We start from the raw sequence: 55,214 nt of genomic DNA, 5'->3' as shown, positions 1-55,214 counted from the left end.
GCGGATACGTCGGCGGGGTTCAGGTCGTCGGCGGGTTCGGCATCCATCGCGCCATTCTTCGGCCACAGCGGACCCGCCGCAAGTACATACCCCCAGTTCGGGGAGGTGCGCCCCGATCTCGTTGTCGGCCAAGGAATGGTCATCTGCCCCCGGACCACGGAGGTAGATGACCATTTCTCGAGAAGTGACCGGGGCTGGTGGCGCCCATGGCCAGAGCGTGCTCGGCTGTTCTGTGTCGGCGGCGGGCGGTGCGACCACGCCGAGCGTGTTCGGCGGGTCGCCCGGCGCCGCCTCGGTGGGTGTTCGGTCAAGCCTGGCCGGTCAGCTCGTGTTTGCGGATCCAGTCGGCGACGGCGGCGCCGATGGCGTCGGGCTGGTCCTCCGGCGCGTGGTGGCCCGCCGGGCCGATGGAGACGACCTCGGTTGAGGCGAAAGTGGTTGCTGCCCAGTCGATCATCTCCGGTGAGCCGAGGCCCACGCCGTTCTCGACCGCCATCACCAGCTTCGGCACCGCAGGGGACGCTGCCATCCAGCGGTCGTAGTTCTCGACGATCGCGACCACGTCGTCGGTTTCGCCGGGGAACGGGAACGCTCGCGGCCAGGCCAGCATCGGCTTGCGGGACTCGCGGGTCGGGTAGTAGGAGCGGTAGACGTCGAGGTCGGCCGGGTCCAGGTGCTTGGTCGCGTTGGGCAGGTTGAACTCGATGAACATGTTGTCGTCGAGGATCATTCGTTCCCCTTCCGGCGATCGGAACCGCCGGAACAGTTCCTGGCCCTGCGGGGGCAGGTCGCTCCATCGCAGCGGCCGCAAGAACGTCTCGATCACCGCGATCCCCCGAACCCGCTCGGGATGCCGCGCCGCCCAGTCCATTCCGAGCGCCCCACCCCAGTCGTGGCCGACGATCACGACCTGTTCCAGGCCGAGTGCGTCGAACCACGCGTCCAGATACCGCGCGTGATCGGCGAACCGGTACTCGCTGTCCGGCTTCCCCGATTCGCCCATGCCGACGAGATCCGGTGCCAGCACCCGAGTCCGGTCGCTGACATGCGGAATCACGTTGCGCCACAGGTACGAAGACGTCGGGTTGCCGTGCAGGAACACGACCGGGACGTCGCCTGTCCCGACGTCGGTGTAGTTGATGAACGAGTCGAGTACATCGATGGTGGCCATCGCCGTAGTCCTTCCGTGTGAACTGCTTACACCCGGTTGGACACGGGATCGTGGGCCGCTGTGACCCCGCATCGATGTGATGTGCATCACCTTGGTCCGGCAACATTGCCAGTTCGGCACGGCTGATGTGAACAAGTCGCATTTCGAACATTGGGGAACGGTCGAATAGCGCCCTCACCCGGCTCTATCATGCGCGCATGCTCTCTCCGCTCGTTCGCAGCACCGCAATCCTGACCGCCACCGCCGGTATCGCACTGTCCGTCGGCGCCGGTGCCGCGCTCGCCCAAACCACCACGACCACGCCGGCACCGGCCACCACCTCGACCGGGTCGGGCACTGCACTCGCGGCCCAGCTCTACCAGGTCAGCCCGCTGCTCGCGGACCTCGCCTGCATCGTCGGCGGTGAGGGTGGCAGCTACGGCATGCAAGGGCCGCTGCCAGGCACGATGCAGTGCAGCAACGGCAGCGTGGTCGCCTACTGACGACGACACCGGGCCTCGGCGGACTGCCCGCGAACGAAGCGCCACGTGCGCACGCAGGCAGCCCGCGTGCGGGGCAGGTGGCGTTCGAATCTGCCAATGCCGCTGGTACTTCGGATCGGTGACCTCGTTACGGGCGTCGAATCACGTTGTGGTGAACAGCTACCGGTGCCGGTCGGCCCGCAGGTAGTCGGCCTCCGCCGGAAACCGATGCACCACCTCGATCCGCCCGACGATGTGCGCGTTGAAGTTCGGCAGCTCCTCGGCCGGGATCCAGTATTCGAGGATCTCGCGCCCACCCACCTGCTGCACGTCGTACCCCGCGAGATAGTCGGTGTCGACCGCGAACCGGGTGACGAACCCGCAACCCGACGCCGGCACATTCCAGTCCCGCGCGATCATGATCGCGTACTCCTCGGTCAGCACCGGGTAGAAGATCGGCTGGTCGGGCAGCCGCGCCGGCCACTCCCGCCACCCCGACGCCGCAACCAGCGCCAACTCCTGCGGACCGGTGGGCCGCCACAGGATGGTCGTCTGCCGGCTCGTCATCACCCTCACTCCTTCGGTACTTCCAGCATCTGATCATCTCAGCGCGGGCAAACGGTTTTCCGCCGTGCGCCGAAACGACCGAAGGTCACCCCCGGTGCGGGGGTGACCTTCGGGTGGAGTGCGGGTGCCCACACACGCCCAGACGGTGTGTGGGCGCCTCGCTTGCCCTGCTCAGGCGCGGAGCTTGGACAGGGAGTCGATGCGTTCGACGGCTTCGGTGACGATGCGGTCGATCAGTTCGGCGACGGTGGGCAGGTCGTCGATGATGCCGGCGACCTGACCGGAGGCCAGGACGCCCGCTTGCGTATTGCCTTCGACCAGACCGGCTTTCAGCAGCATCGGGGTGTTGGCGGCCATGATGACCTGGGACCAGGTGAGGTCCTTGTGCTTGCGCATGGCCAGGCCGTCGCGGACGATGGTCGACCACTTCATGCCGGTCATGCTCTTGAACTTCAGCGCGTTTCCGGCGGCCGCGGCGAAACCGCGGTACTTCCCGGAGTGCTCCAGCTTGTTCACCAGTTCGGTGTTGAGCACGCGGTGCGGCATGCCGTCGACCCGGGTCGAGACGACGGTGTCCTGCAGGCCGCGGGACAGGTACTGCTGCTTCACGGAATCGGGCACGCTCGAGTCCTGGGTGAGCAGGAAGCGGGTACCCATCGCGACACCGGCGGCACCGTAGGACAGGGCGGCGGCCAGGCCGCGGCCGTCGAAGAAACCACCGCCGGCCACGACCGGGATGTCGACCGCGTCCAGCACCGACGGGAGCAGCAGCGTCGTCGCGACGGAACCGGTGTGGCCACCGCCCTCACCGCCCTGCACGATGACCGCGTCGGCGCCCCACGAGGCGACCTTCACCGCGTGCTTGGCCGCACCGATGGACGGCACGACGACCACGCCGTTGTCCTTCAGCCGCGCGATGAGCTCCTTCTTCGGGGCCAGCGCGAACGAGGCCACCTTGACGCCCTCGCGGATCATCAGCTCGCAGCGCTCGGCCGCGTCGGAGCCGTCGGCGCGGATGTTCACGCCGAACGGCTTGTCGGTCTTGGCCTTCGTCTTCGCGATCGCGACCTCGAGTTCCTCGAAGGTCATGGTCGCCGAGGCCAGGATGCCCAGCCCGCCCGCGTTCGCGGTGGCCGCGACCAGGCCCGGGCCGGCGACCCAGCCCATCCCGGTCTGCACGATCGGGTGCTCGATGCCGACCAGCTCGGTCAGCGGCGTCCGCAGCTGCTGTGCGGTCATGCTTGAACCTCCTTCTCGCGGAATCCCTTCGGGTCCAGGACGGTCCGGATGATGGTGAGCTCTTCCTCGGTCGGCAGCCGGGTCTCGCCCGCCTCGGCCAGACCGGCGACCTCGAAGGAGGTGTTCTCCGCGACCTCGTCGGCGCTCACGCCCGGGTGCAGCGACAGCGCGCGCAGGGTGTGGTCGGGGCCGCCGAAGTCGAACACGCCCAGGTTGGACACCACGCGGTGCAGGTGGTGGAACCGGTAGGCCGGGTTCGCGGGATCGATCTTGTCGTAACCGATGCCGGAGACCACGTCGACGGTGTCGGTGAACACCCGCTTGTTGTGCTTGGGCACGAAGTAGCTGGTCGCGTGGTTGATGGTGTTGCCCGGGGCGCCGCGCACACCGAACATCTGCCGGGTCGGCTGCTGCAGCGGGCCGAAGGCGGACAGGTTCTGGTTGCCGTAACGGTCGAGCTGGTTGGCGCCCATGACCACGTGCCGGCGGCCGGAGTTCACCACGTCGAAGACCTTGGAGAACGGGATCCAGCCCTCGATCGGGGCCTTGCCGCCGATCGGCGGGACCTGGGCGAAGAACAGCGCCTCACCGTCGGAGAGCAGCAAGTCGGGCTCGAAGGTGAGCCGCGCCAGCCGGGCGCCGATGGTGGTGACGGTGGACATGGGGGAGGCCATGATCTCGCCGGCGCCGCGGAAGATCTCGGCGGACGCGACGACGCAGACCTCGGCGCGGGTGATGGTGCTGGTGTCGGTCACTTCTGCTCCTCGGCGAAAGCCTTGACGGCGCTCTGGTATTCGGCCTCGGACACGTCCAGGTAGCGGGCCTTGAACTCGGCCCACGACTCGGGAGTCTTCGCGGCCTCGACGTAGTGGCGCTGGAACTTCTCGTCGCGGCCGTAGCCGCCGGCGAAGGTGAAGTGCGCGCCGCCGGGGGCCTCGACCACACCGTCGACCATCATGCGGTTCAGCAGCAGCGACTGCGTGGGAACGGCTTTCACCAGTTCCTCGGTCTCGACCAGGCGGTCCACCGACAGGTAGCGCTTCTCGGCCGACAGCATGTACAGGTCGTCGAAGTACGGGTCGACGCCGGTGTAGGCGGCGTTGCCGTGCTTGTCGCCCAGGTCCAGGTGCACGAACGCCGCGTCCAGGTTCAGGGCGGGCATGGCGACCAGGGTCTCGCCGTCGGAGTAGGGCGACTGAACGGTCTTCAGCTCGCCCTCCCAGAAGTTCATCACGTCCGAGCCCAGGCCCGCGCGGATCGGCAGGAACGGCAGCCGGGCGGCGGCGGCCTGCAGACCGCACTTGACCATGCCCTCGTCCATCTCACGCACGGTGATCGCGCCCTCGGTGCGCGCCTTGGCGAACCACGGGTCGTAGAACGGCGCCGAGTCCAGGGACACGAAGCCGTAGTAGGCCTTGCGGACCTTGCCGGCCGAGCACAGCAGGCCGAGGTCCGGGCCGCCGTAGGTGACGACGGTCAGGTCGGTGACGTCGGAGCGCAGCAGGGCGCGCACGAACGCCATCGGCTTGCGGCGCGAACCCCAGCCGCCGAGGCCGATGGTCATTCCGCTGCGGAGCTCGCCGACGACCTCGTCGAGGCTCATTCGCTTGTCGCGCATGGCTTTTACTTCCCCTTCTTCTGGGCCGCGAGGTCGTCGTCGAAGCGCGCGCGGATCTCGTCGGCGACGCCCGCGAGGTTGAGCTCCATGGTGAAGCCCTGCTCGAAGCGGTAGGAGCGGTGCACGTCCTGCACGTCGATGCCGTTGAGCGCCTTCTTGGCGGCCCGGATGACTCGGCCGTCCTTGTTCGCGATGTTCTCGGCCACCTCCATGGCGGCCTTGTCGAGTTCGTCGCGCGGCACGACCTTGTACACCGAGCCGTAGTGGTGCAGCTGCTGCGCGGTGAGGGTGCCGGCGGTGTAGAACATGGTCCGCATCAGGTGCTGCGGGACCAGGCGGGCCAGGTGGGTGGCGGCGCCGAGGGCGCCACGGTCTACCTCGGGGAGGCCGAAGGTCGCGTCGTCGGAGGCGACGATGACGTCGGAGTTGCCGACCAGGCCGATGCCGCCGCCGAGGCAGAAGCCGTTCACGGCGGTGACGACCGGGACCTCGCAGTCGTAGACGGCGGCGAACGCGGCGAAGCAGCCGTGGTTGGCGCGGATGAGGGCGGTGTGGCCGGTGTCCGCGTTCATCTCCTTGATGTCCACGCCGGCGTTGAAGCCGCGGCCTTCGGCGCGCAGCACGACGACCTTGGTGTCCTGGTCGCGGCCGGCGTCGCGTACGGCGTCGGCCAGTGCGAACCAGCCGGCCGACGGAATGGCGTTGACCGGTGCGTAGTCGACGGTTACGACCTCGATACCGGCGCCCGCGGAATGTCGATTGATCCCCATGACCGTCCGTTCTAGAAAAACAAGCAAGTGCTTGGTAGGTTAGCATGATGGCGCTTCAAGTGGACCTATCCGGAACCGTTGTTCTCATCACCGGCGGTGTACGCGGTGTCGGTGCCGGCATTACGCGGGTGTTCCTGCAGGCCGGCGCCACCGTCGTCACCTGTGCCCGCCGCGACCCCGGCGCACCCGTGGAGTTCGAGGGCCGGACCGCGGAATTCCTGCCCTGCGACGTGCGCGACAGCGCCGCGGTCACCGAACTGATCGACACCATCGTCGCCCGGCACGGCCGCCTCGACACCCTGATCAACAACGCCGGTGGCGCGCCCTACGCGCTGGCCGCCGACGCCAGCCCGCGCTTCCACTCGAAGATCGTCGAGCTGAACCTGCTCGCCCCGCTGCTGCTGTCGCAGGCCGCCAACGCGGTCATGCAGCAGCAGGCCGAGGGCGGCTCGATCGTGATGATCTCCAGCGTCTCCGGCGGCCGCCCGTCGCCGGGCACCGCGGCCTACGGCGCCGCCAAGGCGGGCCTGGACAACCTGGCCGGCACGCTCGCCGTCGAATGGTCGCCGCGCGTGCGGGTCAACACGGTCGCGGTCGGCCCGGTACGCACCGAATCCAGCGAACTGCACTACGGCGACGAGGCCGGCATCGCCGCGGTCGGCGCCACCATCCCGCTGGGCCGGATGGCCGAACCCGTCGACGTCGGGCAGGCCGCCGCCTTCCTGGCATCTCCGCTCGCCGCCTACATCAGCGGTGCCACGCTGCTGGTCCACGGCGGTGGGGAACGGCCCGCGTTCCTGGACGCGGCGAACGTCGACCACAACGCCGCGGCCGCCAACTGAACAGCCGAAATACACGGCCTCACAACAAGAAACGAGACAGACATGAGTGACAACGCCCTGCTGTGCGCCGGCCGCACCGTGATCGTGACCGGCGCCGGACGCGGCATCGGCCGCGAGCACGCCCTCGCCTTCGCCGCCGCCGGGGCCAACGTCGTGGTGAACGACCTCGGCGTCGCCCTCGACGGCGTGGACGGCGGCGAGACCCCCGCCGAGCAGGTGGTGGCCGAGATCGTCGCGGCCGGCGGCAAGGCCGTCGTCAACACCGACGACATCGCCGACTGGAACGGCGCGCAGCGCTTGGTCGAGCAGGCCGTCTCCACCTTCGGTGGCCTCGACGTGCTGGTCAACAACGCCGGTTTCGTGCGCGACCGCATGGTCGTCAACATTCAGGAAGACGAGTGGGACGCGGTCATCCGCGTGCACCTCAAGGGCCACGCCGCCACCATGAAGCACGCCTCCGCCTACTGGCGCGGTGAGCACAAGGCCGGCCGCCCGGTCGACGCCCGCATCATCAACACCAGCTCCGGCGCCGGCCTGCAGGGCAGCGTCGGCCAGGCCGCCTACGCCGCCGCCAAGGCCGGTATCGCGGCACTGTCGCTGACCGCGGCCGCCGAGCTGGCCCGCTACGACATCACCGTCAACGCCATCGCGCCGGTCGCCCGCACCCGCATGACCGAGACCGTCTTCGCCGCCGACATGGCCGCGCCGGTCGACGGTTTCGACGCCAAGGCGCCGGGCAACGTCTCCCCGCTGGTCGTGTGGCTGGGCAGCACCGACTCCGCCGGTGTCACCGGCCGGATGTTCGAGGTCGAGGGCGGCATGGTCACGATCGCCGACGGCTGGCGCCACGGCGTCTCGGTCGACAACGGCGCCCGCTGGGAGCCGGCCAAGCTCGGCGTCGCCGTCCGCGACCTGCTGGCCCGCGCCACCCCGCCGGAGCCCGTCTTCGGCGCGTAGGAATCACTGCGCCGCAACAGGTGCCGCTCGGGAGACGTCCCGAGCGGCACCTCGCGTTTCGGGGGTTCCGGTTGCGGGTGCGCTCGCGCCGGGAGGAGCGGGCGCAGCGGTGAGGTGGGCAAATGTGGGGTGGGGGTGGGTGAATTCGGGTTTTCGGTAGGGTGACCGGGCGGTTCCGTTATCAGTAAACGGCTCGTAAAGTGATGTGCGTCACGCGATCTCGGGCTGCGAGCTAATTTTCGGCAGCTATGATGATCGCGATCCGATGAACTGAGCTGGGCCGTCGGATATCGGCGCAGCGGGTGGAGCTGCGCGGCCGGATACCCGAGGGGAAGGCAGGCGCATGGCCGGACGGCGCTGGATGCGCGTGGTTGCGGTGGCCGGGATCGTGTCCGGCTACGGGCTGCTCGCTCCCGCATTCGCCTTCGCGCACCCGGGTAACGACGGTTGCGCGCATTGCTCGCCCGGTGGTTCGGACGACCGGCAGGCCGGCGGACCGCGCGGACACCTCGGCGCGGACGTCCCGGGTCGCGAAGATCGTTCCGGCCGAACAGGTTCGCCCCATCTGCCGGTCCCCGCGCGGGGACCGCACCCGGGCCGTGCCGACGCCGGTGACGGGTCCGACGGCGGCGATTCCGGTGCGCCGTACCCGATTCCGCTGCGCATTCCGGGTGACACGTCGGTACCGGGGCGCGGTTCCGCCCCCGGCGACGACGCGGACGCCGGTGACCGGCCGGACTCGGGCTCGGGTGAACGGCCGGCTCGGGGCGTGCCCGGTGAACATCCGGCCGGCCTGCTCGACCTGCTGCTCGGCACCGGTTCCGCGGGTCTCGGCTCCTCGATCGTTCCAGGCTCGGCCGGAATCGGTTCCGCCGCAGCGGGTTCCGCTGGGGCAGGCTCCGCCGCGGCCGGCTCCGCGGCCACAGGTTCCGCCGCGCTGGGCGTGGGGGCCCTCGGCTCGGCGGGTGTCGGCTCGGCGGTCGGCACCACCGGGTCCGTGGTCGGCGGAACGGGTTCCGCGGTGGGCGGCGCCGGGTCCGCCGTATTGGGCAGTGCCGCAGTAGGTTCGGCGGCGCCCTGGCTGCTGCTCCTGCTGCTGCGCCCCCCGCCGGTTCCCGCGATGCCGGCCCCGCCACCGCTGCCCGTGATCGCGGCACCGCCACTGCCGGCGATCCCGGTCCTCGCCCCGCCGCCGGCCCTGGCACCGCCACCGCCACCGCCGCCACCGCCGCCGCCCGCCGTGGCGCCGCCACCGGTGCTCGCGCAGCCCCCGAACCCGCAGATCCGGCCCACCTCCGACAGCAGCCCGCTGCTGCCCGCCGACCTGCTGACCGTGGTCGGCGGCATCGCCGCAATGGCTTTGGCCGCAGCCGGTTCCGGTGTCGTCAGCTTCCAGAGCGCGTCCGCGGCGCAAGCCCGCGTCGACGCCGCCCGCGCCGCCTTCTTCGGACCGCGCCCGTGAGGCGGATGAGATCGGCCGAGGCGATTCGGCTGCGTGTCGAGCGGCGGATGCCAGGTTCGGCACTGTGCAGGGCAATTCGGCTGCGCGTCGAGCGGCGGAGCCCGGGTTCGGCACGGTCCCGGCAGATTCGGCCGCGTTCGACGAGACCGGGCTCGCAGCAGCGCACCGTAGGCAGGAGGCGACGATGACCGAGAGCAGGATTCAGGGTCACCGGTCGTACCGCAGGGTCGCCGCCGCGGTCGACGCGGTCTGCGCCGTGGCCGGTGATTTCGACGCCACCACGCTCGACGAGGTGGTGCTCGCGATCTCCGCGGAGCGGCGACGGCCGATCGAGATCGCCAGTGCCCAGCTGGGTCCCGGCGTGTGCGGTCAGCGCCGCAGTTATCCGGAGAAGGATGTGATCGTGCTCGCGCAGGCGCTGCCGTCGCGCGAGCACACGCTGGCGCACGAGCTGGGCCACATCGTCTTCGACCATCCCGGCGAGGCGGCGGCCGACGTGGTGCTCGAGGCCAGTGACGATCTGATCGCCTACATGCTCAGCCAGCGTTCGCACCAGCAGATCGTGGATCTCGGAGAGGACGAACGCGCTGAGTGGGAGGCGGAGACGTTCGCCAGCATGCTGATGACCCGCCTGCGGGTGTTCCACAGCCGGGGCGCCGGAGTCTCGGTGCTGCGATTCGACGAAGCGCTCGGATGATGTCCCACGGGTTGGGGGCACGCGTGGCGGCGGCACCCGCGGTCGAAGCGGCGCCGGTGGGAAGACAGAGAGAGGAAGCACTGCCGTGACCTTCTGGCTTGTCGCACTGGTGATCTGGATGGCGGCCGGCGCGCGCGTCGGCCGGGTCCTGGTCAAACCGGCGACCACTGCCCGCACCGCCATCGTGGTGGCGGTGGCGGCCGTGGCCACCGCGGCGACGGTCGCTATCCCGGAGGTCGGCCTGGCCGTGGATCACCTGTACGGCAAGGGAATCGGCGGCGTGATGGTCGCCGACCGGGTGGTCACCTCGGCGTGGGTGCTGTTCGGTACGGCCACCTCGGTGGTCGCCGCGGCGGCCTGGCCGATCGTGTCGCGCCGCAATCTCGGCCAGATCGCGCGGCTGATCTACGGCACCGGTCTGACCGCGATCCTGGTGACCATGGCCTGGTCACTGATCTTCGGCTGGGTGATGGTGGCTTTCAGCTGTGTGTTCATCGCGATCACTGGTGCGCGCCACCTGGATTGGACCGCACTGGGCCGCGGGATCGCGCTCTACACCACCGGGACCGTGGTGGTGGCCGGGCTGGCGGTGGCCTCGATCCGGCAAATCCTGGTGGGGGAGGAGCAGGCTCGGCCTGCGGATCCGGGCTGGTTCTGGCCGGTGTGGCAGGTGGCGGCGCTGCTGATCGCGCTCGGCGCGGTGTGGATCGTGATCGAGCTGTGGGTGCGGGCCCGCCTGCTGCTGCGGCGAATTCGTGGCCTGCACAAGACCATGCTGGAACGGTTCCCCGAGGTGATGGCCCACGAGTCGGGTGGTACCGCGACGCAGCTGAAGGCGTCGGATCAGATCGCGCAGATCATGGACGCGCTGTATCTGCAGTCCGGTGGCGGTGTGGAGCTGGCCGCGGCCGGTGTGCCGCCGGAGTCGGTGCCGGAGCGGGCGAACCGGGTGGCGCGGTGGGCGCACAATCCGCTCGGTGAGCTGGTGATCGACGCCCGGTGGATCTCACCGCCCGAGGGCGTGAGTCCGCGCGGCTGGGTGCAGGCGATCGCGCGGGAGTTCGAGGTGTGCCGGGCATCCGAGCCGGCTCGAGCCGCGGCGGGTCGGTGACGCGACTGCGCGGGCATTCTGGTGCGCGCTGGGTCACATCTGCCGGGCGTTCGCCCGATTCGGGCGAATTGTGGCCCGGGTCATGATGTGTCATCGAAGCGTGAACCGAGCATTGCCGGCGCACGAACGGGCGGTGACGAGGATCGAACCGCCCCAGCCCCCTACTCGGCCGCGGCCCTACGGTCGGCTCGCTCCACGCCCGGATACGAAAGATGGTGCGGTCCCGAGTGACCGCACCACGTACCCCCTCGCGCCCCTGCTATTCGGTTCCGTCCGGCGGGATCTCGGGCAGCCCCTCGCTCGCCCGCAGCTTCTCGGCCATCGAGGTGAGGAGGTTCTGCGATTCCTCCGACAGATCGAACGCCCGACTCGACAACCGACGCAGTCCGTAGCCCTGCAGCTGGGACAGCAGCTCGAGATCGTGATCGATCTTGGCCGCGTAGATGTCGTTGAAGAAGTAGTCAGGCTTGACCTTGAAGAACTTCGCCAGAGCGGCCACCGTCTCGTCGGACGGATTCGTCCGCTGTCCCGACCGCAACTGCGAGAGATACGGTTTGGAGATCGGATGACCGGAGGCCGTCAGCGCAGCTGCGACCTCGGCGTTGGTGTGCGGCTTCCGCCCGGGGGGATGCACCGTTTCGAACAGCTTGTTCAGCCGCGCCGCAAAATCAGCCATTGTGAGCCGCCCAATTCCCTTCGCTGTACTACAGACGTTATCTCGGATACGTATCATTGATATTAGCGGCTAAGTAACTGAAAACCTACGCCTGTTTCGCAATTTCCTAACTGCCTCCGGTCGACACGTCCGAGTCCCTGTGACCGATGTGACGTTTGCGGGTCACCGTGATGACCGCTGGTACACCTACGTCACACCGGATTCTAGCTTGTCGGAAGGGCGTACGGGTTCAAACCGGCAGTAACTTGAAGGTAGCTGACCCGGTGAGAAGTCATCTGTACACGACATTGTGTGTCGTACGCCACTTCCGAACAGCAGTGAGATGAATGTTCAACTCGGCCGTAAACTCAGATGTACTTACATCCGCTCGATCACGGTGCCGGTCGCAAGTGCGCCACCGGCGCACATGAGGATCATTCCGACCGATTTGTCGGAACGCTCGAGTTCGTGCAGGGCGGTGGTGATAAGCCGCGCGCCGGTGCTGCCGACCGGATGTCCGAGTGCGATTGCGCCACCGTTCACATTCACCCGGCTCATGTCCGGGTTGTGAACCTTGGCCCAGGACAAGGGAACTGCCGCGAATGCCTCGTTGATCTCGAAGATGTCGATGTCCGACATGCTCATTCCGGTCTTCTCCAGCAAGCGGGTGGTCGCCTGGACCGGGCCGTCGAGGTGGAATTCCGGCTCGGCGCCGACCACGCACTGCGCGACGATGCGCGCCCGCGGGCGCAGGCCGTTGCGCTCGGCGACCTCGGAGTCCATCAGCAGTACCGCGGCGGCACCGTCGGAGATCTGCGAAGACGTTCCGGCCGTGTGCAATCCGCCCTCGGCGACCGAGCGCAGCTTCGCCAGGCCCTCGAGCGTGGTCTCGCGCAGACCCTGGTCGCGGGTGACGTCCATGATCTGGCCCTCGAATTCGGCCTTCACCGGGATGATTTCGCGGTCGAAGCGGCCCTCGGCCCACGCGGCCGCGGCCTTGGCCTGGGACTCGACACCGAACTGGTCCAGGTCGGTGCGGGTCAGGCCGCGCCGCTTCGCGATCCGCTCGGCGGCACCGAACTGGTCGGGCAGGTCGATCTTCCAGCTGGCCGGGCGGCGCGGGCCGGCCACCTCGGGGTTGAGGTTGGCGCCCAGCGGCACGTGGCTCATCAGTTCCACGCCGCAGGACATGCCGACCTCGATGGCGCCGATGTTGATCAGGCCCGCGATCAGGTGGGTGGCCTGCTGGGCCGAACCGCACTGGGTGTCGATGGTGCTCGCCGCGGTCTGCCACGGCAGGCCCGCGTGCAGCCACGCGGTCCGGGCGACGTTGTTGGACTGCTCGCCGGCCTGGGTGACGCAGCCGCCGATGACCTGCTCGACCAGGGCGGGGTCGAGCTCGGCCCGCTCGAGCACGCCGCGCTGGGCGAGACCGAGCAGCTCGGCCGCGTGCAGACCCGACAGCCAGCCGTTTCGCTTGGCGATGGGTGTGCGGACGGCCTCGACGATGACCGGTGTACCCATGATTCTCCTTAGAATTGAAACAAGTTCTCCCTGTCACGGGCGGTAGATGGCCATACTCTTCACTGGCAGCCCCGCCCGTGCTTCAATAAGTGTAGAACGTGTTCCAGTTTTTCGAAGGGAGCTTCCGTGGCTCAAGTCCATGCCTCATGTCCGATCGACGGCTTGCCGGACGGCTTCGATTCGACCGACCCCGTCATGTGGCGCGAGGGGATCCCGGTAGAAGAGTTGGCCAAGATCCGCCGGCAGTCCCCGGTCTGGTGGAACGCCCAGTCCGGTACGTCCGGCGGCTTCCACGACGGCGGCTTCTGGCTGATCACGAAGCACGCCGATGTCAAGGACGTCTCGCTGCGCAGCGAGATCTTCTCGAGTCACGAGAACACCGCCATCCCGCGGTTCCAGGACGACATCCAGCGCGAGCAGATCGACATGCAGCGCATCCTGATGCTCAACAAGGACGCCCCGGAGCACACCGTGCTGCGCAAGCTGATCTCGAAGGGCTTCACACCCCGCGTGGTCAACGGTCTGCGCGCCGAGCTGCTCGAGCGCGCCGAGTCCATCGTGGCCGCCGCCAAGGAGGCCGGCCACGGCGACTTCGTCACCAACGTCGCGGCCGAGCTGCCGCTGCAGGCCATCGCCGCGCTGATCGGTGTGCCGCAGGAAGACCGCGGCAAGCTCTTCCAGTGGTCCAACGACATGACCGGTTACGACGACCCGGACAGCACCGCCGACCCGCTGGTCGCCACCACCGAGATCCTCGGCTACGCGTACCAGATGGCCGAGGCCCGCAAGGCCAACCCGGAGACCGACATCGCCACCGCGCTGGTCAACGCCGACGTCAACGGTGAATCGCTGACCTCGGAGGAGTTCGGCTTCTTCGTGATCCTGCTGGCCGTGGCCGGCAACGAGACCACGCGCAACGCCATCACCCAGGGCATGATGGCCTTCATGGAGCACCCCGACCAGTGGGAGATCTACAAGGAGCAGCGCCCCAAGACCGCCGCCGACGAGATCATCCGCTGGGCCACCCCGGTGAGCGCCTTCCAGCGCACCGCCTTGGAGGACACCGAGGTCGGTGGTGTGCAGATCAAGAAGGGCGACCGGGTGGTCATGAACTACCGCGCCGCCAACTTCGACGAGGACGTGTTCACCGACCCGCTGAAGTTCGACATCCTGCGTGACCCGAACCCGCACCTGTCCTTCGGCGGCACCGGCGCGCACTACTGCATCGGCGCCAACCTGGCCCGCATGGAGATCGACCTGATCTTCAACGCGATCGCCGACCACCTGCCGAACATCACCGCGATCGGCGACCCGCGCCGGCTGCAGTCCGGCTGGCTGAACGCCATCAAGGAATACCCGATGGACTTCACCGGCAACGGCTGCCCGGTCAAGCACTAGTCACTACCTGACGCAGGCCCCAGCGTGGTGCGCGCCGGGCCGGTGCGCCGGTCGGCGAGTCCGACCGCCGTGCGCCGCGCCGGCCGCCGCCGACGCTGAAAGTTCGTGGCACACGCGAGAACCGGTGTGCCCGGCGAAAATCCGTGCGAGGAGCCGCTCCCCACGAGGGTGCGGCTTCTCGCACGTCTTCGTCCGCCCACCGTCGTTTTCGCCGCGCCGAATTCGACCGGCGGGTGAAACGGAAATCGCCGCCCCCGAATTTCGAGGGCGGCGAATTTCGTTGCGGTGGAATCTATTCCACGGTCGCTTTTTCGTCGGGCCGGAACGTGGCCATGGCCCGCTCCAGTTCCCAGAACGCGCGCAGCGCGAGGATCTTGCCGTCGGCGTCCACCTTGTAGGTGAACACGCCCTCGGCGTCGATCAGCTGACCGCCCATGTGGGTCCGGATCAGCCCGGTGAAGGCGACCTCGGACCCGCAGGCGAACTTGTCGCCGAACAGGAACTCGATCTCCGTGGTGGGCGCGATCGCCTTGTCCCAGAACGCGCCGATCGCCTCCCGGCCCTGATGGCCGACACCCTCCGGGTCGAAGGGGGAGGGGCCGATCGGGTCCTCGACCTTGCCGTCCGCGGCGAACAGGTCCAGCCACGCGTCCTTGTTCCGCGCCCGCACGGCCTGCTGCGAGGCGAGTCCCGCCACCACGGCCGGATGTTCGCCGCTCACGGCTTCTCGCTCCCCACGACCCACATCGAGAAGTACTGCGACCCACCGCCGTACGCGTGCCCGAAGGCCTTGCGCGCACCGTCGACCTGATGGTCCTCGGCGCGGCCCATGACCTGCCGGGCCGACTCGGCGATCCGGATCATGCCGGAGGCGCCGATCGGGTTCGAGCACAGCACGCCGCCCGACGGGTTCACCGGCAGCCGGCCATCGGGAGCGGTCTCCCCGGCCTCGGTGAGCTTCCAGCCCTCGTGCTCCGCGGCGAAGCCGAGGTTCTCCAGCCACATCGGCTCGAACCACGAGAACGGCACGTAGATCTCGGCCGCGTCGATCTCGGTGAACGGGTCGGTGATCCCGGCCTGCTTCCACAGCGCGGCGGCGGCGTCCCGGCCGGCCTGCGGGCTCACCTGGTCGCGGCCGGAGTAGGCCAGCGGCTCGGTGCGCATCGCGGTGGCGTGCACCCAGGCCACCTGGCCGGGGGACTTGGCCGCCGCGTCCTCGTCGCCGAGGACGATGGCGCAGGCGCCGTCGGAGGACGGGCAGGTCTCGTCGAACCGGATCGGGTCCCACAGCATCTGCGACTTCATCACCGATTCCACGGTGATGTCGGGCTGATGCAGGTGGGCCATCGGGTTGCGGGCACCGGCGCGCCGGTCCTTCACCGCGACCATGGCGCCGATGTGCGTGGGCGCACCGGACTTGTGGATGTAGGACCGCACGTGCGGGGCGAAGTAACCGCCCGCGCCCGCGCCGACCGGCATGGTGAACGGCACCGGATTCGACAGTGCCCACATGGCATTGGATTCCGACTGCTTCTCCCACGCCACGGCCAGCACGCGGCCGTACACGCCGCCCTGCACCATGTTGGCGGCGACGATACCGGTGGACGCGCCGACCGAACCGGCGGTGTGCACGCGCAGCATCGGCTTGCCGGTGGCGCCGATCGAGTCGGCGAGGAACAGCTCCGGCATCATGACGCCCTCGAAGAGGTCGGGCGCCTTACCGACCACGACGGCGTCGATGTCGGCCATGGTCAGCCCGGAATCGATCAGCGCGCGGTCGATCGCCTCGCGGATCATGCCGGCCATCGACACGTCGGTGCGTTTCGTCACGTGATGTGTCTGTCCGGTGCCCAGCACCGCTACACGACGACTCATGACTGCGCCTCGCTGACGCTCGGCTCCGTCATGTGCCGGGCACGCTGGCTCATGATTCGCTCACTCCGTTCGCTCATGAGTTACTCCCACTGATCGAAGCCGACAGGGTTGCAACCAGATTCTGTTGCAGGGCAGGACCACTCGCCGCGTGCGCGATGGCACGCTCGGCGGAGCCGTCCATGATGGCGGTGGCCGCGTAACCGAGCCGCTCCAGACCGGCGGCGAACATCGGGTTCCCGGCCAGCGTGCCGCCCGACGGGTTGATCCGGGTGCGGTCGGTCAGGCCCAGGGCCTCCCGCAGGATCAGCAGCTCGTGGCTGTACTGCGCGTGCAGCTCGGCCACGTCGAACTCCGTGCTGCCGTCGCCGATCGCCGCCTTCGCGGCGGCCGCGGCCGACGGAGAGGTCGACAGGTCACGCGCGCCCAGCATCGGGGTGTCGATGCGGTGCGCGATACCGGTCAGCCAGGCCGGGCGCTCGCACAGCTCACGGGCCTTGTCACCGGCCGCCAGCACGATCGCGGCGGCACCGTCGGTGATCGGCGCGATGTCGTGCGCACGCAGCGGCTGCGCCACATACGGTGCGGCGAGACGGTTTTCGATCTCGGCGTCGTCGGCGGCGGTGACCGCGGCCAGGTCCCGCTCGGTCCAGCGGCCCGCCGCGAGACCGGCCGTGGCGGCCAGGCCGGCGATGGAATCGGCGTCCGGCCACAGCGGCGCGGTCAGGTACGGGTCGGTCTGCATGGTCAGTACCTGGCGCAGCGTGCCCGCCGAGGGCTTGCCGAAGCCGTACACCAGGGCGGTGTCCACCTGACCGGACCGGATCTTGACGTAGGCCTCGAACAGCGCCCAGGCCGCGTCCATCTCGACGTGCGACTCGTTGATCGGCGGCACGGCACCGATCGCGTCGATCGCGGAGATGAACGAGAAGGCCCGTCCGGCAAGGTAATCCGACGAGCCCGAGCACCAGAAGCCGATGTCGGAGTTGTCGATGTTCAAGTCCGCGTAGAGCTTACGGAAACAGGGGGCGAGCATCTCGACACCGTTGGTGGTGCCGAACGTCTCAGGCACATGCGGCGCATGCGCGAAGCCGACGATCGCGACGTCGGGGAAGTTGTCACTCAATGGAATCGCATCCTTCTAGAGGTGGCGCGCGAAAGTCGCGTAGTCGGCGTCCGGTTCCCCGCTCGGCGCGAAGTGGTCCAGGTTCTCCGCCGTGTGGCCCCACTCCTCGCGAGGCTTCCACACCGCCTTCACCCGCAGGCCCATGCGCACCTCGGCCGGGTCGATGCCCAGAACCCGGTGCAGCACAGGGATGTCCGCGCCGTCGAGCAGGACATAGGCGGCCACGTACGGCGGCTTCACCCGCTGACCCATGAAGGGCACGTTCACGATGCAGAACGTGGTGACGGTGCCGGTGTCGGGCAGTTCGACGAAGTCCTTCGTGGGCTGACCGTCGATCGGGTCCGCGCCACGCGGCGGGAAGTACACGTTGCCACCCGCCGAGCGGGCGCCCAGCAGCTTGCCCTCGGCCAGGCCGCGCAGATAGGTCGACTCCTCCGGGGAGGCGGTGTGCTTGTAGCGCAAGTCGATCGGCGTCACGATGCCGGTGACCGGTTCGGTGTCGGCGTCCGGGTTCGCTGGTGCCGCGACCGCGGTGTCACCGGGTTCGAAGCACGCGATGTCCTGGATCGAGCCCTTGCGCTCGGCGGCCCAGCGCACCCGCACCCGCATGCCCACGCTCAGCTCGTCCGGCGAGGCCACGTCGATCGCGTGCAGCAGGTCGGTGTCGGCGCCGTCGAGGCGGACCAGCACGTAGCCGAACGGACGGTCGAACGGCTGGCCGGGCAGCGGCCGCGCCACCCAGGACCACGAGCGCACCGTGCCGGTGGTCGCGACCTCGACGAAGTCGTCCAGCGGCGCGGCGGTCACCGGATCGTATTCCGACGGTGGCACGATGACCCGGCCGTCCGATCCGCGTACGCCCAGAATCTGCCCGGCCCGCAGGGCGGTCAGGAAGCGGCCGATGACCGGTCCGACCGAGCGGGTGTAGTCGAAGGCCATCCGTAGCTCGGCGGCGAGCACGTCCGGGCTGTCCGTCTCTACGGTCGCTACAGGCGTTTGTTTACCCGAATTCACGATTTCGAGTAGAACAGGTTCTTATTCTGGTGGCAAGAGCTGGCTCGGAAGGAGCATGAAGTGCGGTTAGGACTGCAACTCGGATATTGGGGTGCGCAACCGCCGCACGCCGCGGTGCCGATGATTCAGGAGGCCGAGTCGATCGGCTTCGACGCGGTGTTCACGGCCGAGTCGTGGGGGTCGGACGCCTTCACGCCGCTGGCCTGGTGGGGCTCGCAGACCCAGCGGGTGCGGCTGGGCACGGCGGTCGTCCAGCTGTCGGCGCGGACCGCGGCATCCACGGCCATGACGGCCCTGACGATGGATCACCTCAGCAACGGCCGGCACATTCTCGGGCTCGGCGTATCCGGCCCGCAGGTGGTGGAAGGCTGGTACGGCCAGCCGTTCGCCAAGCCGTTGCAGCGGACCCGGGAGTACGTCGGAGTCATCCGGAAGGTGCTCGCGCGCGAGGCTGCGGTGATCAACGACGGGGCGCAGATCCGGCTGCCCTACGACGGCCCCGGCGCGACCGGTCTCGGCAAGCCGCTCAAGTCGATCACCCATCCGCTGCGCGCTGACCTGCCCATTTGGCTCGGATCCGAGGGTCCGAAGAATGTGGCCATGACCGCCGAGATCGCCGACGGCTGGCTCGCCATCTACTACGCCCCGCGCCTGGCCGGGATGTACGACGAGTGGCTCGACGAGGGTTTCGCCCGCGAGGGCGCCCGCCGCAGCCGGGCCGACTTCGAGGTTGCCGCGCATTGTCCGGTGGTGATCACCGACGACCCGGCGACCGAGCTCGCGAAGCTCAAGCCGGCCACCGCGTGGTACATCGGCGGCATGGGCGCGCCGGGGATGAACTTCCACGAGCGGGTCTACCGGCGGATGGGCTACGACAGTGCGGTCGACGAGATCTCGTCGCTGTTCCAGGCCGGTAAGCGGGCCGAGGCGGTCGCCGCGGTGCCCGACGAGATGGTCGCCGAGTGCGCCATCGTGGGCAACCTCGAAGAGGTGCGCGCGGGCATCAAGCGCTGGGAGCAGGCGGGGGTCACCATGCTGCTGATCACCGTCCGGGATTTGGATCAATTGCGCCTTATGGCACCTCTTGTCGAGGGGTAGAACGCGTTCTAGCGCCGGTGGGCTCACGGGCCCTCCGGCGCTGCCGTGCGACTCGGCTGGGAAGCCCGCGCGACGAAAAGTTCGGGAACTTCTGTCATAACCTTGTGCGCAACGAGAACAGGTTCTAATTTTGACGCGTGGGTTACAACATCGCAGACCTTGTCGAACACGTCGTTGATCTCGTTCCGGACCGCGTGGCGATCGCCGGCGAAAACGGCCAGTGGACCTTCGCCGAACTGGAGGACCGGGCGAACCGGCTCGCGCACCTGCTGCGCAGCAACGGCGTCAAGCCCGGCGACAAGGTCGGCGTGTACGCACGCAACACCCCCGGCGCCGTCGAGGCCATGCTCGCCATCTTCAAGGCCAGGGCCGTGATGGTGAACGTGAACTACCGCTACGTCGAGGCGGAACTCCAATACCTCGTGGAGAACTCCGACATGGTGGCGCTCATCCACGAGCGCCGCTACAGCGACAAGGTCGCCAACGTGCGCCCGAAGACCCCGCACCTGAAGACCGTGCTGGTGGTCGAGGACGGCACCGACCTGCCGATCGGCGACTCGCTGGAATACGAAGCGGCCCTTGCCTCCTCGCACGGCGAGCGCGACTTCGAGACGCGTTCGCCTGACGACCTGTTCATGGTCTACACCGGCGGCACCACCGGCTTCCCCAAGGGCGTCGTGTGGCGGCACGAGGACGTGTGGCGCGTGCTCGGTGGCGGCATCAACTTCATCACCGGTGAGCGCATCGAGGACGAGTACCAGCAGTCCCGGGTCGGCGCGGAGAACCCGCAGCTGGTCCGGTACCCGATCCCGCCGATGATCCACGGCGGCTCGCAGTGGGCCACCTTCCACAGCCTCTTCGACGGCGGCAAGGTCGTCATGCTGCCCGAGTTCAGCGGGCACGGCGTCTGGCAGGCCGTCGACAACCACGGCGTCAACGTCCTGTTCATCACCGGTGACGCCATGGCCCGCCCGATGCTCGACGCGCTCATCGAGGGCAACCCGGAGACCGGCGAGCCCTACAAGCACACCAACCTGTGGTCGGTGGCCTCCAGCGCGGCCCTGTTCTCGCCGGCGCTGAAGGAGAAGTACCTCGAGCTGCTGCCGAACACGCTGATCACCGACTCGATCGGCTCCTCGGAAACCGGCTTCGGTGGCCTGTCGGTCGTGACCAAGGGCGGCTCCACCGGCGGTGGCCCGCGCGTCAAGATCGACGCCGCCACCAAGGTGATCACCGCCGAGGGCAAGCCGGTCGAGGCCGGTTCCGGCGAGATCGGCATGCTGGCCCGCACCGGCCACATCCCGCTCGGCTACTACAAGGACCCGGTCAAGACGGCCGAGACCTTCAAGGAGTTCGACGGCGTGCGCTACTCGATCCCGGGCGACTTCGCGCGGGTCGAGGAGGACGGCACGGTCACCATGCTCGGCCGCGGTTCGGTCAGCATCAACTCCGGTGGCGAGAAGATCTTCCCGGAGGAGGTCGAGGGTGCCCTCAAGGCGCACCCGGAGATCTTCGACGCCCTGGTCGTCGGCATGCCCGACGAGCGCTGGGGCCAGCGGGTGGTCGCCGTGGTGCAGTGTCGTGGCGAGGTCCGCCCGACCCTGGCCGACCTGCGGCCGATCCTCACCCAGACCATCGCGTCCTACAAGCAGCCGCGCAGCCTGTGGTTCGTCGACGAGATCAAGCGTTCGCCGGCCGGTAAGCCCGACTACCGCTGGGCCAAGGAGCACGCCGAGTCCCGCGACGCGGACGAGGACGCACCCGTCAGCAGCACGAAGTAGTCGCGCCGACCTCGAAGCCGGCCGGAACAGCCCACGACCTGGGCGTTCCGGCCGGCTTCGGCGTTCGCGGGGGAACGCGACCCTTCAAATCTGTCGGTGGGTCGTGTCATGGTGGACGCATGACGACGACGCGAACAGGCGGCTCGGGTGCGGACGCCGCGGTGCAGCAGTTCGAACCGCATCGGCGCGAGCTGTGCGCCTACGCCTACCGCATGCTCGGCTCCTCGTTCGAGGCCGAGGACGCGGTACAGGAGGCGTTCACCCGAGCGTGGAAGGCCTACGACTCGTTCGAGGGCCGGGCCAGCCTGCGCTCGTGGCTGTACAAGATCACGACCAATGTCTGTCTCGACATGCTCGACGGCCCGCAGCGCCGCGCCCGGCCGATGGATCTCAACGGCCCGTCCACGCCGGACTCCCCGCTGCCCCCACCGCAGCCGGACTACGTCTGGATCGAGCCGATCCCCGACGCGCTGGCCTTCGGCGCCGATCCGGCCGATCACGCCGCCACCAAGGACACGCTGCGCCTGGCCTTCGTGGCGGCCGTGCAGCATCTGCCGGCCACCCAGCGCGCGATCCTCATCATGCGCGAGGTGCTGCGCTTCTCCGCCAACGAGACCGCCGACATCCTCACCATGTCGCCTGCCTCGGTGAACAGTGCGCTGCAGCGCGCCCGGGCCACCATGTCGACCGTGCAGCCGGCCGAATCCGGCGGCTACGACGCCGCCGACGAGCGGCAGCGCGCCCTGGTGAGCGATTTCGTGCAAGCCTTCGAGGCCTACGACATGGACCGGCTGACCGCCTTGTTGAAACAGGATGTGGCGCTGTCCATGCCGCCGTTCGACCTGTGGATCTCGGGTCCGCAGAACGTGGCCCGGTTCATGACCACCGTGGGTTCGCAGTGCCGGGGCTCGCGCATGGTCCAGTTGCCCGGCGCCAACGGCTTGCCCGCGTTCGGGCACTACAAGCCGGGCCCGGAACCCGGTGTGCTGGAACCGTGGTCGATCACCGTCCTGGAACTCGACGGCGAGGTCATCACCGGGCTGAACTTCTTCCTCGACACCGAGCGGCTGTTCCCGCTGTTCGGGTTGGAGCCGCAGCTTCGGGTGAGCACGTCCGAGGGCGGGGCGGCCGGGTAGCCGACCGGGCCGCGCCGCCGCTGCGGCTTTCGTCGGCGGAGTTGATCTTTCGCCGCAGGTCAGTCGCAGGCCTTGGCGTCCCAGTCGACGCGGAAGCGGTGGACCGGGCCGAACATCTTCTCCGGCTGCAGGAAGGTGCGGGTGGCGATCGGCATCACCAGGCCGAAGAAGAACTTCGCGATCGAGCCGGAGGTCTTGCCGTTGTTGGTCTTGGCGGCCTGATCGGAGATGGCCTGCACGCGTTCCCGGCGCAGGCCCTCGTAGGCCGCGAATGCGGCTGTGGGGTCGGCGAAGTCGCGCAAGCAGCGGGCCAGCTCGACCGCTGACTCGATGGCCAGTGACGCGCCCTGGCCCGAGCTCGACGAGGGTGCGTGCACGGCGTCGCCCACGAGTACCAGCCGGTCGCGATACCAGTTGGGCACGTGCGGCATCCGTTCCATCGGGCCGGCCACCAGCATCTGCTCCACGCTGGTCTCGGCGAACAGCCGCTCGCCGGGAGTGTCCCCGACATGCGAGGCGCGCAGCTTCGCCAGCCACTCCGCGGCGGGCACGGCCTTGGCCTGCGCCAGCGTCATCGGCTCGGCCTGCGGGAAGTTGCTGAAGAAGGCGTCGCTGCCGTCGGGCTGCCGCCAGTAGCCGTAGAAGGACCGCTTGCCGAAGGCGAAGTGCATCGTATCGACATCGCCGGAAATGCCGGTGGCCGAGTCGAAGTCACCGAAGCCGAAGCTCATCAGGCCGGTGTACTCCGGGCCCGGTGCCGCCGGATCGACCAGCGTGCGAACGGTCGAGTGGATGCCGTCGGCGCCGATCAGGATGTCGCCCGCGGCGCTGCTGCCGTCGGCGAAGTGCGCGACGACGCCGTCGGCCCGCTCGTCGACCGAGACCAGACGCTTGCCGTGCTCGATCCGGATGCCCGACGCCACCGCCTGCTCGTAGAGCACCCGGAACAGTTCGGCGCGCGCGATCAGGCAGCTCGGCTCGAGTCCGGGCAGGGTGTCGACCCGCATCAGCTGCCGTCCGCTGCCGGTCTCCATGACCATGCTGTGCAGCGGCCGGCCCGCGGCGCGAACCGCCGCGGCGGCACCGACGATGTCCAGTGCGGCGAGTCCGTTCGGTGCCACGGTCAGCATGCCGCCCACGTCGGTGGCGGGCCCGTCGTACGCCTCGAACACCGTCGCCTCGATGCCCGCCCGCTGCAATGCCATTGCCGTCACCGGGCCCGCGATACCGCCGCCGATGATCAGTGCCTTCGTGATGCCGTCCATAGTCTCGCGCTCTCCGGGAGTAGTGGTCGCTGTGCTGCAATAGTCGCACACAAACTAGTTTCTCTGCAACTAGTTTGTGTGCGACTAAATGATCGACCCCCTGCGGGCCGTGTGCGAATGTGCCCGCAGCCCGGTGTGTTTCGGAAAATACGCTGCTCCCAGCGCTGAGGACCGGCTCTGCCGCAGCTCCGAAGCTGCGGCGGTCGACGCCGCATCATCGGAAGTGCTTCTGCGCCGACCGCCTCGAGCGCGAACGCCCGATCTTCGATCGAGCCGTCGCCCGCGCCGAACTACCGCACACCGCGGACCCGGCGCAGGTGATGGACCTGATCGCCGGCGCGCTGTGGTTCCGGATCCTGTTGCGCGGCAGCGCAGTCGAGCCGGCGGACGTCGACGGCATCGTCGATGCGGTGCTCGACGGAGTGACGCGCGCCCGACCGGCGACGCGGCCGCCCGAACGGTGCGCGTTCAGCCTCGTCGGCTCACGCGGATTCGCACACCACACCCGGTTGTGGCATGTAGAACGGTTCCCAATGGTGGCCGTCCGGGTCGATGAAGGTGCGGCCGTGCATGCCGACCGCGCGCTCCTGGCGGCGCTTGTCCTCGTCGACGTGTTCGGTGCCGCCGGACGCCAGGGCGGCGGTGACCAGCTGATCGACCTCGGCGGCGCTGCCGAGCAGCAGCGCGTAGAGCGATCCGGTGCCAGCGGCGCGGTCCGGAATCGGGCGGCCGGTGAAGCTCTCGAAGAACTTCGGCACCAGCAGCATCAGGCAGATGTTGTCGTCGACCACCACGCAGGCCGCGTTGTCGTCGGTGAACTGCTCGTTCACCGGCCAGCCCAGCGCCCGATAGAAACTCTTCGACCGGTCCAGATCCGCGACGGGAAGGTTCACGAAGATCATTTTGGTGGGCATGGCCGTCCTCTCGCTGCGCGGATGTACAAGGGTGCAGACGAGCAGAACCCCGTGAATTCATCGCTACAGATCCGATGAATGCACGGGGTTCGCCTCAGCCGTCGCAGCGCTCAGGTGTGTCCGTTCGCCGAGCGCGCGAGGCGAGTCTCAGTCGGCCGCAGATCAGCCGGCGGCCAGCACCGCTCCGATCCCGCGGAGCTGGTCGGTCGCGCCACCGAGCGCGAACTCGTTGGCCTTCGCGCTGGTGAAGTAGTTGTGCACCACGTGGTCCCGGTCGATACCGACACCACCGTGGACGTGGACCGCGGTGTGGGCGATCTCGTGGCCGGCCTTGGCGGCCCAGTACTTGGCGGTGTGGATCGCGGCGGTCGCGTCCAGGCCCTCGGCGACCCGCCACGCGGCCTCGGTGATGGTCAGGCGCAGGCCCTGCACGCTGATGTAGCCGTCGGCCAGCCGCTGCGCGACCGCCTGGAACGAGCCGATCTTGCGACCGAACTGCTCCCGCTCCCGGGCGTAGTCGGCGGTCAGTTCCAGAGCCCGCTCGACGACACCGAGCTGCACGGCGGCCAGGCCCAGCCAGGCCCGCTCGAACAGCCGGCGGACCAGCTCCGGGCCGACCGTGCCGACGAGTTCCGCTGCGGCGTTGTCGAATTCGAGCAGCTGCACCGGGGTGTGGTCGACGATCTCCTGCGCCTCGCCGCGTACCCCCGGCTGGGCCGGGTCGACCAGGAACAGCGCGACGTCGCCGCCGTCGGTGATCGTGGCCGGCACCAGGATCCGCGCGGCCTCGGCCGCATACGGGACGGTGGTCTTGACGCCGGTCAGGGCGTAACCGTCGCCGGCGGCGACCGCCTGGGTCGCGGGCTGCTCGGGTTCCCAGTTGCGGTCCTCGCTGAGCGCGACGGTCAGGATCACCTCGCCCGCGGCGGCCTTGGTGGCCCACTCCTGCTGGGCGCGGCTGCCGTGCGTCGCGAGCAGGTCGGCCGCGAGCGCGATCGACCACAGGTAGGGGACCGGGTTGGTGGCGCGGCCCAGTTCGCGCAGGATCGCGGTCTGCTCCTGCGCGCCGAAGTCGCTGCCGCCGACCGCTTCGGGCAGGGTCGCGGCCAGCACGCCCGTCTCGGCCAGTGCCTTCCACAGCTGCGGGTCGAAGCGGTTCTCGTCCTTGTCCAGTTCCCGCAGCCGGTCCGCGGTGACCAGTTTGCCGCAGACCTCGCGGGTCAGGCCGCCCAGTTCCTGCTGGGCGTCGGTGGGGGTGAAGTCCATCAGTGGTTCCAGCTTTCGAAGGTCAGCGGGCGGCGGCCGGTTGGCGAAGGGCGGTCATGGCGATGATGTCGCGCTGGATTTCGTTGGTGCCGCCACCGAAGGTCAGGATGAGGGCGGCGCGGTGCATGCGCTCGAGCCGGCCGCGCAGCTGTGCGCCCGGGGTGCCCGCGCGCAGCGTCGCCTGCGGGCCGAGCACCTCCATGAGCTGCCGGTACGCCTCGGTCGCCAGTTCGGTGCCGAGCACCTTGCAGGCGGACGCGTCCCACGGCCGCGGGGCGCCGCCGGCGTCGGCCGACGAGGCGATTTCCCAGTTGAGCAGACGCAGGTAGGACACACCGGAGTGCACCTGGGCCAGCAGCAGCTGCACCCACTCCTGATCGATCACGCGCCGACCCTGCGCGTCTCGGGTGTTTCGTGCCCATTCCGTGGTCTGCTCGAGGGCATGCAGCAGCGGTCCCGCCGAGGTCAGCGCCACGCGTTCGTGGTTGAGCTGGTTGGTGATCAGCGACCAGCCGCCGTGCTCCGGGCCGACCAGCGCCTCCGCCGGGACGCGCACATCCTGGTAGTAGGTGGCGCTGGTGTCGACGCCGGGCATGGTGTGCACGGGCGTGTAGGAGAAGCCTTCGGCGGTCGCCGGCACGATGAACATGCTGATGCCCTTGTGCTTGCGGGCGTCGGGGTCGGTGCGGGCCGCCAGCCAGATGTAGTCGGCGTACTGGATGAGGCTGGTCCACATCTTCTGCCCGTTGATCACCCACTCGTCGCCGTCGCGGACCGCGCGGGTGCGCAGCGAGGCGAGGTCGGTGCCGGCGCCGGGCTCGGAGTAGCCGATGGAGAAGTGCAGTTCACCGGCGGCGATCTTGGGCAGGAAGAACTTCTTCTGCTCCTCGGTGCCGTAGTGCATGATCGTCGGCGCCACGGAGTTGATGGTGAGGAACGGGATCGGGACGCCCGCGGTGGCGGCCTCGTCGGTGAAGATCAGCTGGTCCATCACCGGTCGGTCCTGCCCGCCGTACTCGCGCGGCCAGGCCAGGGTCAGCCAGCCGTCGCGGCCGAGGTCCTTGACGATCTCGCGGTAGACGTCGCCGCGGCCGATCTCGCCACCCTTTGCGTCGAGTGCCTCGCGGCGCTCCGGGGTGATGAGCGCGGCGAAGTACTGGCGCAGTTCTGCGCGCAGGGCTTCCTGCTCGGCGGTGTAGGCGATGCGCATGGTTCCCCTCGCGTAGTTCGGCGGTCGCTTCGATCATTACACGAAAGAAGTGAAACTTGTTCCAGTATTAGTCTATGGGTCCACCCGAATCAGGGTTAGGCTCACGCTGAAGTGAGGAAGGAGCCAACATGAAGCTCAGTATCGATACCGACCGCTGCGAGGCGAACGCCGTCTGCGTCGGAATAGCCCCCGACATCTTCGAACTCGACGACCAGGACGTCCTGCACCTGACCCTCGTCGATGTCCCGGCCGATCGCCTGGACGACGTTCGCGAAGCCGTCGCGCAGTGCCCGCGGGCGGCGCTGGTGCTCGACGAATCCTCGCCGGATCAGTGAAACACGTTCTAGAATCGAGCCCCGTGAACCAGCAAAGCGAAACTGTCGAACGGTCCCTTGACGGCAAGGTGGCCCTCGTGACCGGGGCCGGCTCCGGACTCGGGCGCACCGAGGCCCTGGCGCTGGCCCGCGCCGGCGCCAACATCGTGGTCAACGACCTCTCCGGCGGCGACGCGGTGCTCGAGGAGATCCGGGCGCTCGGTGTCGGGGCCGAGTTCGTGGCCGGCAGCATCGCCGAACGGTCCACCGCCGACGCCATGATCGCCACCGCCGACGAGAAGTTCGGTTCGGTCGACATCGTCGTCAACAACGCGGGCATCACCCGGGACCGGATGCTGTTCAACCTCTCCGACGAGGACTGGGACGCGGTTCTGGCCGTACACCTGCGCGGACACTTCCTGCTCACCCGCAACGCCGCGGCGTACTGGCGGGCGGCATCGAAGAAGGCCGAGGCCCCGGTCTACGCGCGCCTGATCAACACCTCCTCCGAGGCCGGTCTGCTCGGCCCGGAAGGTCAGGCCAACTACGGTGCCGCCAAGGCCGGCATCACGGCGCTGACCCTCTCGGCCGCGCGTGGCCTGTCCCGTTTCGGCGTGAAGGCTAACGCGATCTGCCCGCGTGCCCGGACCGGCATGACGGCAGGCGTTTTCGCCGACGCACCCGAGGGTGATGTCGACCCGCTCGACCCCGAACATGTCGCACGCCTGGTCACCTTCCTGGCGTCGCCCGCTGCCGAGGCAGTCAGCGGTCAGGTGTTCGTGGTCTACGGGCCGATGGTGGCGCTGATGGCGGCCCCCGTGGTCGAGCAGCGCTTCGACGCGGAGGGCGCGGCCTGGTCCGACGCCGATCTGGCCGACACGCTCGGCAAGTACTTCGCGAACCGCGAGCCGGGGCGGACCTTCTCCGCCTCCTCGCTCAAAGATCTGGGCTGACCTGCTGTCCGGCTCGAGACGCCGAAATCCTCCAACTTTCGGGGGATTGATCTCGAGTCGGGCGCTTGGTACATATTGTCGGGCTGTGTCACACCCCACAGGGGTCACAGCGTGACGTCCAGCACAACCAATGCAGGGCAGGATTAGGGAGGTTCACTGGTGAACCCAGTCCTTGCAGTGCCACTACGGGCGGTCGGGGGGTTCTTCGAACTCATTGCCGATACCGCCAGAGCGACACTGCGCAGACCGGTACAGTTTCAAGAGTTCGTCGATCAATCCTGGTTCATCGCCGGGGTTTCGATCATGCCGACACTGTTGGTGGCGATCCCGTTCACCGTTCTGGTGTGCTTCACACTCAACATCCTGCTCCGCGAGTTCGGTGCGGCCGACCTGTCCGGTGCCGCAGCCGCTTTCGGCTCCGTCACCCAGGTCGGCCCGATCGTCACCGTGCTCATCGTGGCCGGCGCCGGAGCGACGGCCATCTGCGCCGACCTCGGCGCCCGCACGATCCGCGAAGAGATCGACGCCATGAAGGTGCTGGGTATCGACCCCATCGCCCGGCTCGTCGTCCCGCGGGTCGCCGCCTCGATGTTCGTGGCCGCCATGCTCAACGGCCTGGTCTCCACGATCGGCATCGTCGGCGGCTTCGCCTTCTCGGTCTTCCTCCAAGGCGTCAACCCCGGCTCCTTCGTCAACGGCATCACGCTGCTCGTCCACCTGCCCGACCTGGTGCTCTCCGAGATCAAGGCGACCCTGTTCGGCCTGATCGCCGGGCTCGTCGCCTGCTACCTGGGCCTGAACGTCAAGGGCGGGCCCAAGAGCGTCGGTGACGCGGTCAACCAGACCGTGGTGTTCTCCTTCATGGCGCTGTTCGTGGTGAACGTCGTGCTCACCGCCATCGAAGTCAAGCTGACGGTGCGGTGATGGCGAGAAAAGTGAAGCGGCGCCGGCCGGGCAAGCTGGACACCGCTGGTAAGCACGCGATCTTCTACGCCCGCACCGTCGCGGCCATGCCGCGCGTCATCGTGCACTATCGCAACGAAATGGTCCGGCTCATCGCCGAGATCAGCATGGGCTCCGGAGCATTGGCGATGATCGGTGGCACTGTTGTCATCGTGGGCTTCCTGACGCTGTTCACCGGTGGCACCATCGCGGTCCAGGGCTACAGCTCCCTGGGCAATATCGGTGTCGAGGCCCTCACCGGATTCTTCGCGGCGTTCATCAACGTCCGCATCGCCGCGCCGGTCATCTCCGGTATCGGCTTGGCCGCCACCATCGGTGCCGGTTCCACCGCCCAGCTCGGCGCGATGCGGGTCTCCGAGGAGATCGACGCGCTCGAGTCGATGGCGATCCGCGCGGTGCCGTACCTGGTCACCACCCGGGTGCTGGCCGGCATGATCGCGATCGTCCCGCTGTACGCGCTCGCGGTCATCGCGTCGTTCATCGCGAGCCGGTTCGCCACGGTGTCGATCTACGGCCAGTCGGCCGGTGTCTACGACCACTACTTCTCGACGTTCCTCATCCCGACCGACATCCTGTGGTCGTTCGCGCAGGCCATCCTGATGGCGTTGGCGGTCATGGCGATCCACACCTATTACGGCTATCACGCCGAGGGCGGGCCGGTCGGCGTGGGCGTGGCGGTCGGCCGCGCGGTGCGTTCGTCGCTGGTCGCGGTCGTCACCATCACCTTGCTCGTGTCCCTGGCCATCTACGGCCACTCCGGCAACTTCCATCTCTCCGGGTAGGCGGACATGGCAGCAGCAGCAGCGAAGAAGCTAGTAGACAAGAACACCGACGAGAGCAGGTGGGAATCCGGCTGGCGCGCCAAGACGGCCGGCGCCGGCCTCATCCTGGGGCTCGCCGGCGTGGTCGCCGTGGCGGGGACCATGTTCGCGGGCGGATTCGAGAGCACCGAGACGGTGTATGTCGAATCACCGCGCGCCGGACTGGTTCTCGACACCGACGCCAAGGTGAAGCTCCGCGGCGTCGAGATCGGGCGGGTCGAATCGGTGTCCTACACCGGTGACTCGGCGCGCCTGAAGCTGGCGATGAACCCCGACCAGATGCGGCTCGTCCCGGCCAACGCCGGCGTGAGCATCAACTCCACCACCGTGTTCGGCGCGAAGTACGTGAACTTCACCGTTCCGTCGCAGCCGTCCACGCAACACCTGCAGGCCGGCGACACCGTGCACGCGAACGCGGTCACGGTCGAATTCGACACGCTGTTCCAGCATCTGACCGATGTCCTGGGCAAGGTCGCGCCGGACAAGCTGAACGCGACGCTTACCGCCATCGGCACCGCACTGCAGGGCCGCGGCGACGAACTCGGTCAGCTGCTCGCCGACAGCGACACCTACCTGAAGGACATCATTCCCAGCCTGCCCGACCTGCAGCGGGATCTGGACACGACGGCCACGGTCGGCAACATCTACGCCGACGCGGCGCCGGACCTGCTGCGGACCACCTCGAACGCGTCCACCACATCCGGCACGCTCGTCGCGCACACCAGCGACTTCGACAACGTGCTGCTCAACCTCACCGGTCTGGCGAACACCGCCGGCGGGGTGCTGGGTGAGAACGAGAGCCAGCTGACCAGTGCGCTGAACCTGTTGCGGCCGACCACGAGTCTGCTCAACGAGTACAGCCCGGCGCTGAACTGCGTGGTCATGAGTATCGCCAGTCACGAAGAGGTCATGAACGACATCTTCGGTGGCAAGTTCGCCGGTGTCACCCTGAACGCCGGCATCATGCCCGGCGGAACTCCGTACAAGTACCCCGACGACCTGCCGAAGGTGAACGCCACCGGTGGTCCGCACTGCGAGGGCACCACCGATCGGGTGCCCGGCCAAAAGCCCAACTACCTGGTCACCGATACCTCGGAGGGCCATGTCTACACACCCGAACTCGCGCCGCACCTCAACAAGACGGTGTTCCAGCTGCTGTTCGCGGGAATGCCGGGGGTTTGATAGATGAAACTGCGATCCAGTTCGGTAAAACTGTCGATCTTCAGCGTGCTGATGGTCGCGATCATGTTCGGTCTCGGCGTGGTCTTCAGCCAGGTCCGATTCGCCTCGGAGAACACGTATCACGCGGTGTTCACCAGCGCGTCGGGAATGCTGCCCGGTTCCAAGGTCCGCATCGCCGGTGTGCCGGTCGGTTCGGTGTCACGGGTGACCGTCGGTCAGGATCATCTGGCGCACGTCGATTTCGACGTCGACCAGAAGTACCCGGTGTACCGCAGCACCCTGGCCGCCATCCGGTACGAGAACCTGGTCGGTGACCGGTATCTCGAGCTGGGTGAGGGCCCCGGCGACGCGCAGCGGCTGCGCGACGGCGGCACGCTGCCGCTCGACCACACCAAGCCCGCGCTCGACCTCGACCTGTTGCTCGGTGGTTTCAAGCCGCTGTTGCGCGGCCTCGACCCGACCCAGGTCAACGATCTGACCGCCGCACTGCTGCAGGTGTTCCAGGGTCAGGGCGGCACGCTGGTGACCCTGTTGAACAGCTCCGGCGAGTTCGGCAAGACCCTGGCCGACCGGGACGCGCTCATCGGCAGCGTGATCAACAACCTGCAGACCGTGCTGAGCACCATCGACGCGCACAACAGCGAATTCGACACCACGCTCACCGAATTGCAGCGCCTGATCAGCGGCCTGGCCGCGGACAAGGATCCGATCGGCGCGGCGCTGCCGCGGCTGGCCGGCGCGACCAGCGACCTGCAAGACCTGCTGAAGCAAGCCCGCCCGGACCTGCAGAACGACTTCGATCAGCTGGGCAAGCTGTCGACGAACCTCAACAACAACACCGACGACATCCAGTGGATCCTGGACCGTCTGCCCGACACGTACAAGAAGCTGACCCGTATCGGCTCCTACGGGTCGTTCCTGAACATGTACATCTGCGGCACCAACATCCTGGCGAACGCTCCGGATGGACAGGACATCGAGATCACCTTGCCGGGCTTGCAGACGACAGGGCGGTGTTCCGGATGATCGGCGAAGACTCCCGGCTGGCCCGGTACGGCACGGTCGGCCTGGTCGTCACCGCCGCCATCTCGATGACGGCACTGCAGTTCGACCAGCTGCCTTTCCTGCGCAGCGGCGCCGAGTTCACCGCCTACTTCGTGGACGCGGGCGGGCTGATGCCCGGCGACCCGGTCCATGTGGCGGGCGTGCGTTCGGGCAAGGTCGAGAAGATCTCGCTGGCCGGTTCGAACGTGCTGGTGACGTTCAATCTCGACGAGTCGATCACGCTCGGCAACCAGACCACCGCGGCCATCAAGGCCGACACCATGCTCGGCCGCAAGTCGCTCGAGGTGGTGCCCGGCGGGACCGGTGAACTGTTACGTGACGACACGATTCCGTTGGCGCGCACCATGGCTCCGTACTCGCTCACCGATGCCCTCGGTGATCTGAGCAACGACGTGGCGGGCATGGACACCGACAAGGTGAACCAGACTCTGGACGCGCTCTCGAGTGCGTTCGCCGACACCCCCGCGCCGCTGCGGTCGGCGCTCGACGGGGTGAGCGCGCTGTCGAAGAGTCTCAACACCCGAGACAAGGCGCTGTTGGACCTGCTCTCGCACGCGCAGAACGTCACCAAGGTGCTGGCCGATCGGTCCGATCAGCTCAACGCCCTGATCAACGACGGCGACAGCCTGCTCGGCGAGCTCGACAACCGCAAGGCCGCGATCAGCCAGCTGATCAGCGCGGTCGGCGAATTGGCCAGGCAGCTCAGCGGTTTCGTCACCGACAACGAGGCACAGCTCAAGCCCGACCTGGATCAGCTGAACCAGCTGCTGGGCCTGCTGCAGAAGAACAAGGAGCAGCTCGGCAAGGCGCTCGACGCGGTCGGCCCGTACGCGGCGGCCCTGGGTGAGGAGGTCGGCAGTGGCCCGTACTTCCAGGCCTACGTCTCCAACGCCAGCAGTCTCACCCTGCGGCCGCTCGTCGACTCGCTGGTGTGGCCGGATCACGTGCCCGATTCGTTCCGTGACTACCTCACCTCACCGCCGGGGGCGCCGAGGATCGACCCGATGGTTCAGGAGCCGCCCCGATGACGTACCTGCAGCGTATGCCCGACCTGCTGCGGTCGGGGTCCAAGAACAGATGGGTGCGGATCGCCGCCGCGGTCGTGGTGGTCGCGATCATCGGTACCCTCGCCGCCGGGAAGATCGCGGACATCGGCCGCAAGCACATCACCGCCTACTTCCCCAGCACGAAGGGCCTGTACGCCGGTGACGATGTACGCGTGCTCGGGGTGAACGTCGGCAAGATCGACTCGATCACGCCCGGTCCCGACCATGTGACCGTGAAGATGACCGTCGACCGCGGGGTGAACATCCCAGCGGACGCGAAGGCCGTGTCCATCTCGCCGTCGCTGGTGTCCGCGCGGTTCGTCCAGCTGGCGCCGGTGTACACCACCGGACCGAAGATGGGTGACCACGCCACGATTCCGATCGAGCGCACCGCGGTCCCGGTCGAGTGGGACGACATCAAGGCCGAGTTGACCAAACTGTCGACCGCGCTCGGCCCGGTCGGTAACGACCAGCAGGGTTCCTTCGGCAAGTTCGTGAACACCATGTCGGACAACCTCGGTAACGGAAACGCGCAGGCGATGCGCGACACGCTGCGCGAGCTGTCGAGCACGTTGAACACACTGTCCGACGGCCGGACCGACCTGTTCGCGACGGTCCGCAACCTGCAGCAGTTCGTGGACGTGCTGTCCAAGAGCAACGATCAGATCGTCCAGTTCGGTGGGCGTCTGGCATCGGTGTCGAAGGTGCTCGCCAGTGTCTCCGACGACCTGGGAACGGGCCTGGACAGCCTCGATGTCGCGGTGGCCGACATCAAGCGGTTCCTGGACGAACGTGGTGGCGCGCTGACCGAGAGCGTGCAGCGCCTCGCCGACGCCACCCAGGTGCTCGTCGACAAGCGCGGCGACCTGGAGCGGCTGCTGCACGCGGGCCCGACGGCGCTGGTGAACTTCTACCAGATCTACAAGCCGGCCCAGGGCACCCTGACCGGCGCGGTGGTCGGTGTGAACTTCGCGAACCCGGTCGCCTTCCTCTGCGGATCGGTCGAAGCTCTGGAGGCGAACGACTCGCAGAAAACCGCCGACCTGTGCAAGCAGTACCTGGGACCGGTCCTGGACACCATGCTGACGAACTACGCGCCGATCCTGCTGAACCCGGCCTCCGGCCAGCAGGCGTTCCCGAACCAGCTGACCTACAGCACGCCGGATGTCGCGTCGCGCGTGCAGATTCCGGGCGCACCGGCGAACTCCATGCCGAACGGCCTTGCCGGACTGGCCGTTCCGGGAGGTAACTGATGACCATGCGCCGAAAGAAGCTGGCCGGCACCGTACTCGGGCTGGCCATCGCGACCGGGGTTTCCGGCTGCCAGTTCGACGGGCTGAACAGCCTGCCGCTGCCCGGCACCCAGGGCACCGGCAAGGATGCCTGGCAGGTCAAGATCCAGATGCCGAATGTCACGACCCTGACCCGTAATTCGCCGGTCATGGTCGACGACGCCACCGTCGGAACGGTGACCGGTATCGACGTGGAGGGCTGGCACGCGCTGGTCACGGTCAGCCTGAACAAGGGTGTGTCGCTGCCCGCCAACGCGATCGCGCGGATCGGCCAGACCAGTCTGCTGGGCAGCCAGCACCTCGAACTGGCCGCGCCCACGGACGTCCCGCCGCAGGGGCAGCTGCACGGCGGCGACCTGATCCCGCTGGACCGGGCCGGCACCTACCCGACGACCGAGCAGACGCTGTCGTCACTGTCGGTGGTGCTCAACGGCGGTGGTCTCGGACAGGTGGAGACGATCACCCACGAACTGAACGCCACCTTCAAAGGCCGGGCCGACGCGATCAAGGATCTGCTGCCGGAACTGGCCCAGCTGACCACGACGCTGGACGGTCAGACCAGCGACATCATCTCGGCCATGAGTGGACTGGACCGGCTGTCGGGCACCCTCGCCCAGCAGAAGGACGATGTGACCAAGGCGATCACGGAAATCCACCCGGCCCTGACCGTGCTGGCCGACCGGCGCGAGGCCATCACCAAGGCGCTGTCCTCGCTCGGTGACATGAGCGCGGTGGTGCAGCGTGTCCTCGACACCGAGGGTGCCGACCTGAAGGCCGAACTCGCCGATCTCGGCCCGATCCTGAAGTCGTTGGCGGACACGGGGAACAACCTCGCGATCGCGTTGCAGATGTTGCTCACGTTCCCGTTCCCGATGAAGGGTATCGACCGGGCCATCAAGGGCGACTACATGAATCTGCTCATCACCTACGACATCCGGGCCGAGCGCAACGATTCCAACTTCCTCACCGGCACCCCGCTGGGCGGGCGCTTCGGTGGTGTCGAAGGCGCGCTGGGCACGTTCGCCGGCACCGGCGAGGGCAAGGGCGACCCGATCAACGGTCCGTTGCAGAACCCGCCGCCGGGCGCGACCACACCGGCACCCACCCCCAGCATTCCCGGCCTGCCGCCGATTCCGGGGCTGCCCGCCATTCCGGGTCTGACGGTTCCCGGTGCGCCGCAAGGAGGTCCGGGCCAGTGAGACTCACTCGGTTCGTTCGAGGACAACTGATCATCTTCTCGATCCTGACCGTGATCGGCATGGTCGTGATGGCGGGCAGCTACGTGCACCTGCCGGCCATGCTGGGGATCGGGCGTTACACGGTGACCGTGAAACTGCAGGCGACCGGCGGGCTGTACCCGACCGCGAACGTGTCCTACCGCGGCACCGACATCGGCAAGGTCACCGATGTCAAGCTGACCCCCGACGGGGTCGACGCGGTGCTGTCGCTGGGCACCGACCACAAGGTGCCCAAGGACGTCGACGCCTACGTGCGCAGTGTGTCGGCCATCGGTGAGCAGTACATCGACCTGGTGCCGAACTCGAACGCGGGCGGGACCCTGCGCGACGGCGCGGTGATCCCGGTCGAGCACACCAAGCTGCCGCAGGATGTCGGCGACATGCTCAACCAGGCCGACCGGCTGCTGTCCAGCATCGCCGACACCAAGTTGCGCGAACTGATCGACGAAGCGTTCGTGGCGTTCAACGGCGCCGGCCCGGACCTGCAGAAGTTCATCGACTCGGCGTCACTGCTGGTCCAGGAGGCCAAGAAGAACACGGATTCGACCAAGGACCTGCTGGCCCAGGTCGGGCCGCTGCTGGACACCCAGGTGACCAGCCAGGACGACATCCGTTCCTGGACAAGGGATCTGGCGACGGTCACCGATCAGCTGCGCCAGCACGACCCGTCGCTCGGGCAGTTGCTGCAGCGGACGCCGAGTGCCGCGGCCAAGGCCCAGGATTTCTTCCAGGACCTGAAGCCGACCCTCCCGCTGCTGCTGTCGAACATGGTCAGCGTCGGTCAGGTCGGGGTCACCTACCACGCCGGGCTCGAGCAGATCCTGGTGGTGTTCCCGCCCTTGATGGCGGGACTGCTGCAGGCGGCCAGTGGCCCGGAACGGTACGGCGCGTACGTCGACTTCATGCTCGGACTCGGCGATCCGCCGCCGTGCATGACCGGCTTCCTGCCCCCTGACCAGTGGCGTTCCCCGAAGGACCAGTCCATCCCCGACACCCCATCCGTATACTGCAAGGTGCCGCAGGACGCGCCGGAGGCGGTCCGCGGTATCCGCAACACGCCGTGTGCGGATGTCCCGGGCAAGCGAGCTCCCACCCCGGAGCTGTGCCACGATCCCAACGGATACGTGCCCCAGGGCACCAACCCTCCGTACGGTCCGCCGCAGCCGGTCAGCCCCGCTGGTCAGCCGGTGCCGGGCCCCGGTGCGCAACCCGCGTCGTTCACCGGTCATCTGGATCCAGGGACGGGCACCTTCACGGGCCCGGACGGAAATACATATCGACAAGGCGATGTCGCGGCGAACGGTTCCGGCAAGGTTCCGTCCAGCTGGCAGGCGATGTTCGAGGAGCAACAGGGATGAATGACACCACGACGACCAACGGGCGGTCCCGCCGCCGCGCGAGCCGGGAAGCCGGTTCGCCGGTGGCGGACACGCCGTCCGATGCGACCGTCGTGGTGACTGCGGCGGGCGACGCGGGCACGCAGCCCGCGTCGCCGACCGTGAAGCTGGACATCGACGCGGCCCTCGCCGAGGACTCGGCGAAGTCGGAGTCGGCCGCCGCGCCGGCGAAGCAGGCTCCGGCCGAGGAGTCTGTGAAGACGGAGGCTGCCGAACCTGTCGACACAGTGGCGGATGCCGACGAGGCCGCCGCCAGCGCATCGGCTTCCGAGACGGTGAAGTCCGCTTCCGCCACCGGCAAGACGGCCGAGGCCGCTCCGGCCGACGACGATGTCACGGTGTCGGTCGTGGTTCCCGAACCGGCCGCCGCGCCCGCATCGACGAGCATGAGCACCACGAAGACCCGGCGCGGCCTGGGGTGGGGTGAGATCGCCGCGGTGGTGGCGATCGTGCTCGGCCTGGTCGGGCTCACCGTGTCCGGCGGCTACTACCTGCACATGCGCAGTGACGACGCGGCGCGGACCTCCCGCGACCAGACCTACGTGCAGACCGCGCGGCAGGCGGTGCTCAACCTGACCAACATCTCCGACGACACCGCCCCGGCGGACATCGACCGGGTGCTGGCGATCGCCTCCGGGCAGCTGAAGGAAGAGTATTCGCAGCGCAAGGACGCGTACGCCAAGGTCGTGCAGGACGCCAAGGTGAAGGCGACCGGCGAGGTCATCGAGGCCGCCATCGAGAGCGAGGACGACTCGTCGGCCCGGATCCTGGTGGCCGCCAAGCAGACGCTGACCAATGCCAGTGACCCGAAGCCGCAGGAGCGGTACTACCGTTTCCGCGTCACGGTGAACCGGGGCGACTCCGGTACCACCGCCTCGCAGGTGGAGTTCGTGGCATGAGCGACAACGTGAAAGAGCCCGAAGTGCCCGAAGTCGAACCCGTGACCGTGCTCGAGACCGGTACCGCGCCGGAGACCGCCGCCGCGACCCCGCCGAACCGTTCGAAGCGGCCGCTGATCCTGACCACGACCGCCGCGGTCCTGGTGGTCGTCGCCGCCGTGTGCGGTGGGCTGGTGTGGTGGAAGCACCACGAGGACTCGCAGCTCGCGAGCGCCCGCAAGGATTCGCTGACCGCGGCCCGCAAGACCGTGGAAGCGATGTTCACCTACGACTTCCACACCGTCGACACCGAGCTGCCCAAGGCCGGTGACGGCATGACCGCGAGCTTCCGCTCCGACTACAAGAAGCTGGTCGACGGCGCCATCGCCCCGGGCGCCAAGGAGAAGCAGCTCACCGTCCAGGCCACCTCCCAAGCCGCCGGCATCATCTCGGCGGACAACAACCGCGCGGTGGTCCTGCTGTACCTGAACCAGGTCACCACCAGCAAGGACAACCCGCAGAACACGGTCACGCCCAGCCGAGTCCGGGTCAACCTCGATCACGACAACGGCCGCTGGCTGGTCGCGGGAGTCACCCCGATCTGATTCTGGCCCGCCTGGGCCGTCTGGACGGCTCGGAACTGCTACTGCGGCACCGGATCCGGGCCCGTCACTCCTCGTCCGACATGAGCGCCGGACCCGCGACCTTCCCCTTCGCCAGCGCGTCCAGAAACGAGCGCGCCCACCGGTCCACGTCGTGCGCCAGCACCTGCCGGCGCATCGAGCGCATGCGGCGCCGCCGGGTGTCCGCGTCGTCGGCGATCGACTGCATGATCGCCTCTTTGACGCTGGTCAGGTCGTGCGGGTTGCACTGGTAGGCCTGGCGGAGTTCCGCTGCGGCACCGGTGAATTCGCTGAGCACCAGGGCGCCGTTGAGGCCGCTGTGGCAGGCCACGTACTCCTTGGCGACCAGGTTCATGCCGTCGCGCAGCGGGGTCACCAGCATGACGTCGGCGGCCACGAAGAAGGCGATCAGCTCGTCGCGGGGGATGGGCCGGTGCAGATAGTGCACGAACGGGTAACCGACCCGAGAGAATTCACCGTTGATCCGGCCGACCTGGCGTTCGATATCGCTGCGCATCTGGACGTAGCTGTCCACGCGTTCCCGGCTCGGGGTGGCCAGCTGGACCATGACCGTTTCCTTGGGATCGATCTCCCCGGTCTCCAGCAGCTCCTCCAGCGCCCGCAACCGGATGTCGATGCCCTTGGTGTAGTCGAGGCGGTCCACGCCCAGCAGGATGTGTTTGGGGTTGCCGAGTTCCGCGCGGATCTGGGCGGCCCGCTCCCGCACCGAGCGCCGGCGCGACGCCTCGTCCATCTCCGCCGAGGCGATCGAGATGGGGAACGCGCCGACCCGCACGGTCCGGAAACCGACCTGCACCACACCGAGCTTGGACCGCACACCCACATTGCCGCGTGAAGTGGGCTGCCCGGCCAGCCGCCGGGCCAGGAACAGGAAGTTCTGCGCGCCGCCGGGCAGGTGGAAGCCGATCAGGTCGGCGCCCAGCAGGCCTTCGACGATCTCGGTCCGCCACGGCATCTGCATGAACAGCTCGACCGGCGGGAACGGGATGTGCAGGAAGAAGCCGATGGTGAGGTCGGGCCGCAGCATGCGCAGCATCTTCGGCACCAGCTGCAGCTGATAGTCCTGGACCCAGACGGTGGCGTTCTGCGCGGCCACCTTGGCGGTGTGCTCGGCGAAACGCCGGTTGACGTCCACGTAGGCCTGCCACCAGTGCCGGTGGTACTCGGGGCGCACGATCACGTCGTGGTACAGCGGCCACAGGGTGCCGTTGGAGAAGCCTTCGTAGTAGTTGGCGACGTCGTCGGCCGACAGCGGCACCGGGTGCAGCTCCAGGCCGTCCTCGATGATCGGGTCGACGTCCACATCGGGGACGCCCGGCCAGCCCACCCAGGCGCCGTTGTTGTTGCGGAGTACCGATTCCAGGGCGGTCACCAGACCGCCCGGGCTGCGCTTCCAGCGGGTCGTCCCGTCGGGCAGCCGTTCCAGGTCGACCGGGAGGCGGTTGGCGACGACGACGAAGTCGGCTCCCGCGGCCCGGGGTGTGGTGGTATCGGGCCGTTCGGCCGATAAAGCGGGCTGGGGGTCGCGCGTGCGCTCCACGGGCTTGGATCCTCCGGTCGCCGGGTGGCGGGCTCTAGCTCTTATTCTCCGCGGCCGCTGGGGCTGATGCCCAGCATCGACAGCAGCATCCGGCATTCGTCGGCGTCGGTGGCGTAGGCGGCTACCACGCGCTGGGCCTGGCGAGCGGTCTCGTCGGCCAGCGGTTCCAGGTCGTCGTCCGCGATGTCGTTGGTGCCTTTCGCGGCCATCGGCGCGTTCCTCTCGGCTCGGGTGACTCGGGTCTGCGGGTCAATCGTATCGGTCGCGCGCGGCGATCAGCGCGCGGTCGGGCCGAACCGCAATCCGCGTGACGCCGGACATTCGTCCTACCGATACGGTGGGTGAGATCGTCTCGCACACGAAAGGTTCAATCCACCATGCCTCTGGCCACGGTGAACGGAATCCCGCTGAACTATCAGTTGAAGGGCGACAAGGCCAAGGGCACCGACGTCAAGGGTGCCGCGCCGCTGGTCGTGCTCGTCATGGGCACCGGCAGCCCGGGCCGAGTGTGGGAATTGCATCAGGTTCCCGCGCTGCTGCAGGCCGGCTTCCGGGTGTGCACCTTCGACAACCGGGGGATCGCGCCCTCGTTCGAAGCGGCCGACGGCATCACCATCGAGGAACTGGTCGCCGACACGGCCGCGCTGATCGAGTTCCTGGACGAGGGTCCGGCGCTGGTGGCGGGGACCTCGATGGGTGCCCGGGTGACCCAGGAGCTGGCGCTGGCGCGCCCGGAGCTGGTCCGCAAGGCCGTGTTCATGGCCGGACACGCCCGGCTGGACCGCTTCCAGCAGACACTCGGAATCGGTGAGGCCGAACTGGACGATTCCGGTGTGCGGCTGCCGGCCAAGTACGAGGCCGCGATGACCGCGGTGATGAACCTGTCGCCCGCGACCCTCGCGAACCCCGCGGCGGCGCGCGACTGGCTGGACCTGTTCGAATTCACCGGTGGCCCGGTTCCCCCGGGTGTGCGGGCGCAGCGCCGCATGAGCCACGATTTCAACCGGGTGCAGGCCTATCGCGGGATTCGGGTGCCGTGTCTGTCCATCGGATTCGCCGACGACCGGATGATTCCGGCATACTTGTCGCGCGAGGTCGCCGACGCCATTCCGGGTGCGCGCTACCAGGAAATTGCCGATGCTGGACACTTCGGATACCTGGAACGTCCGGATCTGGTGAACAAGCTGCTGATCGATTTCTTCGGCGGCCTCGAGGGATCTACCATCGCGTAACGTCGACCTTGCTAGTGTCGACACAACGCCCCGGGGCCCGACTGTGGTCGGCCGCCGACAAGCGTCCGAACAGCGCCAGTATCCCAGTGAGGTGAGATGAGCACCAACCCCTTCGACGACGAGGACGGCCGGTTCTTCGTTCTGGTCAACGACGAGGAGCAACATTCGCTGTGGCCGGCTTTCGCCGAGGTTCCGGCCGGATGGCGAGTGGTGTTCGGCGAAGAGAGCCGTGCAGCCTGCGTCGAGTACGTGGAGAAGAACTGGACCGACATGCGTCCCAAGAGTCTGCGTGACGCCATGGCGGCGGACGACGCGGCCCGGCAGGCCGCACAGTCCTGACCCGCGGTATCCCCGGATACCCGCGCAACCCGGTGACGCCGGTGGGAGGACACCTCCGGGTGGCTCCCCACCGGCGCGGGTCGTTGCCGTCCGATTCTGTACTGGGACTTTCCGTCCCGCCGGCGTGTCCGGCTATGATGAGCACCGCTCCACGCCTCCTTAGCTCAGTGGTAGAGCACTCGCCTTGTAAGCGAAAGGTCGTCAGTTCAATCCTGACAGGGGGCTCAGTAAGCACGGCAGGGTCGACTACCAGCTCAGTGGTAGAGGCCCTGCCGTTGTTGTAAGCGAAAGGTCGTCAGTTCAATCCTGACAGGGGGCTCAGTAAGCACGGCAGGGTCGACTACCAGCTCAGTGGTAGAGGCCCTGCCGTTTTCTTTGTCCGGGAAGCCTTTACGGCTGAAGCTGCGCCCGGACCGCTCCCAGGAAACTCCCAGCCAGCCTTCAGCGACTTCTGCCGGGACGCGGGGACGATGGCCCCTATGACTGGTGTTCCCTCTTCTGACCGCACGCCCGAGGCGCGGGTGCTGGTGGTGGACGACGAGCCGATGATCGTCGAACTGCTGTCGGTGAGCCTGCGCTATCAGGGCTTCGAGGTGGCCACCGCCGCGAACGGGGCGGAGGGACTGGACAAGGCCAAGGCCTTCCGGCCCGACGCGCTGATCGTCGACGTCATGATGCCCGGGATGGACGGCTTCGGGCTGCTCCGTCGGCTGCGGGCCGACGGGATCGAGGCGCCGGTGCTGTTCCTCACCGCCCGCGACGAGGTCGACGACAAGATCACCGGTCTCACCCTGGGCGCCGACGACTACGTCACCAAGCCGTTCAGTCTCGAGGAGGTGGTGGCGCGGCTGCGGGTGATCCTGCGCCGCTCCGGTCATACGGTCGAGGAACGCAACACCTCCCGCCTGCGATTCGAGGACATCGAACTCGACGACGACACCCACGAGGTGTGGAAGGCGGGCGAGCCGGTGGCGCTGTCGCCGACCGAGTTCACCCTGCTGCGGTACTTCATGGTCAACGCGGGGACCGTGCTGAGCAAGCCCCGGATCCTGGATCACGTGTGGCGCTACGACTTCGGCGGCGAGGTCGGTGTCGTCGAAACGTACGTCTCCTACCTGCGCAAGAAGGTCGACACCGGCCCGGACCGGCTCATCCACACCCTGCGCGGAGTCGGGTATGTGATGCGGGCGCCCAGCCGGAGCAAGTCGACCGCCAAGTGACCGGCGCCGAACCGGACGCGGGCGCTCGAGCCTGGTTGTCCCGTCGTGCCGCCGCGGTGCCGTTGCGGGTCACCCTGGTGGTGGTCCTGGTGGCACTGGCCGGGCTCGGGCTGCTGCTGTCGGGCGCGGCCGTCACCTCGGCCATGCACCGGGTGCTCTTCGACCGGGTGGACAGCCAGATCCGCGGTGCCGCCAACACGTGGGCGAAGCCGGACAACACGCCGCCGCTGGCGCTGCCCGGGCGCGGTCAGGAGCACGAGCGGCCGGCCGAACTGTTCTACGTGCACATCACCGATGCCGCCGGCAACACCACCGTGCTGTTGCAGACGGGTGCCACGACGCCCGACGTACCCGCCGATCTCGGTGCGCACCCGCGCACGGTCGGTTCGGTCGGCGACGAGTCCGAGCACTGGCGGGCCGTGCGCGTGACCGACTCCGGCGGGACCAGCATCGTCGCCCTGCGGCTCACCGAGACCGAGAACATCATCGACCGGCTGATCGGCCTGGAAGTGGTCGTCGGCCTGCTGGTGCTGGTGGCGCTGGCCATGGTGGCGCACGTGGTGATCCGGCGCAGCCTGCGGCCGCTCGACGAGGTCGAGCAGACCGCCGCGGCGATCGCCGGCGGTGACCTCGATCGCCGAGTACCGGTGCGCGGCAACGACACCGAGGTCGACCGGCTGTCGCGATCATTGAACGGGATGCTGGCCCAGATCCAGCAAGCCTTCGCCAACACCGAGGCCTCCGAGGAGGAGGCGCGGGTCTCCGAGGCCCGGATGCGCCGGTTCGTGGCCGACGCCAGCCACGAACTGCGCACCCCACTCACCACCATCAAGGGATTCGCGGAGCTGTACCGGCAGGGCGCGCTGCCGGACGCGACGCTGCTGGTGGACCGGGTCGAGCGGGAGGCGAACCGGATGAGCCTGCTCGTCGAGGATCTGCTGATGCTGGCCCGGCTGGACGCGCAGCGCCCGCTCGACCGCCGGCAGGTGGATCTGCTGGCGCTGGCCAGCGACGCCGTGCACAATGCCCGCGCGGTCGACGCGGCGCGCCGGCCCGAAGGCCCGGCCCGGCAGATCGGCCTGACGATCGAACCCGGCGACGGCACCCTGGAGGTGCGCGGCGACGCGGCGCGGCTGCGGCAGGTGCTGGGCAATCTGCTCGACAACGCGCTCACCCACACCGCACCGGAAGCCGCGGTCACGGTCCGGCTGGTGCCGGCCGCGGACGAGGTGGTGCTGGCCGTCGCCGATACCGGCCGGGGGCTCCCGCAGGAGCAGGCCGACCGGATCTTCGAACGCTTCTACCGCACCGACACCTCACGCAGCCGCGACAGCGGCGGCACGGGGCTGGGCCTGTCGATCGTGCAGTCGCTGGTGGCGGCGCACGGCGGTTCGGTCGCGGTGCACAGCGAGGTCGGAGTGGGAACCACGTTCACGGTCCGGCTGCCCCGCGACCGCGCCTAGGCCCGATTCGGGCGGTGGCGACAGCCGAGCGTGACCACGCGGGCCGACCGAATTGCCGGCCGGTCAGCGACCCGTCGCGAGACTGGTGCCGCCATTGGCGTCGAGCACGACGCCGGTGATGAATCCGTTGGTGGCCAGCATGTGGATGGCCCGGGCGATGTCCGCGGGGCGGCCGACGCGGCCGACCGGGGTGGTCGCCACCAGTCCGTCGAACAGGGCGGTGCGCTGCGCCTCGGGAACCCGGTCCCACCACGGAGTGTCGACGACGCCCGGGGAGACGGCATTGATGCGCAGCGGGGCGAGTTCGACGGCGAGCGGCGGCACCATGGCGTCGAGCGCGCCGTTGATGGCGGCCAGGCCCGCGGTGCCGGGGAAGGCCGAGCGGGACGAGCCCGCGGTCACCAGGGTGACCGATCCCTGCGAATCCAGGTGCGGGAGAGCGGCTTTCAGGATGCGCACCTGCGGCCAGAACTTGCCGTCGAAGCCGGCGGCCAGCTGATCCAGATCGAGGTCGGCGAAGGGGCCGCTGCCGGCCGAGCCGCTCACCGAGACGACCAGGTGGTCGATGGTCCCGGCTTGGGCGAAGAAGGCGTCGATATCGGTCTGGCTGGTGGCATCCAGGGCGTAGCCGGTGGTTTTGCCGCCGATCCGCGCGACGGCCGCGTCGAGCTTGTCCCGGCCGCGGCCGGTGATGACGACCTCGGCGCCGTCGGCCGCGAAGGCGGTGGCGGTGGCCTCGCCGATGCCGGAGCTGCCACCCATGACGACGACGCGCGGTGTTGTGGTCATTGTCGGAAGTCCTCTCTGTCGCTGTCCGTTTACGCTTACGGAACTGACAGTCTCGACAACACTGTTGACGAGACTTTTAGTCTCGACAAATCGGTGAGGTGCGTCACAGGAGGCGATCATGGACAGTACGGCGGCACAGCCGGCGCGACCGCACACCGGGCGACGGCGCAACGAAGCCACCCGGCAGGCCATTCTCGATGCCTCGCTGCGACTGCTCGGCGAATCCGCCGGCGCCCCGGTCACCATCGACGCCATCGCTCGAGCGGCGGGCGTCGGGAAGCAGACCGTGTATCGGTGGTGGCCGTCGAAGGGGGCGGTCTTGCTGGACGCGCTCACCGAACGGTCGGCGCTCGAGGTGCCGCCACCGGACAGCGGGTCGCTGCGCACCGACCTGCGCACCCTCATGGAATCGACTTTCCGTGGCGCGCAGAGCAGTTCGACCGCACCCGCGCTGCGCACGCTGGTACGAGAGGCGGCGCACGACCCGCATCTCGAGGAGCTGTTGCGGACCTTCACCGCCCAGCGCCGGGCAGCGGTGCGGGCCGTGCTCGAGCGGGGGCGGCAGCGCGGCGAGCTGCCCGCCGACGCCGATCTCGATCTGCTGGTCGACCAGTTCTACGGGGTGTTCTGGTACCGCTTCATCCTCGGCCACGCACCCCTCGACGACGCGCTCGCCGAACGGCTCACCGACTCGATACTGCCCGGCCGCTGAAGAAGGCGGCCGAGCGGTCGGTCTGCGCCGGATGCCACAGCGCGGCGAGGAGCGCCTCGAACGTTCCGGTCGCTACGCGGGTACGGACGCGCCGTATCCGAGGTCGCGCAACGCTCGCTTGATCTTGGACTGCGCTTCGTCGAGGGATTCCTTCGACGGGTCGTGGTCGGCGCCGCTGATGTTGAAATCGCCCAGCTCGAAGGCCGGGAAGACGTGCAGGTGCAGGTGCGGCACCTCGAGTCCGGCGATCAGCAGGCCGGCTCGCGGCGCATCCCAGGCCAGCCGGACCGCCTGACCGATCTTCTGCGCCACCTCGGTGAGCCTGGCGAAGGTGGCGGGGTCGAGGTCCTGCCACTGGTCGATCTCGGCTCGGGGGACGACCAGGGTGTGCCCCTGGGTGACCGGCGCGATGGTCAGGAAGGCGACGAACTCGTCGTCCTCCCAGACGAACCGCCCGGGCAGCTGGCCGTTGATGATCGCACTGAATACAGACGCCATGGGCTCACATTGTCATATCTCGACGGGGGCCCGCATGGCTGTCGGCGCTACCGCGCATAATTACCCGGTGCGCGTACTCGTGATCGGTTCCGGAGCCCGTGAACATGCCCTGGTCCAGGCCCTGCGCCGGGACCCAGGGGTGTCCGACGTCGTTGCCGCGCCCGGCAATCCGGGCATGGCCGGCCAGGCGACGCTGCGGCCGGTCGACCCGGCCGACGCCGAGTCGGTGGTGGGGCTGGCCCGCCAGGTCGCGGCGGATCTGGTGGTGATCGGCCCCGAGGTGCCGCTGGTCCTGGGCATCGCCGACGCGGTACGCGCGGCGGGAATCGCCTGCTTCGGCCCGTCGGCGGCCGCGGCCCGGATCGAGGGGTCGAAGGCGTTCGCCAAGGACGTGATGGCGGCCGCCGGGGTGCGGACCGCGCACAGCGAGATCGTCGACCACCCCGGTGAGCTGGATGCCGCGCTGGACCGGTTCGGCCCGACCTGGGTGGTCAAGGACGACGGCCTGGCCGCCGGTAAGGGCGTGGTGGTGACCGCCGACCGGCACGCCGCCCGCGACCACGGCGCCGAACTGCTGGAGAACGGCCACCCGGTTCTGCTGGAGTCCTTCCTGGACGGCCCCGAGGTGTCGCTGTTCTGCCTGGTCGACGGCGAGACCGTGGTCCCGCTGCTGCCGGCCCAGGACCACAAGCGCGTCGGCGACGGTGACACCGGTCCGAACACCGGCGGTATGGGTGCCTACACCCCGCTGCCGTGGCTGCCGGCCGAGGTGGTCACCGAGATCGTCACCGAGGTCGTCGAGCCGGTGGCCGCCGAGATGGTGCGCCGCGGCGTGCCGTTCTCCGGGCTGCTGTACGCCGGTCTCGCGATCGGTCAGGCGGGCCCGGCGGTGGTCGAATTCAATTGCCGCTTCGGCGATCCCGAGACCCAGGCGGTGCTGGCGCTGCTGGAGAGCCCGCTCGGCGAACTGCTGTACGCCACCGCGACCGGCACTCTGGCGCAGGCCGAGCCGCCGCGCTGGAAGGACGGCGCCGCGCTCACCGTCGTGCTGGCCGCCGAGAACTACCCCGCCCGCCCGCGCAGCGGCGACGTGATCACCGGCACCGAAGCGTCGACCCCCGACACCGAGGTGTTCCACGCCGGTACCGCACAGCGCGCCGACGGCGCCCTGGTCTCCGCGGGCGGCCGCGTGCTGAACGTGGTCGGCGTCGGCGCCGACCTCACCGAGGCCCGCGCCCGCGCCTACGAGCGCCTGGCCGCCATCAAACTGGCCGGCGGCCACTACCGCCACGACATCGCCCAGGCCGCGGTGGACGGCCGCATCAGCATCCCCGCCCGGGTGTAGTCGCGAGCGATCTACTGCCCCAACGGGATTCCGTGGGCTGCCAGCCAGGGCTGAGGGTCCACGTGCTGGCCGTTGATCAGGATCTCGAAGTGCAGGTGGGGGCCGGTGGAGTCGCCGCGGTTTCCGACGCGGGCGATCTGCTGGCCGGCCTGGACGTGCTCGCCGACCGAGACCGAGAAGTCGTACATGTGGCCGTAGACGGAGATGGTGCCGTCGGTGTGGCGGATGCGGACCCAGAGACCGAAGCCGTCGGCGGGGCCGGCGTCGATGACGGTGCCGTCGGTGACCGCGTAGATCGGGGAACCGATCGGGGCGGCGATGTCGACGCCGTAGTGGAAGGTGCCCCAGCGGCTGCCGTAGCCGGAGGTGAACACGCCGACCGCCGGCCGCGCGAACCGGCCGATACCCGGTAGCACCGCGGGCGCGACCCCGATCCAGTCCTGCGGCTGCCCCGAACTGGCCGCGGCCGCTTCGGCTCTGGCCCGTTCCAGGGTCGCCCGGGCCGCCTCGCCGACCACCTGCGCCTCCCGCAGCCGCTCACCCTTGTTGATGGCGTCGAGGTAGCGGCGGCTCGGCTCGGCCGCGGCCCGGACCTGCAGCGGGTGGGCGACCGGGACCCGCAGCCCGCCGCCGGGCGCAGGGGTGGCGGTGATCTGGTGCGCCGGAATCGTGTCCGCCGCGGCGAACAGCGTCACGGCCGCCAGTCCTGCTACCAGCACGCGATGCTGAATCAACCAGGCGCGCAACGGCATCCACTGCGCCTCGAACCAGGCCCGCCAATCCCGGCGCGCGAGTTCGCGCCAATCGGTATCGCGCGCGGCCGACCATCCCGCTTGCGTCGCCGACCAGCTCGCCCGCCCGGTGTGCAGGGCCGCACCCCAGGCCCGGCCCGCCGTCCGGGACAGTGCAGGCCGGAAGGTCTCGGGGAGCAGGGGAGTGCCCGGCCGCGACCCGAGCCCCCGCCGCTTCGTGGCGGACGAGCTCGGCCGTCGGGCGGAACTCGTGCTCGGACGAGTGGAATTCGTCACGGGCTGAGCGGAATTCGGACCGGGCCGGGTGGTGCTCGAGTCCGGTTGAGTGGTCCCCGAGCCCGGCCGGGACGACCGTGCGCCCGGCCGGCTGGAACGCGAACCTGGCTGTGTGGAGCGCCAATCCGGCCGGAAGACACGAGTTCCCCCGTGGCGGCTACGGAATCGGCCGGCCTGATCAGCCATGAGCTCGAGGTTAACAGCGCGCGGCCGGGAAAGCCCGGACGGCGCATCGGCCTCGGATGTCGGGAGTGTCCGGTGCGCCCGGATCGACCCGGCTGGGTTCGACCTCGGCCGGCTCGGGCCGGTGTCCCCGGCTGCCTCGGCGGTGGGGTCGTGACCTGCACCCGGGACGAACCGCGGATCCCCTGCGCGGGCGCTGCGCGGGTGTTCTACCGTCATCGGGTGCGTAAGGAATCTGTCCGGTCGACTGTGCCCACCTTCCATGTCATGGATGTCTGGAAGGCGGCGGGCGAGCGGGAGCGTACCCACGGTGACGTGCTGGTATTGGCTGCCGGTCAGCCGTCGACGCCCGCGCCGGAGCCGGTGCTGCGCGCTACTCGGGCTGCCCTGGGCGACGAATTGCTGGGGTACACGGAGACTTTCGGCCTTCTGGCGCTGCGGGAGGCGATCGCCCGGCACCACCGGGACGTCTACGGCGTCGAGGTGGATCCCGACGAGGTCGTGGTGACCACCGGGTCCTCGGGCGCGTTCTCGCTGCTGTTCCTTGCCGCCTTCGACCCGGGGGACACGGTCGTGGTGGCCCGGCCGGGTTATCCCGCCTACCGCAACACGCTGACCGCGCTCGGCTGCACGGTGATCGAGCTGGACTGCGGCCCGGAGACCCGCTACCAGCCGACCGTCGCCATGCTGGAGGAGCTGCCCGAGCCGCCGGCGGGCCTGATCGTCGCCAGCCCGGCCAATCCGACCGGCACCATGATCGCCCCGGCTGAGCTGGCCGACCTGGCGCGCTGGTGCGACGCGCACGGGACGCTGCTGATCTCGGACGAGATCTACCACGGCATCGTCTACGACGGTTCGCAGACCGCGTGTGCCTGGGAGACGTCGCGGGAGGCGGTGGTGATCGGCTCGGTGTCGAAGTATTTCTCGATGACCGGGTGGCGGCTGGGCTGGATGCTGGTGCCGGCCGGCCTGCGCCCGGCGTTGCAGCGGCTCGCCTCGAACTTCACGGTGTGTCCGCCCGCGATTTCGCAGTACGCGGCGATTCACGCGTTCGGGCCGGAGGCGAAGGCGGAGCTGGACGGTCACGTGCGCCGCTATGCGGTGAACCGCAAGATCGTGCTGGACGGTCTGCGGCGGATCGGTCTCACCGATATCGCGCCGGCCGACGGCGCGTTCTATGCGTACGCCGATATTGGTCACCTGACCGATAATTCGATGCAGTGGTGCGCGGATCTGTTGGCGGCCACCGGCGTAGCGATCGCACCGGGTATCGATTTCGACACCCGCCACGGGAACCGGACGGTCCGATTGTCGTTCGCGGGTGCCACCGCTGACGTGCAGGCGGCGATGGAGCGGATCGCCGGTTACCTGGGGGAACTGAAAAGTTAAGTGTCCCAAAAACTTTAATCACTACGGCACCTGTGACCGGGGCAATAAGGTAGAAAAAACGTAAGTTGTTGATTCGACGCTGCGCAATGAGTGGTTCGCATACTGCAGGTCAAAGCTCGCACCCGATTCGGTACGGATGAAACCATGACGACTGGCACGATGACACGGTGATCACCGCGACGACCCCGAAAGGCGAGCGGAGACGCCAGGCACTGGTGGCGGCAGCCGCCGAACTCCTGCTCGAAGGTGGTTTCGACGCTGTGCGCCATCGTTCGGTGGCCACCCGCGCGGACCTGCCCTTGGCATCCACCACGTATTACTTCCAGTCGCTGGAGGATCTGATCGCGCGCGCGGTCGAGTTCAGCGGCAACGCGGAACTCGATTCGATGCGCCGCCGAGTCGGCGAGATCTCGCACCGGCGGCGCGGCCCGGAAGCCACCGTCGATCTGATCCTGGATCTGCTGGTCGGCCCCGAGGGCAACGACGACCTGACGCGGGAACGGCTGATCGCCCGCTTCGAACGGTCGGTGGCCTCGGCCCGGCATCCGGAACTACGCGAGGTGCAGTTCCGACTACGCAGTCAGCTGGAGGATCTGCTGGCCGACGTGCTGCGCCGCTCCGACCGCCTGGTCCGCCTCGATCAGCTGCGCCGCGTCGTGGCCGTGGTCGACGGCGCGGTGGTCGCGGCGCTCACCGAGGCCGATCCGCAACCCCGCCGCGCGGCCCGCGCCGCGCTGCTCGAGCTGATCGACATCTGCGCACCCCAGGTCTGACGCGCGGCACCCCCGTCAATAGACTTCTCCTGTGAGTCTTGTTCCGAACGTCCTCGCCACCCGGTACGCCAGCCCGCAGATGCGGGAGCTGTGGTCACCGGAGAACAAGATCGTGCTGGAACGCCGGCTGTGGCTGGAGGTGCTGCGCGCGCAGGCCGACCTCGGGATCGAGGTGCCGGCCGGGGTCGTCGACGACTACGAGCGGGTGCTCGAGCAGGTCGACCTGGCCGCGATCGCCGAACGCGAGCGGGTCACCCGCCACGATGTGAAGGCCCGGATCGAGGAGTTCAACGCCCTCGCCGGTCACGAGCACATCCACAAGGGCATGACAAGTCGCGACCTCACCGAGAACGTCGAGCAGCTGCAGATCCGGCTCGCCCTCGAGCACGTGTACGCGCACGGCGTGGCGATCGCGGCCCGGCTGGCCGAGCGGGCCGCCGAATACCGGACGCTGGTCATGGCCGGCCGCTCGCATAATGTCGCCGCCCAGGCCACCACGCTCGGTAAGCGTTTCGCGTCCGCCGCCGACGAACTGCTGTTCGCGCTGACCCGGCTGCGGGAGCTGATCGACCGCTACCCGCTGCGCGGCATCAAGGGCCCGATGGGTACCGCCCAGGACATGCTGGACCTGCTCGACGGTGACGCCGGCAAGCTGGCGCAGCTGGAGGAGCGGGTGGCCCGCCACCTCGGCTTCGCCGGTGTGCTGACCAGTGTCGGCCAGGTCTACCCGCGCTCGCTGGACCACGATGTGCTCTCGGCCCTGGTCCAGGTGGGTGCCGGCCCGTCGTCGTTCGCGCACACCATCCGGCTGATGGCCGGGCATGAGCTGGTCACCGAGGGCTTCCAGCCCGGCCAGGTCGGTTCCTCGGCGATGCCGCACAAGATGAACACCCGCTCGTGTGAGCGCGTGAACGGCCTGCAGGTGGTGTTGCGCGGGTACGCGTCGATGGCCGCCGAGCTGGCGGGCGCGCAGTGGAACGAGGGCGACGTGTTCTGCTCGGTGGTCCGCCGGGTGGCGCTGCCGGACGCCTTCTTCGCCATCGACGGCATGATGGAGACCTTCCTGACCGTGCTCACCGAGTTCGGCGCCTACCCGGCCGTGGTGAACCGGGAGCTGAACCGCTACCTGCCGTTCCTGGCCACCACCCGCATCCTGATGGCGGCGGTCCGGGCCGGGGTCGGCCGCGAGACCGCGCACGAGGTCATCAAGGAGCACGCGGTCGCGGTGGCGCTGGCCATGCGGGAGCAGGGCCGCGAGCCCGACCTGCTGGACCGGCTCGCCGCCGACGACCGGATGCCGCTGGACCGCGCCGCGCTCGAGGCCGCGCTCGCCGACCGTTCCGCGTTCATCGGTGCCGCCGACGCGCAGGTGGGCGACATCGTGGCGCAGGTGCAGAAGCTGTCGGACGCGAACCCGCAGGCCGCGCGCTACACCCCGGCGCCGATTCTGTAGCCGGGTGTGCGGCTGTGCTGTTCGCACTTCCGCACCGGAACACTCTGCGCCTACGGTGATTCCATGAATCCGTACACGATCTTCTCCGACATCATCGCCGGCCGGGCACCTGCCTCGAAGGTGTACGAGGACGAGGATGTGGTGGCGTTCATGGATATCCGGCCCGTCACGCCGGGGCACGTGCTGGTGGTGCCGCGGGTGCCGGCCCGCAGTCTCGCCGAACTCGATCCCGCCTTGGGCGGCAAGCTGTTCCAGGTCGGGCAGCGGCTGGCGGCCGCGTTGCGGACGTCGGAGATCGGTGCGGACGGCGTGAACTTCTTCCTGGCCGACGGCGTCACCGCCGGGCAGGAGGTCTTCCATGTGCACCTGCATGTCGTGCCGCGCAAGCCCGGTGACGGATTCGGCCTGCGGGCCCGGCCGACGATGCCGCCGCGCGCGGATCTCGACTATCTCGCTTCGTCGATCCGGGGTGCGCTCGAAGTGTGATCCACTCGTGCCGGAACTGCCTGTGCTGTATGTTAGCTCTCGCACCGGGATGAGTTAGCCTGTAGTGCGCTGAATCCGGTGAGTGGAGGGTGATTATGCGTTCCAAGTGCAGTCTTGCGGCGGTTGTGCTCCTATTTTCGACAATGCTGGCGGGCTGGTTCGCCGCTGCCCCACAGGTTGCTGCGGCGACCGTGGTCGGGCGCAGTGATCAGAGCCCCACCCGATCGATCCTCACCGTCGACTCGCCGGCCATGGGCCAGCCGGTGCAGGTGGAGGTGCTGCACCCTGCGGGGGACGGACCGCGGCCCAGCTACTACCTGCTCGACGGCCTGGACGCGGGGACCGCGGAGAGCGGCTGGACCTACTACACCGACGCCGAGCCCTTCTTCGCGGGCAAGAACGTCAACGTGGTCATGCCGCTCGGCGGTGAGGCCGGGTACTACACCGACTGGACCACCGACTCGGCCAAGTTCGGCCGGTACCAGTGGGAAACCTTCCTCACCCAGGAACTTCCGCCGCTGATCGACAGCACCTTCGCCGGCAACGGGGTCAACGGGGTCGGTGGCCTGTCCATGGGCGGGATCGCCGCATACGTGCTGGCCGCGCGGCACCCCGACCTGTACCGCGCGGTCGCCGGATACAGCGCCTGCCCGGAGATGTCGATGGTCGCGCCGGTCATGCAGTTCTCGATCGTCAACCGTGGTGGCAACCCCGACGACATGTGGGGTCCGATCGGCAGCCCGGAGTGGGCCGCGCACGACCCGGCGGCCCTGGCCGACAACCTGCGCGGCAAGGCACTGTTCCTGTCGGCGGGCACCGGTATCCCCGGCCTGAACAGCACCGCCGTGCATCCCGAACCGCTCGACCACCTGGTGTACGGTTCGCCCATCGAGACCGGCGTCGACCTCTGCTCGGCCGCGTTCGGTACGTTGCTGCAGGCCCGCGGCATCCCGATCACCGTGGTGCACAACGCCACCGGCCTGCACTCCTGGGCCTACTGGCAGCAGGGCTTGCACGACTCCTGGCCGATGCTGGCCGGTGCGCTCGGCGCCTGACCGGAAAGCCTGACGCTCAACGCAATTCGCCCGTCCGGATCACGCTCCCGGGCGGGCGAATTCGCCATCCGCGGCACCCAGGACGAAGGCGCGCCATTCGCCGGGCGTGAAGATCAGGACCGGGCCGTCGGGTTCGGCGGCGCTGCGCAGGCCGATATTTCCGCTGGCGAGGAAAGCCACCTCGACAGCTCCGGTGCCGTCGCCGCTGCGCTGCCACACGGCGTCCGGTTCGATCTCGCGGTTCTTGGCCTGGCCATCGGCTGCTGCCACGTCTACTCCTGGTCACGGGAGTGCGGAGAACGCATCTGTCGGCCCACCCTAATCCGCGCCCGAGACCGTCGGCGGGCGTTTGCTGTGACCCGACCCACCGTCGATTCGTGACACGTCGTGTTTATCCGGTGTCAGGATCGGAAATCCCGCTGTTGGCGGCATATCCCGCCCGGTCGGCAGACGTGCCGGTCGACAGCGCACGGCCTGGAAGGAGCACGGGCATGGCACCTGCATTCGACAGTTGCGCCCAAGTGCCTGCGCGTCTCACCACCGAGCTGGCCGAGGGCATCGTGGCCGATCACCGCAGCTGCCCGCCCGGTCGCTGCGCCCGCCGCACCGCGGCGCTGTACTACCTGCTGGCGGCCGCCGCCGCGGAGGGCACCGGCCGGCTCGGCGCCTAGGCAGTGTTTCGAAGTGGTGAGGGCGGGCCGTTCGGCCCGCCCTCACTCGTGTCGCAGCCATTGATTGATCGCAGCGACATGGACCGTCGCC

Annotated in this window: 57 protein-coding genes, 1 tRNA gene and 1 pseudogene (1 of these 59 running past the window's edge); 36 read left to right on the top strand and 23 right to left on the bottom strand. The window is 68.7% G+C overall.

All coding sequences use genetic code 11. The features are described from left to right. Positions 1 to 47, bottom strand: the 5' end (the start) of a protein-coding gene (locus tag EBN03_RS30965) for an RNA polymerase sigma factor (RefSeq protein ID WP_122191708.1). 838 nt of this gene lie to the left of the window's left edge; only the first 47 of its 885 coding nucleotides appear in the window; it begins with the start codon at positions 45 to 47; its stop codon lies beyond the left edge, outside the window. 260 nt (positions 48 to 307) lie between these two features. Then, on the bottom strand, positions 308 to 1,171 hold the full coding sequence (locus tag EBN03_RS30960; protein WP_122191707.1) for a haloalkane dehalogenase: 864 nt from the start codon (positions 1,169 to 1,171) through the stop codon (positions 308 to 310). A gap of 197 nt (positions 1,172 to 1,368) precedes the next feature. Here EBN03_RS30960 and EBN03_RS30955 point away from each other — a divergent pair, with 197 nt between their 5' ends. Then, entirely contained in the window at positions 1,369 to 1,653 is a 285-nt protein-coding gene (locus EBN03_RS30955) for a hypothetical protein (protein WP_122191706.1), read from the top strand. 159 nt (positions 1,654 to 1,812) lie between these two features. Here the strand turns inward: EBN03_RS30955 and EBN03_RS30950 are convergent, their stop codons facing one another. From EBN03_RS30950 to EBN03_RS30930, 5 genes are all read right to left on the bottom strand, one after another. Beyond that, positions 1,813 to 2,199, bottom strand: coding sequence for an ADP-ribosylation/crystallin J1 (locus EBN03_RS30950; RefSeq protein WP_122191705.1), 387 nt, complete (start codon positions 2,197 to 2,199; stop codon positions 1,813 to 1,815). Between the two features lie 171 nt (positions 2,200 to 2,370). Then, positions 2,371 to 3,438: an NAD(P)H-dependent flavin oxidoreductase gene (locus tag EBN03_RS30945; RefSeq protein WP_122191704.1), complete on the bottom strand. Its 1,068-nt coding sequence runs from the start codon at positions 3,436 to 3,438 to the stop codon at positions 2,371 to 2,373. Further along, positions 3,435 to 4,193: a CoA-transferase subunit beta gene (locus tag EBN03_RS30940; protein ID WP_122191703.1), complete on the bottom strand. Its 759-nt coding sequence runs from the start codon at positions 4,191 to 4,193 to the stop codon at positions 3,435 to 3,437. The genes EBN03_RS30945 and EBN03_RS30940 overlap by 4 nt, the downstream gene beginning before the upstream one ends. Then, positions 4,190 to 5,056, bottom strand: a complete 867-nt coding sequence (locus EBN03_RS30935; RefSeq protein WP_122191702.1) for a CoA transferase subunit A — start codon at positions 5,054 to 5,056, stop codon at positions 4,190 to 4,192. Before EBN03_RS30935 ends, EBN03_RS30940 begins: the two co-directional genes overlap by 4 nt. Before the next feature lie 5 nt (positions 5,057 to 5,061). Further along, a complete protein-coding gene (locus tag EBN03_RS30930) occupies positions 5,062 to 5,826 on the bottom strand; it encodes an enoyl-CoA hydratase family protein (RefSeq protein WP_122191701.1) in 765 nt (254 codons plus the stop codon). A 47-nt stretch (positions 5,827 to 5,873) separates the two neighbouring features. On the opposite strand from EBN03_RS30930, the gene EBN03_RS30925 reads away from it, so the two are divergent. The 5 genes from EBN03_RS30925 to EBN03_RS30900 all read left to right on the top strand — a co-directional run bounded on the left by EBN03_RS30925 (position 5,874) and on the right by EBN03_RS30900 (position 10,895). Then, positions 5,874 to 6,668: an SDR family oxidoreductase gene (locus EBN03_RS30925; protein WP_122191751.1), complete on the top strand. Its 795-nt coding sequence runs from the start codon at positions 5,874 to 5,876 to the stop codon at positions 6,666 to 6,668. A gap of 42 nt (positions 6,669 to 6,710) precedes the next feature. Beyond that, a complete protein-coding gene (locus EBN03_RS30920) occupies positions 6,711 to 7,625 on the top strand; it encodes an SDR family oxidoreductase (RefSeq protein ID WP_122191700.1) in 915 nt (304 codons plus the stop codon). A 343-nt stretch (positions 7,626 to 7,968) separates the two neighbouring features. Then, positions 7,969 to 9,087, top strand: coding sequence for a hypothetical protein (locus EBN03_RS33895; RefSeq protein ID WP_147471768.1), 1,119 nt, complete (start codon positions 7,969 to 7,971; stop codon positions 9,085 to 9,087). Positions 9,088 to 9,271: 184 nt separating this feature from the next. Then, positions 9,272 to 9,784, top strand: a complete 513-nt coding sequence (locus EBN03_RS30905; RefSeq protein WP_122191697.1) for an ImmA/IrrE family metallo-endopeptidase — start codon at positions 9,272 to 9,274, stop codon at positions 9,782 to 9,784. Positions 9,785 to 9,869: 85 nt separating this feature from the next. Then, positions 9,870 to 10,895 carry a hypothetical protein gene (locus EBN03_RS30900; RefSeq protein ID WP_122191696.1) on the top strand — a complete coding sequence of 342 codons (1,026 nt, stop codon included), beginning with the start codon at positions 9,870 to 9,872 and terminating at the stop codon, positions 10,893 to 10,895. Between the two features lie 259 nt (positions 10,896 to 11,154). On the opposite strand, the gene EBN03_RS30895 is transcribed toward EBN03_RS30900, so the two are convergent. After that, positions 11,155 to 11,571 carry a helix-turn-helix domain-containing protein gene (locus EBN03_RS30895; protein ID WP_011207048.1) on the bottom strand — a complete coding sequence of 139 codons (417 nt, stop codon included), beginning with the start codon at positions 11,569 to 11,571 and terminating at the stop codon, positions 11,155 to 11,157. A gap of 357 nt (positions 11,572 to 11,928) precedes the next feature. Further along, positions 11,929 to 13,074: a steroid 3-ketoacyl-CoA thiolase gene (locus EBN03_RS30890; RefSeq protein WP_122191695.1), complete on the bottom strand. Its 1,146-nt coding sequence runs from the start codon at positions 13,072 to 13,074 to the stop codon at positions 11,929 to 11,931. Between the two features lie 195 nt (positions 13,075 to 13,269). Between EBN03_RS30890 and EBN03_RS30885 the strand changes: the two genes are divergently transcribed. Then, on the top strand, positions 13,270 to 14,472 hold the full coding sequence (locus EBN03_RS30885) for a cytochrome P450 (protein WP_122191750.1): 1,203 nt from the start codon (positions 13,270 to 13,272) through the stop codon (positions 14,470 to 14,472). 292 nt (positions 14,473 to 14,764) lie between these two features. On the opposite strand, the gene EBN03_RS30880 is transcribed toward EBN03_RS30885, so the two are convergent. The 4 genes from EBN03_RS30880 to EBN03_RS30865 all read right to left on the bottom strand — a co-directional run bounded on the left by EBN03_RS30880 (position 14,765) and on the right by EBN03_RS30865 (position 18,409). Further along, positions 14,765 to 15,193: a nuclear transport factor 2 family protein gene (locus EBN03_RS30880; protein ID WP_122191694.1), complete on the bottom strand. Its 429-nt coding sequence runs from the start codon at positions 15,191 to 15,193 to the stop codon at positions 14,765 to 14,767. Then, the gene (locus EBN03_RS30875) at positions 15,190 to 16,347 is read right to left on the bottom strand and encodes a thiolase domain-containing protein (protein ID WP_122191693.1); all 1,158 of its coding nucleotides are present in this window, start codon (positions 16,345 to 16,347) and stop codon (positions 15,190 to 15,192) included. The genes EBN03_RS30880 and EBN03_RS30875 overlap by 4 nt, the downstream gene beginning before the upstream one ends. Before the next feature lie 73 nt (positions 16,348 to 16,420). After that, positions 16,421 to 17,470, bottom strand: coding sequence for a thiolase domain-containing protein (locus EBN03_RS30870; protein ID WP_122191692.1), 1,050 nt, complete (start codon positions 17,468 to 17,470; stop codon positions 16,421 to 16,423). A 15-nt stretch (positions 17,471 to 17,485) separates the two neighbouring features. After that, positions 17,486 to 18,409: a Zn-ribbon domain-containing OB-fold protein gene (locus EBN03_RS30865; protein ID WP_122191749.1), complete on the bottom strand. Its 924-nt coding sequence runs from the start codon at positions 18,407 to 18,409 to the stop codon at positions 17,486 to 17,488. Positions 18,410 to 18,544: 135 nt separating this feature from the next. On the opposite strand from EBN03_RS30865, the gene EBN03_RS30860 reads away from it, so the two are divergent. From EBN03_RS30860 to EBN03_RS30850, 3 genes are all read left to right on the top strand, one after another. After that, positions 18,545 to 19,582 carry an LLM class F420-dependent oxidoreductase gene (locus EBN03_RS30860; protein WP_122191691.1) on the top strand — a complete coding sequence of 346 codons (1,038 nt, stop codon included), beginning with the start codon at positions 18,545 to 18,547 and terminating at the stop codon, positions 19,580 to 19,582. Positions 19,583 to 19,719: 137 nt separating this feature from the next. Then, entirely contained in the window at positions 19,720 to 21,363 is a 1,644-nt protein-coding gene (locus EBN03_RS30855; RefSeq protein ID WP_122191690.1) for an acyl-CoA synthetase, read from the top strand. 119 nt (positions 21,364 to 21,482) lie between these two features. Further along, entirely contained in the window at positions 21,483 to 22,499 is a 1,017-nt protein-coding gene (locus tag EBN03_RS30850; protein WP_122191689.1) for a sigma-70 family RNA polymerase sigma factor, read from the top strand. 59 nt (positions 22,500 to 22,558) lie between these two features. Here EBN03_RS30850 and EBN03_RS30845 read toward each other — a convergent pair whose 3' ends face one another. After that, positions 22,559 to 23,764, bottom strand: a complete 1,206-nt coding sequence (locus EBN03_RS30845) for an FAD-dependent monooxygenase (RefSeq protein ID WP_122191688.1) — start codon at positions 23,762 to 23,764, stop codon at positions 22,559 to 22,561. 119 nt (positions 23,765 to 23,883) lie between these two features. Between EBN03_RS30845 and EBN03_RS35930 the strand changes: the two are divergent. Then, positions 23,884 to 24,165, top strand: a pseudogene (locus tag EBN03_RS35930) (TetR-like C-terminal domain-containing protein); the annotation flags it as partial. Positions 24,166 to 24,246: 81 nt separating this feature from the next. Here the strand turns inward: EBN03_RS35930 and EBN03_RS30835 are convergent. The 3 genes from EBN03_RS30835 to EBN03_RS30825 all read right to left on the bottom strand — a co-directional run bounded on the left by EBN03_RS30835 (position 24,247) and on the right by EBN03_RS30825 (position 27,154). Beyond that, a complete protein-coding gene (locus tag EBN03_RS30835; RefSeq protein WP_122191687.1) occupies positions 24,247 to 24,678 on the bottom strand; it encodes a VOC family protein in 432 nt (143 codons plus the stop codon). Between the two features lie 162 nt (positions 24,679 to 24,840). Then, complete coding sequence (locus EBN03_RS30830; protein WP_122191686.1) at positions 24,841 to 25,944, bottom strand: acyl-CoA dehydrogenase family protein; 1,104 nt, start codon at positions 25,942 to 25,944, stop codon at positions 24,841 to 24,843. 22 nt (positions 25,945 to 25,966) lie between these two features. Then, entirely contained in the window at positions 25,967 to 27,154 is a 1,188-nt protein-coding gene (locus EBN03_RS30825; protein ID WP_122191685.1) for an acyl-CoA dehydrogenase family protein, read from the bottom strand. A gap of 128 nt (positions 27,155 to 27,282) precedes the next feature. On the opposite strand from EBN03_RS30825, the gene EBN03_RS30820 reads away from it, so the two are divergent. The 12 genes from EBN03_RS30820 (at position 27,283) to EBN03_RS30765 (ending at position 38,908) form a co-directional block, all read left to right on the top strand. After that, the gene (locus tag EBN03_RS30820; protein WP_122191684.1) at positions 27,283 to 27,489 is read left to right on the top strand and encodes a ferredoxin; all 207 of its coding nucleotides are present in this window, start codon (positions 27,283 to 27,285) and stop codon (positions 27,487 to 27,489) included. Between the two features lie 23 nt (positions 27,490 to 27,512). Next, on the top strand, positions 27,513 to 28,421 hold the full coding sequence (locus tag EBN03_RS30815) for a 3-oxoacyl-ACP reductase (RefSeq protein WP_122191683.1): 909 nt from the start codon (positions 27,513 to 27,515) through the stop codon (positions 28,419 to 28,421). Positions 28,422 to 28,580: 159 nt separating this feature from the next. After that, the gene (locus EBN03_RS30810; RefSeq protein ID WP_122191682.1) at positions 28,581 to 29,345 is read left to right on the top strand and encodes an MlaE family ABC transporter permease; all 765 of its coding nucleotides are present in this window, start codon (positions 28,581 to 28,583) and stop codon (positions 29,343 to 29,345) included. After that, positions 29,345 to 30,166 (top strand): MlaE family ABC transporter permease, encoded by an 822-nt coding sequence (locus EBN03_RS30805; protein ID WP_122191681.1) that lies wholly within the window; start codon positions 29,345 to 29,347, stop codon positions 30,164 to 30,166. The genes EBN03_RS30810 and EBN03_RS30805 overlap by 1 nt, the downstream gene beginning before the upstream one ends. Positions 30,167 to 30,172: 6 nt before the next feature. Then, the gene (locus EBN03_RS30800; RefSeq protein WP_122191680.1) at positions 30,173 to 31,387 is read left to right on the top strand and encodes an MCE family protein; all 1,215 of its coding nucleotides are present in this window, start codon (positions 30,173 to 30,175) and stop codon (positions 31,385 to 31,387) included. Positions 31,388 to 31,390: 3 nt separating this feature from the next. Continuing rightward, a complete protein-coding gene (locus EBN03_RS30795) occupies positions 31,391 to 32,413 on the top strand; it encodes an MCE family protein (RefSeq protein WP_122191679.1) in 1,023 nt (340 codons plus the stop codon). Further along, a complete protein-coding gene (locus tag EBN03_RS30790; protein WP_122191748.1) occupies positions 32,410 to 33,480 on the top strand; it encodes an MCE family protein in 1,071 nt (356 codons plus the stop codon). Before EBN03_RS30795 ends, EBN03_RS30790 begins: the two co-directional genes overlap by 4 nt. Continuing rightward, entirely contained in the window at positions 33,477 to 34,751 is a 1,275-nt protein-coding gene (locus EBN03_RS30785) for an MCE family protein (RefSeq protein WP_122191678.1), read from the top strand. The genes EBN03_RS30790 and EBN03_RS30785 overlap by 4 nt, the downstream gene beginning before the upstream one ends. 5 nt (positions 34,752 to 34,756) lie before the next feature. Beyond that, positions 34,757 to 35,989 carry an MCE family protein gene (locus tag EBN03_RS30780; protein ID WP_122191747.1) on the top strand — a complete coding sequence of 411 codons (1,233 nt, stop codon included), beginning with the start codon at positions 34,757 to 34,759 and terminating at the stop codon, positions 35,987 to 35,989. Then, positions 35,986 to 37,386, top strand: a complete 1,401-nt coding sequence (locus EBN03_RS30775) for an MCE family protein (RefSeq protein WP_122191677.1) — start codon at positions 35,986 to 35,988, stop codon at positions 37,384 to 37,386. The genes EBN03_RS30780 and EBN03_RS30775 overlap by 4 nt, the downstream gene beginning before the upstream one ends. Then, positions 37,383 to 38,324, top strand: coding sequence for a hypothetical protein (locus EBN03_RS30770; RefSeq protein ID WP_122191676.1), 942 nt, complete (start codon positions 37,383 to 37,385; stop codon positions 38,322 to 38,324). The genes EBN03_RS30775 and EBN03_RS30770 overlap by 4 nt, the downstream gene beginning before the upstream one ends. Continuing rightward, positions 38,321 to 38,908: a h domain protein gene (locus EBN03_RS30765; protein ID WP_233608754.1), complete on the top strand. Its 588-nt coding sequence runs from the start codon at positions 38,321 to 38,323 to the stop codon at positions 38,906 to 38,908. The genes EBN03_RS30770 and EBN03_RS30765 overlap by 4 nt, the downstream gene beginning before the upstream one ends. 64 nt (positions 38,909 to 38,972) lie before the next feature. Here EBN03_RS30765 and EBN03_RS30760 read toward each other — a convergent pair whose 3' ends face one another. After that, positions 38,973 to 40,487: an alpha,alpha-trehalose-phosphate synthase (UDP-forming) gene (locus EBN03_RS30760; RefSeq protein WP_267899321.1), complete on the bottom strand. Its 1,515-nt coding sequence runs from the start codon at positions 40,485 to 40,487 to the stop codon at positions 38,973 to 38,975. 41 nt (positions 40,488 to 40,528) lie between these two features. Continuing rightward, positions 40,529 to 40,696 carry a hypothetical protein gene (locus tag EBN03_RS34725; RefSeq protein WP_199743043.1) on the bottom strand — a complete coding sequence of 56 codons (168 nt, stop codon included), beginning with the start codon at positions 40,694 to 40,696 and terminating at the stop codon, positions 40,529 to 40,531. Between the two features lie 168 nt (positions 40,697 to 40,864). Here EBN03_RS34725 and EBN03_RS30755 point away from each other — a divergent pair, with 168 nt between their 5' ends. The 5 genes from EBN03_RS30755 (at position 40,865) to EBN03_RS30735 (ending at position 44,741) form a co-directional block, all read left to right on the top strand. Next, positions 40,865 to 41,719 (top strand): alpha/beta fold hydrolase, encoded by an 855-nt coding sequence (locus tag EBN03_RS30755; RefSeq protein ID WP_122191674.1) that lies wholly within the window; start codon positions 40,865 to 40,867, stop codon positions 41,717 to 41,719. 96 nt (positions 41,720 to 41,815) lie between these two features. Next, entirely contained in the window at positions 41,816 to 42,058 is a 243-nt protein-coding gene (locus EBN03_RS30750) for an MbtH family protein (RefSeq protein ID WP_122191673.1), read from the top strand. Positions 42,059 to 42,211: 153 nt separating this feature from the next. Beyond that, positions 42,212 to 42,283: transfer RNA gene (locus EBN03_RS30745), tRNA-Thr, on the top strand. Positions 42,284 to 42,537: 254 nt separating this feature from the next. After that, positions 42,538 to 43,278: a response regulator transcription factor gene (locus tag EBN03_RS30740; protein ID WP_122191672.1), complete on the top strand. Its 741-nt coding sequence runs from the start codon at positions 42,538 to 42,540 to the stop codon at positions 43,276 to 43,278. Continuing rightward, complete coding sequence (locus EBN03_RS30735) at positions 43,275 to 44,741, top strand: sensor histidine kinase (protein ID WP_233608753.1); 1,467 nt, start codon at positions 43,275 to 43,277, stop codon at positions 44,739 to 44,741. The genes EBN03_RS30740 and EBN03_RS30735 overlap by 4 nt, the downstream gene beginning before the upstream one ends. Before the next feature lie 63 nt (positions 44,742 to 44,804). Here the strand turns inward: EBN03_RS30735 and EBN03_RS30730 are convergent, their stop codons facing one another. Beyond that, on the bottom strand, positions 44,805 to 45,530 hold the full coding sequence (locus EBN03_RS30730) for an SDR family oxidoreductase (protein WP_199743042.1): 726 nt from the start codon (positions 45,528 to 45,530) through the stop codon (positions 44,805 to 44,807). Positions 45,531 to 45,648: 118 nt separating this feature from the next. Here EBN03_RS30730 and EBN03_RS30725 point away from each other — a divergent pair, with 118 nt between their 5' ends. Further along, positions 45,649 to 46,242, top strand: coding sequence for a TetR/AcrR family transcriptional regulator (locus EBN03_RS30725; RefSeq protein WP_122191670.1), 594 nt, complete (start codon positions 45,649 to 45,651; stop codon positions 46,240 to 46,242). 72 nt (positions 46,243 to 46,314) lie between these two features. On the opposite strand, the gene EBN03_RS30720 is transcribed toward EBN03_RS30725, so the two are convergent. Beyond that, positions 46,315 to 46,740 carry an HIT family protein gene (locus EBN03_RS30720; protein WP_122191669.1) on the bottom strand — a complete coding sequence of 142 codons (426 nt, stop codon included), beginning with the start codon at positions 46,738 to 46,740 and terminating at the stop codon, positions 46,315 to 46,317. 67 nt (positions 46,741 to 46,807) lie between these two features. On the opposite strand from EBN03_RS30720, the gene purD reads away from it, so the two are divergent. Further along, positions 46,808 to 48,085, top strand: coding sequence for a phosphoribosylamine--glycine ligase (gene purD / locus EBN03_RS30715; RefSeq protein ID WP_122191744.1), 1,278 nt, complete (start codon positions 46,808 to 46,810; stop codon positions 48,083 to 48,085). A gap of 11 nt (positions 48,086 to 48,096) precedes the next feature. On the opposite strand, the gene EBN03_RS34720 is transcribed toward purD, so the two are convergent. Continuing rightward, positions 48,097 to 49,113: a M23 family metallopeptidase gene (locus EBN03_RS34720; protein ID WP_233608752.1), complete on the bottom strand. Its 1,017-nt coding sequence runs from the start codon at positions 49,111 to 49,113 to the stop codon at positions 48,097 to 48,099. Positions 49,114 to 49,518: 405 nt separating this feature from the next. On the opposite strand from EBN03_RS34720, the gene EBN03_RS30705 reads away from it, so the two are divergent. The 5 genes from EBN03_RS30705 to EBN03_RS30685 all read left to right on the top strand — a co-directional run bounded on the left by EBN03_RS30705 (position 49,519) and on the right by EBN03_RS30685 (position 54,452). Continuing rightward, positions 49,519 to 50,685 carry a pyridoxal phosphate-dependent aminotransferase gene (locus EBN03_RS30705; RefSeq protein ID WP_122191742.1) on the top strand — a complete coding sequence of 389 codons (1,167 nt, stop codon included), beginning with the start codon at positions 49,519 to 49,521 and terminating at the stop codon, positions 50,683 to 50,685. A 167-nt stretch (positions 50,686 to 50,852) separates the two neighbouring features. Beyond that, entirely contained in the window at positions 50,853 to 51,458 is a 606-nt protein-coding gene (locus EBN03_RS30700) for a TetR/AcrR family transcriptional regulator (RefSeq protein WP_122191668.1), read from the top strand. A gap of 31 nt (positions 51,459 to 51,489) precedes the next feature. Beyond that, complete coding sequence (purB, locus tag EBN03_RS30695) at positions 51,490 to 52,911, top strand: adenylosuccinate lyase (protein ID WP_122191667.1); 1,422 nt, start codon at positions 51,490 to 51,492, stop codon at positions 52,909 to 52,911. Positions 52,912 to 52,974: 63 nt separating this feature from the next. Further along, entirely contained in the window at positions 52,975 to 53,397 is a 423-nt protein-coding gene (locus EBN03_RS30690; protein ID WP_122191741.1) for an HIT family protein, read from the top strand. A 143-nt stretch (positions 53,398 to 53,540) separates the two neighbouring features. Continuing rightward, on the top strand, positions 53,541 to 54,452 hold the full coding sequence (locus EBN03_RS30685) for an alpha/beta hydrolase (protein WP_199743040.1): 912 nt from the start codon (positions 53,541 to 53,543) through the stop codon (positions 54,450 to 54,452). A gap of 39 nt (positions 54,453 to 54,491) precedes the next feature. Here EBN03_RS30685 and EBN03_RS30680 read toward each other — a convergent pair whose 3' ends face one another. Next, positions 54,492 to 54,722: a DUF397 domain-containing protein gene (locus EBN03_RS30680; protein WP_122191665.1), complete on the bottom strand. Its 231-nt coding sequence runs from the start codon at positions 54,720 to 54,722 to the stop codon at positions 54,492 to 54,494. Between the two features lie 221 nt (positions 54,723 to 54,943). Between EBN03_RS30680 and EBN03_RS33890 the strand changes: the two genes are divergently transcribed. Beyond that, complete coding sequence (locus tag EBN03_RS33890) at positions 54,944 to 55,123, top strand: hypothetical protein (protein ID WP_147471767.1); 180 nt, start codon at positions 54,944 to 54,946, stop codon at positions 55,121 to 55,123. Positions 55,124 to 55,214 lie beyond the last annotated feature (91 nt).

The organism is Nocardia stercoris (assembly GCF_003696265.1).
Lineage (GTDB): Bacteria > Actinomycetota > Actinomycetes > Mycobacteriales > Mycobacteriaceae > Nocardia > Nocardia stercoris.
This window is presented reverse-complemented; position numbering and strand designations above follow the sequence as displayed.

Excerpts from the sequence above, each read along its gene's own strand:
- EBN03_RS30960 (WP_122191707.1), bottom strand. The coding sequence starts at position 1,171 with ATGGCCACCATCGATGTACTCGACTCGTTCATCAACTACACCGACGTC.
- EBN03_RS30955 (WP_122191706.1), top strand. The coding sequence starts at position 1,369 with ATGCTCTCTCCGCTCGTTCGCAGCACCGCAATCCTGACCGCCACCGCC.
- EBN03_RS30950 (WP_122191705.1), bottom strand. The coding sequence starts at position 2,199 with ATGACGAGCCGGCAGACGACCATCCTGTGGCGGCCCACCGGTCCGCAG.
- EBN03_RS30945 (WP_122191704.1), bottom strand. The coding sequence starts at position 3,438 with ATGACCGCACAGCAGCTGCGGACGCCGCTGACCGAGCTGGTCGGCATC.
- EBN03_RS30935 (WP_122191702.1), bottom strand. The coding sequence starts at position 5,056 with ATGCGCGACAAGCGAATGAGCCTCGACGAGGTCGTCGGCGAGCTCCGC.
- EBN03_RS30930 (WP_122191701.1), bottom strand. The coding sequence starts at position 5,826 with ATGGGGATCAATCGACATTCCGCGGGCGCCGGTATCGAGGTCGTAACC.
- EBN03_RS30925 (WP_122191751.1), top strand. The coding sequence starts at position 5,874 with ATGGCGCTTCAAGTGGACCTATCCGGAACCGTTGTTCTCATCACCGGC.
- EBN03_RS30920 (WP_122191700.1), top strand. The coding sequence starts at position 6,711 with ATGAGTGACAACGCCCTGCTGTGCGCCGGCCGCACCGTGATCGTGACC.
- EBN03_RS33895 (WP_147471768.1), top strand. The coding sequence starts at position 7,969 with ATGGCCGGACGGCGCTGGATGCGCGTGGTTGCGGTGGCCGGGATCGTG.
- EBN03_RS30905 (WP_122191697.1), top strand. The coding sequence starts at position 9,272 with ATGACCGAGAGCAGGATTCAGGGTCACCGGTCGTACCGCAGGGTCGCC.
- EBN03_RS30895 (WP_011207048.1), bottom strand. The coding sequence starts at position 11,571 with ATGGCTGATTTTGCGGCGCGGCTGAACAAGCTGTTCGAAACGGTGCAT.
- EBN03_RS30890 (WP_122191695.1), bottom strand. The coding sequence starts at position 13,074 with ATGGGTACACCGGTCATCGTCGAGGCCGTCCGCACACCCATCGCCAAG.
- EBN03_RS30885 (WP_122191750.1), top strand. The coding sequence starts at position 13,270 with ATGTGGCGCGAGGGGATCCCGGTAGAAGAGTTGGCCAAGATCCGCCGG.
- EBN03_RS30875 (WP_122191693.1), bottom strand. The coding sequence starts at position 16,347 with ATGAGTCGTCGTGTAGCGGTGCTGGGCACCGGACAGACACATCACGTG.
- EBN03_RS30865 (WP_122191749.1), bottom strand. The coding sequence starts at position 18,409 with ATGGCCTTCGACTACACCCGCTCGGTCGGACCGGTCATCGGCCGCTTC.
- EBN03_RS30850 (WP_122191689.1), top strand. The coding sequence starts at position 21,483 with ATGACGACGACGCGAACAGGCGGCTCGGGTGCGGACGCCGCGGTGCAG.
- EBN03_RS30845 (WP_122191688.1), bottom strand. The coding sequence starts at position 23,764 with ATGGACGGCATCACGAAGGCACTGATCATCGGCGGCGGTATCGCGGGC.
- EBN03_RS30835 (WP_122191687.1), bottom strand. The coding sequence starts at position 24,678 with ATGCCCACCAAAATGATCTTCGTGAACCTTCCCGTCGCGGATCTGGAC.
- EBN03_RS30830 (WP_122191686.1), bottom strand. The coding sequence starts at position 25,944 with ATGGACTTCACCCCCACCGACGCCCAGCAGGAACTGGGCGGCCTGACC.
- EBN03_RS30825 (WP_122191685.1), bottom strand. The coding sequence starts at position 27,154 with ATGCGCATCGCCTACACCGCCGAGCAGGAAGCCCTGCGCGCAGAACTG.
- EBN03_RS30820 (WP_122191684.1), top strand. The coding sequence starts at position 27,283 with ATGAAGCTCAGTATCGATACCGACCGCTGCGAGGCGAACGCCGTCTGC.
- EBN03_RS30805 (WP_122191681.1), top strand. The coding sequence starts at position 29,345 with ATGGCGAGAAAAGTGAAGCGGCGCCGGCCGGGCAAGCTGGACACCGCT.
- EBN03_RS30800 (WP_122191680.1), top strand. The coding sequence starts at position 30,173 with ATGGCAGCAGCAGCAGCGAAGAAGCTAGTAGACAAGAACACCGACGAG.
- EBN03_RS30795 (WP_122191679.1), top strand. The coding sequence starts at position 31,391 with ATGAAACTGCGATCCAGTTCGGTAAAACTGTCGATCTTCAGCGTGCTG.
- EBN03_RS30790 (WP_122191748.1), top strand. The coding sequence starts at position 32,410 with ATGATCGGCGAAGACTCCCGGCTGGCCCGGTACGGCACGGTCGGCCTG.
- EBN03_RS30785 (WP_122191678.1), top strand. The coding sequence starts at position 33,477 with ATGACGTACCTGCAGCGTATGCCCGACCTGCTGCGGTCGGGGTCCAAG.
- EBN03_RS30780 (WP_122191747.1), top strand. The coding sequence starts at position 34,757 with ATGCGCCGAAAGAAGCTGGCCGGCACCGTACTCGGGCTGGCCATCGCG.
- EBN03_RS30770 (WP_122191676.1), top strand. The coding sequence starts at position 37,383 with ATGAATGACACCACGACGACCAACGGGCGGTCCCGCCGCCGCGCGAGC.
- EBN03_RS30765 (WP_233608754.1), top strand. The coding sequence starts at position 38,321 with ATGAGCGACAACGTGAAAGAGCCCGAAGTGCCCGAAGTCGAACCCGTG.
- EBN03_RS34725 (WP_199743043.1), bottom strand. The coding sequence starts at position 40,696 with ATGGCCGCGAAAGGCACCAACGACATCGCGGACGACGACCTGGAACCG.
- EBN03_RS30755 (WP_122191674.1), top strand. The coding sequence starts at position 40,865 with ATGCCTCTGGCCACGGTGAACGGAATCCCGCTGAACTATCAGTTGAAG.
- EBN03_RS30750 (WP_122191673.1), top strand. The coding sequence starts at position 41,816 with ATGAGCACCAACCCCTTCGACGACGAGGACGGCCGGTTCTTCGTTCTG.
- EBN03_RS30740 (WP_122191672.1), top strand. The coding sequence starts at position 42,538 with ATGACTGGTGTTCCCTCTTCTGACCGCACGCCCGAGGCGCGGGTGCTG.
- EBN03_RS30730 (WP_199743042.1), bottom strand. The coding sequence starts at position 45,530 with ATGACCACAACACCGCGCGTCGTCGTCATGGGTGGCAGCTCCGGCATC.
- EBN03_RS30725 (WP_122191670.1), top strand. The coding sequence starts at position 45,649 with ATGGACAGTACGGCGGCACAGCCGGCGCGACCGCACACCGGGCGACGG.
- EBN03_RS30720 (WP_122191669.1), bottom strand. The coding sequence starts at position 46,740 with ATGGCGTCTGTATTCAGTGCGATCATCAACGGCCAGCTGCCCGGGCGG.
- EBN03_RS30690 (WP_122191741.1), top strand. The coding sequence starts at position 52,975 with ATGAATCCGTACACGATCTTCTCCGACATCATCGCCGGCCGGGCACCT.
- EBN03_RS30685 (WP_199743040.1), top strand. The coding sequence starts at position 53,541 with ATGCTGGCGGGCTGGTTCGCCGCTGCCCCACAGGTTGCTGCGGCGACC.
- EBN03_RS33890 (WP_147471767.1), top strand. The coding sequence starts at position 54,944 with ATGGCACCTGCATTCGACAGTTGCGCCCAAGTGCCTGCGCGTCTCACC.